Annotated in this window: 53 protein-coding genes, 2 pseudogenes and 1 riboswitch; of the genes and pseudogenes, 25 read left to right on the top strand and 30 right to left on the bottom strand. The window is 44.7% G+C overall.

Translation table 11 applies throughout. The annotated features are described in order from the left end of the window. Positions 1-299: 299 nt before the first annotated feature. Both PCH02S_RS29965 and PCH02S_RS29960 read right to left on the bottom strand, forming a co-directional pair. A complete protein-coding gene (locus PCH02S_RS29965; protein ID WP_127457760.1) occupies positions 300-500 on the bottom strand; it encodes a cold-shock protein in 201 nt (66 codons plus the stop codon). Between the two features lie 71 nt (positions 501-571). Beyond that, positions 572-772 carry a cold-shock protein gene (locus PCH02S_RS29960; RefSeq protein WP_028555458.1) on the bottom strand — a complete coding sequence of 67 codons (201 nt, stop codon included), beginning with the start codon at positions 770-772 and terminating at the stop codon, positions 572-574. 187 nt (positions 773-959) lie between these two features. Beyond that, positions 960-1,056: riboswitch (purine riboswitch) on the top strand. Positions 1,057-1,115: 59 nt separating this feature from the next. Here PCH02S_RS29960 and PCH02S_RS29955 point away from each other — a divergent pair. Then, positions 1,116-2,468: an 8-oxoguanine deaminase gene (locus tag PCH02S_RS29955; RefSeq protein ID WP_127457759.1), complete on the top strand. Its 1,353-nt coding sequence runs from the start codon at positions 1,116-1,118 to the stop codon at positions 2,466-2,468. 65 nt (positions 2,469-2,533) lie between these two features. Here the strand turns inward: PCH02S_RS29955 and PCH02S_RS29950 are convergent, their stop codons facing one another. Next, complete coding sequence (locus tag PCH02S_RS29950) at positions 2,534-2,863, bottom strand: LSm family protein (protein WP_127457758.1); 330 nt, start codon at positions 2,861-2,863, stop codon at positions 2,534-2,536. A gap of 117 nt (positions 2,864-2,980) precedes the next feature. After that, positions 2,981-4,540 carry a copper amine oxidase N-terminal domain-containing protein gene (locus tag PCH02S_RS29945; protein ID WP_127457757.1) on the bottom strand — a complete coding sequence of 520 codons (1,560 nt, stop codon included), beginning with the start codon at positions 4,538-4,540 and terminating at the stop codon, positions 2,981-2,983. Positions 4,541-4,726: 186 nt separating this feature from the next. On the opposite strand from PCH02S_RS29945, the gene PCH02S_RS29940 reads away from it, so the two are divergent. The 3 genes from PCH02S_RS29940 to PCH02S_RS29930 all read left to right on the top strand — a co-directional run bounded on the left by PCH02S_RS29940 (position 4,727) and on the right by PCH02S_RS29930 (position 8,377). Beyond that, on the top strand, positions 4,727-5,254 hold the full coding sequence (locus PCH02S_RS29940) for an NfeD family protein (protein WP_127457756.1): 528 nt from the start codon (positions 4,727-4,729) through the stop codon (positions 5,252-5,254). Between the two features lie 36 nt (positions 5,255-5,290). After that, entirely contained in the window at positions 5,291-6,748 is a 1,458-nt protein-coding gene (locus PCH02S_RS29935) for a flotillin family protein (protein WP_127457755.1), read from the top strand. 111 nt (positions 6,749-6,859) lie between these two features. Continuing rightward, entirely contained in the window at positions 6,860-8,377 is a 1,518-nt protein-coding gene (locus PCH02S_RS29930; protein WP_127457754.1) for an HD domain-containing phosphohydrolase, read from the top strand. Between the two features lie 78 nt (positions 8,378-8,455). Here the strand turns inward: PCH02S_RS29930 and PCH02S_RS29925 are convergent, their stop codons facing one another. From PCH02S_RS29925 to PCH02S_RS36145, 5 genes are all read right to left on the bottom strand, one after another. Then, a complete protein-coding gene (locus tag PCH02S_RS29925) occupies positions 8,456-9,778 on the bottom strand; it encodes a MerR family transcriptional regulator (RefSeq protein WP_127457753.1) in 1,323 nt (440 codons plus the stop codon). A gap of 139 nt (positions 9,779-9,917) precedes the next feature. Then, a complete protein-coding gene (locus tag PCH02S_RS29920) occupies positions 9,918-11,207 on the bottom strand; it encodes a hypothetical protein (protein ID WP_127457752.1) in 1,290 nt (429 codons plus the stop codon). After that, complete coding sequence (locus PCH02S_RS29915; RefSeq protein ID WP_127457751.1) at positions 11,194-11,760, bottom strand: RNA polymerase sigma factor; 567 nt, start codon at positions 11,758-11,760, stop codon at positions 11,194-11,196. The genes PCH02S_RS29920 and PCH02S_RS29915 overlap by 14 nt, the downstream gene beginning before the upstream one ends. Positions 11,761-12,030: 270 nt before the next feature. Then, a complete protein-coding gene (locus PCH02S_RS36150; protein ID WP_174806840.1) occupies positions 12,031-13,038 on the bottom strand; it encodes a hypothetical protein in 1,008 nt (335 codons plus the stop codon). A gap of 3 nt (positions 13,039-13,041) precedes the next feature. Further along, positions 13,042-13,293: a hypothetical protein gene (locus PCH02S_RS36145; RefSeq protein ID WP_174806839.1), complete on the bottom strand. Its 252-nt coding sequence runs from the start codon at positions 13,291-13,293 to the stop codon at positions 13,042-13,044. A gap of 177 nt (positions 13,294-13,470) precedes the next feature. Between PCH02S_RS36145 and PCH02S_RS29905 the strand changes: the two genes are divergently transcribed. The 4 genes from PCH02S_RS29905 (at position 13,471) to PCH02S_RS29890 (ending at position 16,869) form a co-directional block, all read left to right on the top strand. After that, positions 13,471-13,920 carry a hypothetical protein gene (locus PCH02S_RS29905; protein WP_246069299.1) on the top strand — a complete coding sequence of 150 codons (450 nt, stop codon included), beginning with the start codon at positions 13,471-13,473 and terminating at the stop codon, positions 13,918-13,920. A gap of 245 nt (positions 13,921-14,165) precedes the next feature. Next, a complete protein-coding gene (locus PCH02S_RS29900) occupies positions 14,166-15,395 on the top strand; it encodes an S-layer homology domain-containing protein (RefSeq protein ID WP_127457750.1) in 1,230 nt (409 codons plus the stop codon). A 142-nt stretch (positions 15,396-15,537) separates the two neighbouring features. Next, the gene (gene araD / locus PCH02S_RS29895) at positions 15,538-16,227 is read left to right on the top strand and encodes an L-ribulose-5-phosphate 4-epimerase (RefSeq protein WP_127457749.1); all 690 of its coding nucleotides are present in this window, start codon (positions 15,538-15,540) and stop codon (positions 16,225-16,227) included. Between the two features lie 150 nt (positions 16,228-16,377). Continuing rightward, positions 16,378-16,869 carry a GAF domain-containing protein gene (locus PCH02S_RS29890; protein ID WP_127457748.1) on the top strand — a complete coding sequence of 164 codons (492 nt, stop codon included), beginning with the start codon at positions 16,378-16,380 and terminating at the stop codon, positions 16,867-16,869. Here the strand turns inward: PCH02S_RS29890 and PCH02S_RS29885 are convergent. The 4 genes from PCH02S_RS29885 to PCH02S_RS29870 form a co-directional block, all read right to left on the bottom strand. Beyond that, positions 16,862-17,311, bottom strand: coding sequence for a PilZ domain-containing protein (locus PCH02S_RS29885; protein ID WP_157323518.1), 450 nt, complete (start codon positions 17,309-17,311; stop codon positions 16,862-16,864). The two genes, PCH02S_RS29890 and PCH02S_RS29885, sit on opposite strands and share 8 nt — an antisense overlap. Positions 17,312-17,391: 80 nt before the next feature. After that, a complete protein-coding gene (locus PCH02S_RS36540) occupies positions 17,392-18,489 on the bottom strand; it encodes a polysaccharide deacetylase family protein (RefSeq protein ID WP_246069297.1) in 1,098 nt (365 codons plus the stop codon). A gap of 109 nt (positions 18,490-18,598) precedes the next feature. Continuing rightward, on the bottom strand, positions 18,599-19,240 hold the full coding sequence (locus PCH02S_RS29875; protein ID WP_127457746.1) for a thiamine diphosphokinase: 642 nt from the start codon (positions 19,238-19,240) through the stop codon (positions 18,599-18,601). Positions 19,241-19,329: 89 nt separating this feature from the next. After that, on the bottom strand, positions 19,330-19,563 hold the full coding sequence (locus PCH02S_RS29870) for a hypothetical protein (protein ID WP_127457745.1): 234 nt from the start codon (positions 19,561-19,563) through the stop codon (positions 19,330-19,332). A gap of 136 nt (positions 19,564-19,699) precedes the next feature. Here PCH02S_RS29870 and PCH02S_RS29865 point away from each other — a divergent pair, with 136 nt between their 5' ends. Further along, positions 19,700-20,434 carry a DUF554 domain-containing protein gene (locus tag PCH02S_RS29865; RefSeq protein ID WP_127457762.1) on the top strand — a complete coding sequence of 245 codons (735 nt, stop codon included), beginning with the start codon at positions 19,700-19,702 and terminating at the stop codon, positions 20,432-20,434. Here PCH02S_RS29865 and PCH02S_RS29860 read toward each other — a convergent pair. After that, a complete protein-coding gene (locus PCH02S_RS29860) occupies positions 20,431-21,132 on the bottom strand; it encodes a response regulator transcription factor (protein ID WP_127457744.1) in 702 nt (233 codons plus the stop codon). The two genes, PCH02S_RS29865 and PCH02S_RS29860, sit on opposite strands and share 4 nt — an antisense overlap. A gap of 319 nt (positions 21,133-21,451) precedes the next feature. On the opposite strand from PCH02S_RS29860, the gene PCH02S_RS29855 reads away from it, so the two are divergent. Both PCH02S_RS29855 and PCH02S_RS29850 read left to right on the top strand, forming a co-directional pair. Continuing rightward, complete coding sequence (locus PCH02S_RS29855; RefSeq protein ID WP_127457743.1) at positions 21,452-22,372, top strand: GGDEF domain-containing protein; 921 nt, start codon at positions 21,452-21,454, stop codon at positions 22,370-22,372. 162 nt (positions 22,373-22,534) lie between these two features. Continuing rightward, a complete protein-coding gene (locus PCH02S_RS29850) occupies positions 22,535-24,169 on the top strand; it encodes an S-layer homology domain-containing protein (RefSeq protein ID WP_127457742.1) in 1,635 nt (544 codons plus the stop codon). 60 nt (positions 24,170-24,229) lie between these two features. Here the strand turns inward: PCH02S_RS29850 and PCH02S_RS29845 are convergent, their stop codons facing one another. The 5 genes from PCH02S_RS29845 to PCH02S_RS29825 all read right to left on the bottom strand — a co-directional run bounded on the left by PCH02S_RS29845 (position 24,230) and on the right by PCH02S_RS29825 (position 26,171). Continuing rightward, positions 24,230-24,691, bottom strand: a complete 462-nt coding sequence (locus PCH02S_RS29845; protein ID WP_127457741.1) for a spore germination protein GerPE — start codon at positions 24,689-24,691, stop codon at positions 24,230-24,232. 3 nt (positions 24,692-24,694) lie between these two features. Further along, on the bottom strand, positions 24,695-24,874 hold the full coding sequence (locus PCH02S_RS29840) for a spore gernimation protein GerPD (RefSeq protein ID WP_164819787.1): 180 nt from the start codon (positions 24,872-24,874) through the stop codon (positions 24,695-24,697). Positions 24,875-24,879: 5 nt separating this feature from the next. Next, a complete protein-coding gene (gene gerPC, locus PCH02S_RS29835; RefSeq protein ID WP_127457739.1) occupies positions 24,880-25,626 on the bottom strand; it encodes a spore germination protein GerPC in 747 nt (248 codons plus the stop codon). Positions 25,627-25,699: 73 nt separating this feature from the next. After that, positions 25,700-25,909: a spore germination protein GerPB gene (locus PCH02S_RS29830; RefSeq protein WP_127457738.1), complete on the bottom strand. Its 210-nt coding sequence runs from the start codon at positions 25,907-25,909 to the stop codon at positions 25,700-25,702. A 34-nt stretch (positions 25,910-25,943) separates the two neighbouring features. Further along, positions 25,944-26,171, bottom strand: coding sequence for a spore germination protein (locus PCH02S_RS29825; protein WP_127457737.1), 228 nt, complete (start codon positions 26,169-26,171; stop codon positions 25,944-25,946). Positions 26,172-26,307: 136 nt separating this feature from the next. Here PCH02S_RS29825 and PCH02S_RS29820 point away from each other — a divergent pair, with 136 nt between their 5' ends. Then, entirely contained in the window at positions 26,308-26,766 is a 459-nt protein-coding gene (locus PCH02S_RS29820; RefSeq protein ID WP_127457736.1) for an Hsp20/alpha crystallin family protein, read from the top strand. A gap of 3 nt (positions 26,767-26,769) precedes the next feature. Here the strand turns inward: PCH02S_RS29820 and PCH02S_RS29815 are convergent, their stop codons facing one another. Both PCH02S_RS29815 and PCH02S_RS29810 read right to left on the bottom strand, forming a co-directional pair. Then, positions 26,770-28,137, bottom strand: a complete 1,368-nt coding sequence (locus PCH02S_RS29815; RefSeq protein ID WP_127457735.1) for a sensor histidine kinase — start codon at positions 28,135-28,137, stop codon at positions 26,770-26,772. Beyond that, positions 28,134-28,892: a response regulator transcription factor gene (locus PCH02S_RS29810; RefSeq protein ID WP_127457734.1), complete on the bottom strand. Its 759-nt coding sequence runs from the start codon at positions 28,890-28,892 to the stop codon at positions 28,134-28,136. The genes PCH02S_RS29815 and PCH02S_RS29810 overlap by 4 nt, the downstream gene beginning before the upstream one ends. 201 nt (positions 28,893-29,093) lie before the next feature. Here PCH02S_RS29810 and PCH02S_RS29805 point away from each other — a divergent pair, with 201 nt between their 5' ends. Then, positions 29,094-29,417, top strand: a complete 324-nt coding sequence (locus PCH02S_RS29805; RefSeq protein ID WP_127457733.1) for a hypothetical protein — start codon at positions 29,094-29,096, stop codon at positions 29,415-29,417. Between the two features lie 100 nt (positions 29,418-29,517). Here PCH02S_RS29805 and PCH02S_RS29800 read toward each other — a convergent pair whose 3' ends face one another. Next, complete coding sequence (locus PCH02S_RS29800; protein ID WP_127457732.1) at positions 29,518-30,483, bottom strand: aldolase catalytic domain-containing protein; 966 nt, start codon at positions 30,481-30,483, stop codon at positions 29,518-29,520. Between the two features lie 169 nt (positions 30,484-30,652). Here PCH02S_RS29800 and PCH02S_RS29795 point away from each other — a divergent pair, with 169 nt between their 5' ends. The 3 genes from PCH02S_RS29795 to PCH02S_RS29785 all read left to right on the top strand — a co-directional run bounded on the left by PCH02S_RS29795 (position 30,653) and on the right by PCH02S_RS29785 (position 33,541). Then, entirely contained in the window at positions 30,653-31,492 is an 840-nt protein-coding gene (locus PCH02S_RS29795) for an inositol monophosphatase family protein (protein WP_127457731.1), read from the top strand. A 70-nt stretch (positions 31,493-31,562) separates the two neighbouring features. Then, a complete protein-coding gene (locus PCH02S_RS29790) occupies positions 31,563-31,970 on the top strand; it encodes a hypothetical protein (RefSeq protein ID WP_127457730.1) in 408 nt (135 codons plus the stop codon). A gap of 215 nt (positions 31,971-32,185) precedes the next feature. Further along, positions 32,186-33,541: a dicarboxylate/amino acid:cation symporter gene (locus PCH02S_RS29785; protein WP_127457729.1), complete on the top strand. Its 1,356-nt coding sequence runs from the start codon at positions 32,186-32,188 to the stop codon at positions 33,539-33,541. A 136-nt stretch (positions 33,542-33,677) separates the two neighbouring features. Here PCH02S_RS29785 and PCH02S_RS29780 read toward each other — a convergent pair. Further along, positions 33,678-34,226, bottom strand: a pseudogene (locus PCH02S_RS29780) (aminoacetone oxidase family FAD-binding enzyme); the annotation flags it as partial. Positions 34,227-34,353: 127 nt separating this feature from the next. On the opposite strand from PCH02S_RS29780, the gene PCH02S_RS29775 reads away from it, so the two are divergent. Genes PCH02S_RS29775 through PCH02S_RS29760 form a run of 4 tightly spaced genes read left to right on the top strand, consistent with a single transcriptional unit; the run spans position 34,354 to position 41,266 of the window. After that, on the top strand, positions 34,354-35,853 hold the full coding sequence (locus PCH02S_RS29775) for a tyrosine-type recombinase/integrase (RefSeq protein ID WP_127457727.1): 1,500 nt from the start codon (positions 34,354-34,356) through the stop codon (positions 35,851-35,853). Continuing rightward, positions 35,854-37,947 (top strand): site-specific integrase, encoded by a 2,094-nt coding sequence (locus PCH02S_RS29770; protein WP_127457726.1) that lies wholly within the window; start codon positions 35,854-35,856, stop codon positions 37,945-37,947. Further along, positions 37,947-40,853 (top strand): tyrosine-type recombinase/integrase, encoded by a 2,907-nt coding sequence (locus PCH02S_RS29765; protein WP_127457725.1) that lies wholly within the window; start codon positions 37,947-37,949, stop codon positions 40,851-40,853. Before PCH02S_RS29770 ends, PCH02S_RS29765 begins: the two co-directional genes overlap by 1 nt. Beyond that, complete coding sequence (locus PCH02S_RS29760; protein WP_127457724.1) at positions 40,826-41,266, top strand: hypothetical protein; 441 nt, start codon at positions 40,826-40,828, stop codon at positions 41,264-41,266. The genes PCH02S_RS29765 and PCH02S_RS29760 overlap by 28 nt, the downstream gene beginning before the upstream one ends. Positions 41,267-41,506: 240 nt before the next feature. Here PCH02S_RS29760 and PCH02S_RS29755 read toward each other — a convergent pair whose 3' ends face one another. Together PCH02S_RS29755 and PCH02S_RS29750 are read right to left on the bottom strand one after the other, a co-directional pair. Continuing rightward, positions 41,507-42,772, bottom strand: a complete 1,266-nt coding sequence (locus PCH02S_RS29755; RefSeq protein ID WP_127457723.1) for a BaiN/RdsA family NAD(P)/FAD-dependent oxidoreductase — start codon at positions 42,770-42,772, stop codon at positions 41,507-41,509. Positions 42,773-42,847: 75 nt separating this feature from the next. Beyond that, a complete protein-coding gene (locus tag PCH02S_RS29750; RefSeq protein ID WP_127457722.1) occupies positions 42,848-43,183 on the bottom strand; it encodes a helix-turn-helix domain-containing protein in 336 nt (111 codons plus the stop codon). A 137-nt stretch (positions 43,184-43,320) separates the two neighbouring features. Between PCH02S_RS29750 and PCH02S_RS29745 the strand changes: the two genes are divergently transcribed. Further along, on the top strand, positions 43,321-44,316 hold the full coding sequence (locus PCH02S_RS29745) for a DGQHR domain-containing protein (RefSeq protein WP_127457721.1): 996 nt from the start codon (positions 43,321-43,323) through the stop codon (positions 44,314-44,316). A 243-nt stretch (positions 44,317-44,559) separates the two neighbouring features. Then, a complete protein-coding gene (locus tag PCH02S_RS29740) occupies positions 44,560-46,650 on the top strand; it encodes a catalase (RefSeq protein WP_127457720.1) in 2,091 nt (696 codons plus the stop codon). 102 nt (positions 46,651-46,752) lie between these two features. Here PCH02S_RS29740 and PCH02S_RS37095 read toward each other — a convergent pair whose 3' ends face one another. From PCH02S_RS37095 to PCH02S_RS29730, 3 genes are all read right to left on the bottom strand, one after another. Further along, entirely contained in the window at positions 46,753-46,926 is a 174-nt protein-coding gene (locus PCH02S_RS37095; protein WP_127457761.1) for an ATP-binding protein, read from the bottom strand. A gap of 243 nt (positions 46,927-47,169) precedes the next feature. Next, on the bottom strand, positions 47,170-47,328 hold the full coding sequence (locus PCH02S_RS37090) for a HAMP domain-containing protein (RefSeq protein WP_407670142.1): 159 nt from the start codon (positions 47,326-47,328) through the stop codon (positions 47,170-47,172). A 421-nt stretch (positions 47,329-47,749) separates the two neighbouring features. Then, positions 47,750-48,322, bottom strand: a complete 573-nt coding sequence (locus PCH02S_RS29730; protein ID WP_127457719.1) for a hypothetical protein — start codon at positions 48,320-48,322, stop codon at positions 47,750-47,752. Positions 48,323-48,387: 65 nt separating this feature from the next. On the opposite strand from PCH02S_RS29730, the gene PCH02S_RS29725 reads away from it, so the two are divergent. Then, positions 48,388-48,825, top strand: a complete 438-nt coding sequence (locus tag PCH02S_RS29725) for a hypothetical protein (RefSeq protein ID WP_127457718.1) — start codon at positions 48,388-48,390, stop codon at positions 48,823-48,825. A 239-nt stretch (positions 48,826-49,064) separates the two neighbouring features. Here the strand turns inward: PCH02S_RS29725 and PCH02S_RS29720 are convergent, their stop codons facing one another. Continuing rightward, positions 49,065-49,649, bottom strand: coding sequence for a hypothetical protein (locus PCH02S_RS29720; RefSeq protein WP_127457717.1), 585 nt, complete (start codon positions 49,647-49,649; stop codon positions 49,065-49,067). A 192-nt stretch (positions 49,650-49,841) separates the two neighbouring features. Here PCH02S_RS29720 and PCH02S_RS37085 point away from each other — a divergent pair, with 192 nt between their 5' ends. Next, positions 49,842-50,024 (top strand): YkvA family protein, encoded by a 183-nt coding sequence (locus PCH02S_RS37085; RefSeq protein WP_407670144.1) that lies wholly within the window; start codon positions 49,842-49,844, stop codon positions 50,022-50,024. Next, positions 50,015-50,098 carry a DUF1232 domain-containing protein gene (locus tag PCH02S_RS37080; RefSeq protein ID WP_407670141.1) on the top strand — a complete coding sequence of 28 codons (84 nt, stop codon included), beginning with the start codon at positions 50,015-50,017 and terminating at the stop codon, positions 50,096-50,098. The genes PCH02S_RS37085 and PCH02S_RS37080 overlap by 10 nt, the downstream gene beginning before the upstream one ends. Positions 50,099-50,892: 794 nt before the next feature. Here the strand turns inward: PCH02S_RS37080 and PCH02S_RS35935 are convergent. Beyond that, a pseudogene (locus tag PCH02S_RS35935) lies at positions 50,893-51,425 on the bottom strand (hypothetical protein); the annotation flags it as partial.

Below are 51,425 nucleotides of genomic sequence, written 5' to 3'. Positions count from 1 at the left end.
CAACAATCGTTGTATGAAGTGCAATATAGAGGCGAAGTGGGGCCCCTTTACGTCCAAATGGCTGCGCAAAATACAACATAGCTGTCACAGTCGCTGTTATCGCTCCAGCGGTTCTTCCCTGAGGGGAGCTACAGGGCACCATTTCATTGAAATAGGCCCTTTTCAAAAGATTTATATGTTTGGGTTGAGTGAAAGCTCAACCTTATTTTGTTCATAGCACTATGAATAGCAAAGCCCTTATTGCCTCCATTTTCGGAGACAATAAGGGCTTCGGGTACTACCGTAGGCTGTATTACTAATTATCGCCTGCTGCTTGTGTTCGATAAGGTTGGGAGCATCTTTGAATCCTTGACCATGGCAGAATGACAAATCGGACATTCCGGACTTTCGTCGAATGAAAAGTTATCTCTCATCCAACATGAGCACTGTTCCGTGCTGCAGGTCCAAATGTTCGTTTGCTCTTCGGGCACAGGTTCCATCGATTTCTTTGAAAAGTACATGTGAACTCCTCCTTGTCATTATAGACTCAGCCTCAGACTCGCAAGCAGTGTATAGCAATATGTGGTAAGGACTACAGCTTGACTACATTTTCAGCTTGCGGTCCGCGGTTACCTTGAACAACTTCAAATTGTACGCGTTGGCCTTCATCCAAGCTTTTGAAACCTTCCCCCGTAATAGCGCTGAAGTGAACGAACACATCATTGCCGCCTTCCATTTCGATAAAACCAAATCCTTTTTCTGCATTAAACCATTTTACCGTACCTGTTTCCATGTAGACATAAACCTCCAATAATTTGTTCCTGCGTGTTGCTCTTGGATCATCAGAACCTGACAGCTTGTTAACGCAGCTTTGATAATATATCCAATTAGAAGGGAGCTTATTCCAATTTCATGAAAAATTCATTTCGGACCAATTGACGAGCTGCCAAAAGTTGCCTATACTGAGGTTAAATATAGCTTCAAATCACAATTTCATAGTTCGTATAACCTCGATAATTTGGTTCGGGGGCTCTACTGGGAACCTAAATCCTAACTACGAACACAATATATGCTTATATATTGTGTTTGTTGGTTAGGATTTTTTGTTCCTTATTTACGTTGAGGAGGAATGAAGGATGAGTTCATTATTAATTCGCAATGCGCAGGCTATTGTTACGGTGGATGACGGGGATCGTGTGCTGGAACGGGCGAATATCCTGATCGAAGGGAATCGGATTTCGAAGATGGGGAAGGACATGTATGAAGCGGACAGGGTCATTGATGCCTCGCAAATGTTTGTATACCCAGGTCTGGTTAACGTGCATCACCATCTGTATCAAACGTTTACGCGTAACTTGCCGCAGGTGCAGAAGCTGGAGTTATTCGACTGGCTCCGCTATCTATACGAAATTTGGAAGGGGATCACGCCGGATGCCGTGTATCACAGCTCCCTAACGGGCATTGCCGACCTTATGAAAAACGGGTGTACCACCGTTTTCGACCATCATTATGTGTTCCCGCAGCAAAATAGCGCTCATTTCATCGATAAACAGTTCGAAGCGGCCGAGCGCTTAGGCATTCGCTTCGTGGCCTCCAGAGGGTCCATGACGCTTGGCAAAGATCAAGGAGGATTGCCTCCTATGAGCGTCGTGCAGGACCTGGATACGATCCTTGCTGACAGCGAGCGGCTGATTGATCGTTATCACGATGCCGGCGCAGGCTCGATGCGTCAGGTGGTGCTGGCGCCATGCTCGCCGTTCAGCGTATCCGCAGATCTGATGCGGGAGTCGGCGGCGCTGGCCAGAGCCAAGGGCGTACGGCTTCACACACACCTCGCAGAGACCAAGAATGAAGAAGCCTATACGCTGGAAAGGTTCAGGATGAGACCGCTGGCTTATATGGAAAGCCTGGACTGGTTAGGACCCGACGTGTGGTACGCTCATGGCATTCATTTTAACGACGAGGAAATGAGGCTGCTCGCGCAAACCAAAACCGGCGTCGCCCATTGCCCGATTTCCAACATGAAGCTTTCGTCCGGTATCGCAAGAGTGCCGGAAATGCTAAGCATGGGAATTCCCGTAGGCTTGGCGGTGGATGGCAGTGCATCCAATGACGGATCGAACCTGCTTGAGGAGCTCAGGATAGCGTATTTACTGCACAGACTGCAATCCAGCGCCCAGGCGCCCAGCGGTTATGATTTATTGAAAATCGCCACCAAGGGCGGCGCTGGAATCTTAGGCAGATCCGATATCGGCTCGCTTGAGGTCGGGAAGGAGGCGGATTTGTTCATGATTCGTGTAGATCAAATTGACGCTGTAGGGACTCAGACAGACCCCAAATCCTGGCTGGCAACAGTCGGCCTTAAGCGGCCAGTGGATTACACGATCGTGGCTGGGAAAGTCGTCGTCGAGAACGGCAGGCTTGTTGGAGAAGATGAGGAGATGCTTGCGAAGGACTGTCAAGCATCGTTTGAACGTTTTATTCAATAGTAAGAGAACTAAAAAAAGCCCGCACCTCAAGGCCAAGATGGACCAAGTGAGGGCGAACTTTCCTCTTAAGCAAGCAATAAAATGACTAGCAGCTCGAACAGGACTAACGTCAAAATTTGAAACTGGGCTGGCGTATAAATGGGTCTATGGTGATCGTAAGGCTGAGCATGAGGCGTAACATGGAGATAAGCGTGGTGTCCATCCACATTCACCAGGACGCCTTCATACGTATGCCCGTCTATGGTTGTGACGCGAATCGTACGACCGACATGGGGGTGAACAGCTCCCATAATTGCGTTTCGCTTGTGCATCATTTGATGCTGCCAGTCTGGTTCTGCTTGATAAAGAACTTGCGATCCTTGATGACCGGGGTGTTGCGACGGATTCATATACATAGCTTTCGCTCCTTTTTCGTGCGGCTGTGCGCAACGGTAGGCTTATTGCCTAGGTTCACTACAGACTATTCAACCGCCCGAAAAAGGTGCATTTGCCTATGCGTTTTTTCCAAGAGACTAATCGCGTTTAATTGTCACGACACGAGTCTCATCGTCAAAAGATACTTTACCGCCAAGCGACTCTGCAATGAAACGAATCGGCACGAAGGTAGATCCATTATGGAGCGTTGCAGCACTTTCCAACTCAATGGAAACACCGTCAACAGTAGCCATCTTACTATCGAGTTTCAGCACAATTGTTTTACCGCTTAACAAGTCTTTAATAGTAACTTCCTGCAAGCCGCCGTTCCAGCCAACCTCAGCGCCAAGTTTTTCGGAGATAAAACGCACCGGCACCATGGTTTTGTTATCTGCATTAATGAATGGCAGCGGTGTATCGCTCGTTGAGACAGCATTGCCATCCGCCAGCTGTAAGTTAACTTCCTTCTTCGTTACTTTTATATCTTCGCGAAGCATTTTGTAGAAAGTAGACTGTTTATCCAAGTTATCCAGCACGCGATAAATGGAGGAAGCGTCCTTACCAACTTGCACGGCACCGCCGGAGACATCAATGGTCTCGGCTGTGACCGGCTTATCCATATTCCAAGTTTCACTTGCGAAGGAGATTTTAAGCCCTGCAACGCCAGTGCCTTTATCCGGAAGCGGGATGTTGGCCGCAAGTGTTTGCTTACGAATGAATTTATCGGCATCGATATATAGATCAGCCTGCAGCGTGGATTTAGCGTCAAACAGGCCTTTTATGGGCATTAGACCCTGCCCGGCATTCCCAGACATGGCTTCTTCGAAAGAAGCAGCCGTTTTCTCCAGAAAATCACGGATAGGCTCATACACAAGCCCGATTGCTAATTGTTTGTTGCTCAAAATCGTCAGGGCGAAGTCTGCGGAACCGGCCTTGACTTGTTCTTCAATTACAGGTGACAGAGCATCGTAGAATTGGCTCAGCAGGTCTTTTAAACCAGCTTCGTCCGCCAAGATATTGCTGAACAGTTTCTGGAGCAGGGTGGCTAGCTCAGTGCCGTTCAGTTCAATATGTGCTTGCTGGAGGGAAAGGTCGGCACCGTTAACTTTGTCCGTAACCGATGTGACCGAAATATTCGAAGGATTTGCCGTATTCGCTAAAATAAGCCCAATAACCGAAGATTTAATCTCGGCCAGTTTGTTTCCGAATTGTTCCTGAATGACGGTTGGCAGCATTTTGGTGAGCGTTGCATCCGAACCGCCTAAGACGTCATAAACAATCGGCTTTTTCGCGCCTTCGATACTTAGAATAATTTTCGTGCCTTCTGTAGCGAGCTTAAAGGGGATGGAGCCCTTCCCGTATGTAATGGTACCTTCTGCAGATGTCATCTGTGCGTTCTGTGTTTTCACGTTCGTAAGCTCAACTTTTACTTGTTGTAAAGCGCTGAGCGATTTCTGTTCGTCAGCTGTCAGCTTGGAGGTGTCGCCGGGGACGAACTCAATCTGCAAAGTGCCTTTGGATTCGGAGGACTTCACGGTTGCACTGTTTTTAATCGCCTCAGCAAGGTCTAAGCCTTGTACAGCTTGGCAGCCTGTCAGCGCAAGCAGCAGCAACACCATGGCGGCGGATACCCACCAAGTCATTTTCTTTTTGTACATGTGCTAATCTACTCCTTAGTTTTAATAGAAATAACAAAAAGACGTCCAATGATTATACGCGATGCACCAAAGAAGGATTCGCATGAAAACGGATTATTTTTTGACCGCAACCTTTTATTACCAATTTCGTATATATTTATTAGACGGACTATGCTTCCTGAAGGAGGCCACAAGGAGGTGACGTCTATGATGACTTTGTTTGCGGTATGTTTTTTTGTAGGCCTTGTGTTAACGGTTCTTGTTACATTTTTTGGAGGCGACTTCTTTGAAGTCCACGGAGATACCGGAGGAGCCCATGGCCATGGGGGACCGTCCTTTTTCAACTTGTCTTCCCTTTTAGCGAGCTTAACGGTATTCGGCGGCATGGGGTATATGCTGAGTGAGGTAGGAATGACCAGCAGTTTATTCATCCTGCTCATTGCTATTGGCGCCGGGCTTTTTGTGGGTTGGCTGTTCTTCCTTTTCTATGCCAAAGTCATCTATAAGCATGATGACAGCATGAGGGAAAGCGATTTTGAACTCAATGGACAGTTAGGGAAGCTGATTGTGCCCATTAACGGGAAGGGGATCGGCGAGATGGTGATTGTAATGCAGGGGACCAAGCGGTCCATCAGCGTGCGATCCGAGCTTGGAGAATCGATACCCAAAGGAGCAAGGGTGGTCATTCTTCACATGGACAAAGGCGTCGCTACAGTAAGTCAATTTAGTGACTGAGCTTGAAGGTACTACTAACTTCCGGGAGGTTATTTGATGACGTTAACGATTTTGTATACGGTTGTTGCGATTGTACTTGTTGTTTTCATTTTACTTACTACTATTGTTAGAGCCTATAAGAAAGTTCCGCCGAATGAGGCGATGATCGTGTTCGGTTTGGGGGGCAAACGCGTCGTGCAGGGCGGAGGAACGTTCGTCATTCCGGGTTTTCAGAGCTACAAAACCATTTCCATGATGCTCATGAGCTTCGACGTCAAGCCGGATCAGCCCATGTTCTCGCAACAGGGGATACGGCTTAAGATCGAGGCGGTTGCCCAGATCAAAATTCAAAGCGACCCCATCGCCATCGCCACGGCCTCCGAGCAGTTTCTGGACCACACGCTGCTGGAGCGTGAAATGATGATTCTTCATTCCGTTGAGGGGCATCTGCGCGGGTTGGTTGGACAATTAACGGTAGAAGCTATCCTTAAGAATCCGGATGAGTTGAACAGCAAGATGAGGGAAACGTGCTCGGAGGATTTGGATAAAATGGGGCTGAGCCTGATCTCCTTCGTCCTCAAGCGTGTAGCGGATGATCAAGGTTACATTGAGAACCTTGGAGTACCGGAAGTGGAGCGCATCCGCAAAAGCGCCAGCATTGCCAGAGCCGAGGTCGAACGGGACATCCAGATTCGACAAGCGGATACGGAAAAAGAATCGGCGATTCGCAAAGCAGAGGCGCACCAGCTGAAGGTCGAAGCCGAAACGGTCGCATCGGCCAAAGAAGCGCAGTACCGCAAGGAACTAAGCATGCGGGAAGCGGAGTTTAAGCAGGAAACGACGAGCCGGCAGGCGGAAGCGGACTTGGCGTATGAGCTGAAGCAGAAGCAGATTCAGCAGTCGCTCGTGACGGAGCAGGTGAGAATCAGGCAGATGGAAGCTGAAGCGAACAAGACCGTACGGCAGATTGAAGTGGAGCTGAAGCAAAAGGAACTCGAGGCGTCGGTCATTAAGCCTGCCGAAGCGGAGAAGCAGGCTGCGATTATGCGCGCTGAAGTGAACAAACAGCGGCAAATTCTCGAAGCTGAGGCTGATGCCGAGTCGACGAGAAAGCGCGGTGAAGCGACGGCCGAGGCGGAGCTGGCCAAAGGGAAAGCGAATGCGGAAGTCGTTCGCTTGGCGGGACTTGCTGAAGCGGAGGCGCTGGAGAAGAAAGCAGAAGCCTACAAGCAGTACACGCAGGCAGCGGTGACGGTGGAAATTCTTCGCATTCTGCCGGAGTTAGCGGAGAAGATTGCGGCGCCACTGAGCAACGTGGACAAAATCACGGTGATCTCACAAGACGGTGCGACATCTGGCGTGAACAAGGTGACAGGCGATATCGTCAAAATGATCGCCCAAGTGCCTGAAATTACGCAGACATTAACAGGCCAGAGTGTTACGGAGCTTGCGCGCGCCTTTCTTGGCAAGGACAATGTCCCTAATGTCCCTAATGTGAATAAGGAAACGGAATGAATCGATGCGATTGTCCTTGGCCCCTAGGGCTGAGGGCATTTTTTTGTAAGCGTAAAAGGGCGAATTGCTATACAATAAGGACTAAGTTTAGTGTGAAATGAGGCATCCGTCATGGTTATTTACCAAAGGTTTCTGCGAGATTTGATTCGTAACTATATCATAGGTTCGGGTATTGCTGTTGTGGTGGTGGGCGGGGTCATTATTTCAACGACCTTGTCCATTTCGAATGCAGAAATGGTGCGTATTTTCTTCATTATGACCATTTCCCTGGGCGTCATGCTGTTGGCGGAGCTGTGGGTGTTTCGCCGGCACATGCAGCCCATTCGGGCCCTGCTGGAGCACGAGGCTCCGGACTTGGCATCCATTCGGGACGCTTATTTGCAAACTCACCGTTTTCCAGCGCTCTCCGTGAAACGCATTATGGGTCCTCATTTTCTTGGCCTGTCCCTTCCAGCCATGACGATGGCGTCCATCGGGATTGCGATGGGTTGGCTTTCACTTCCGGCTTATTACATTGGGCTTGCCGGAATAGGTGCTGTGCTTGTGGCGAGCATGCATGCTTTGCTTGAATTTTTCACGACAGCCCGGGCGATCCGGCCCGTTCTTATCCATATCCGCGAGGTAGGCCGGCGCCTTTATGGGGAGGACGTCTCTTTGGATGGGCGTGTGATTGTTTCTATTCAACGCAAATTCCAGCTAAGCGCGTTCCTGATTGGAACGATGCCGTTGTTTCTTTTCAGCTTAGCCACGCAAATTCGTCTTCTTTCTCAGCCTTCGGATTTTACGGTGGATTATTGGAAGTGGGCAGGTATCATTCTGCTGCTTGGCGTGGGGTTTTCCTCTCTTGGGGCGCGGATGCTGGCCAGAGATATTCAACAGCCTATCGGAGACTTGTACCAGGCCATGAAAGAAGTGCAGTCCGGGGACTTGCAAGTTAGGGCTTCGGATTTATATTCCGATGAATTTTCAAAATTGGTTGCAGGTTTTAATCATATGGTCAAAGGGCTTGAAGCACGCGAGAGCATGAATAATCAGCTGCTGCAGAGTTATTATTCCACATTAGCTGCTGCCCTTGATGCTAGAGATGCTTATACGGCAGGGCACTCCACACGCGTTGCTCAGTATTCTCTTCTGATTGGAAAAGCTGTGGCTTTAAGTGAACAGGAACTCGATCTGTTGAAAAAAACAGCGCTGCTGCATGATATAGGGAAGATTGGCGTTCGCGACAATGTATTGCTGAAGGAAGGCCGATTGACGGATGAGGAGTTTGAGAAAATCAAGCTGCATCCGGTGCTGGGAGAATCGATCCTGAAACAAATTGAGCCGGCGGAGGCGATGGCGCCTTTGCTTCCGGGCGTGCGCTCACATCATGAGCGCTATGACGGGAAGGGATATCCGGACGGCCTGAAAGGCCAGGAGATCCCGGAATTTGGGCGCATCATCGCGGTAGCCGATGCGTTCGATGCCATGACTTCCGATCGTCCTTACCGGAAGGGGATGGCGGTCGAGAAGGCGGTGGCCATTCTCGCGGAGGGCAAGGGGACGCAGTGGGACCCCCACTATGCGCAGACGTTGATTGATGTTCTCATGAGCTCGAACCATGGGAAGAAGACGTCACAGGTTAGCTGACCGCATGAAACAGCAAAATGCATAAATAATAGAGCCCGCTGCTGCGTGAAGGCCTATTATTTATGCAATCCATGACGATCAATTGATAACCGGATAGCCTAAGAATTCGGCAATCTTATCAAGTAGTCGTTGCTGTGCTGTCATTTTTTGAAACATATCATCGTATTTTTTATTCAGTTCTTCTTTCAGCTCTTTGATTTCCCCGGTAACGCCTTCATACTGCTGGTTCAGCAGCTCCTTCGTGGCAATGAGGAGTTCACCTTTGACGTCTTGTTCAGAAGCTTCTTGGATCTGCTGTTGAATAGCCTGGATGACGTTCTGAAGTCCTTTCACTTTCAGAGAAGCACCTTCAAATTGTCTGTGTAACAATTCAATGGTTGTAGCGATTTCACTGCGGATGTCCTGTTCAATGAGCTCAGCTATCTTGTTAACGAGAATTTGATTGACGCTGCTCAGTTCCGTTACTTCCTCCGTAAGGGCGTCACATCGGTTGCCCAGCATTTGTACTTCCTCCGAAACACCCTCAACTTGTGGTCTCAGCAACTCTGTGGCAGCGGACAGTATCTCATTTTTGAGGTCGGTCTCCGAAATTTCAGGTTGTGCTTGAACTTGTGCTTGAACTTGTGCTTGAACTTGTGCTTGTTCTAGCGCTAGTTCTTGCGCTTGTGCGAGACGCTGGATTTCATTACGCAGGTCCGCAATTTCATCCGAAACACTATGATATCGCGTATCCAATGCCTCAACGGTGGTTACCAAGCTTTCTTCCTTACTTGTTTGTTCCGGTGTTTTTATGACCTTCTGCATGAGAGAGTGGACCATGGCGCTTAGCTCTGTGAATTTATGTGTTAAAAGATCGAACTGAAAGTTGGAGGGATCCAAAGCAGGTGATGAAGCTCTGCCAGCTGTAACTGACGCTATACTGGCTTTTTGATTCAAGTTATCTGTGTAGTCCTTTAACTTCTCTGGCGTTTTGTTCGATTCTATCTTTTGCTTGAGGAGCTGTACCGAATTACGTAATTCGATCGTATCACTACTGAACTGCGCATTTGATTTGTTAACAGCCAGCGGGGGCAAATTGGAGCCGGAAGTAGCAGGAGCCGTAGGAGAAGCTGAAGGAGCCGGAGTTCCAGTCGGCGTAGTTTGTATTTCTTTAGACAGTGAAAGAGCTTCCTTATCACGCATTTCCTGTAACTGTTCTTTGATGAACTTAAGTGGCTTATTGGCGTCTTTCATCCTGGCGATGGCTCGAAACATTTCGATGGCCTCTTCCGTGTATCTGAGTGACCCGTCAACAGCTACGATCGGAAGAAATTCGCGAAAGTGATTGGACCATTCGACCACAGATGCACGTGTTTTTCCAATTTTGCCGGCGATTTCGGTGAGCTTATATGATCTTTTCATTGTTCTTTATCGTCATCCTTTCGTCTTAAGCTCTTTAGGCTTAGGCATTCAGCTGTAACATTGTATTCAGGACATGAAGCAAATGACAATGAAAAAAAGGATCCATCTCCAACAATTGGAGAACAGATCCTTCCTATATTTATTCAATCGACGGCACGCGTTTATCCGTCTCTGGCGCTAAATACCGGCCAACCTTATCAATCCATTCCTCGACATAATGATCTGTGGCCCACTGCGCCATGACAAGCTGCTCACCGGGGAGCAGATTCAGCACAAGCTGTGGATCACTGCCAGGAGCCTGGCCGTAGGGATAGAACTTGAGCTTGCCGTTCTCGAAAATAACGAGCATATCGTTCATCGGCGAAGTTAAAGCATCGGTTGCTTGCGGCCAGGAGGACTGAATGCCTTTCCAGTTGCAGCACAGATCGTCGTGGTTGACGACTTTATCGGGCAGCTCTCGCGGGAAGTCATGCAGCGCATAGCTGTCGGGTACTGCCGCCGTGGTTGTAACACGCGGCGTTTCAGCGACCTTGCCAACCCAGTGCCCTGGTTCGCGCTGAACTGTCCAGCTTTCGCCGGATACCTCGCCGCGTAAACTGCTGGATATACTGCCAAGCACGCCGCTGATATTCGTGTTCGTGCCGTAGACATCAGCGATAGACACATGATTCTTGTCCACCGGCTTGTTGTAGAACTGTACGGTGTGGCCTTCTTTTAATTGCGGCAGGGTACGGACCCAGATGCGATCTGCTTGATAGGGCGCACCGCCTCGCACTGTCTGTTCCGCCTCGGCAATAGACACATATTGATTCCCCGCAAATAGGAGGGTTTCTGTCCGATTGAGCTGTTCGCTTTCATCATCCGGGAAAGCTTCCGGTTTCACAGGCTGATCCGCCAAATGGGCGGATAAGTAGTGGAACTCATCCGTTTTCGTTCGATGAACCAGCGAGTCAATTTTCCAGAAGTTTTGCTTATAAGGCATAAGAATCCCCGAGCCTTCGGACGTCTTCTGCAGTTGTCCGCGAACAGGCGCGATCAGCATCGTGCGATAGGTACTATAGCGCATGGGTTTCAGCGCGCGTCCAGGCTCGTTGGCAGGTTCATGCTCGGTCCTTAAGCCAATCAGCAGAGCCGTAGTAATCGGCGTAGGAGAGAGGTTTAAGGACGCTGTTGTTGCTGTGATTGCTGTATCTGCCACAGGTGCGGCATCACTTTGGGTATGTAGCGTGTTCCAAGGGAAAAGCAAGATCGCGGCCACGATTGCACCGACACCGGCGAAGCAAAGCACAGGCTTGATCCTTGGCTTCGTTCGTTCTTTGCGTTCAACCGCTTCTTCAATCTCGCGCTGAAGCTTGGAAGTAAAGCCGGGGCGCTCAAGCGGTCCTGATTCCAATTGTTTGCGTAAATCATCCGGATCAGGATTCTTCAAGAGCCTCACGCTCCTTCAATTTGACCACCTTGAGTCTGGCGTGATGAAGCCGTGATTTAACGGTTCCCTCCGATATGTTAAGGATAGACGCCATTTCTTTCGTTGAGAGCTGATAGTGGGCATGCAAAATCAGAATTTCCCTATATTTCGGTGGAAGGGAAATAACTTTTTTCCAAATGTCGCTGGCATACAATTTCTCCATGGCTTCTGTTTCTGCGGAACTCGATGTACCTGTAGATTGAATGAAGCCAACAAGGGTCACTTTGCGCCAGAAGGCTTTGCGTAAATAATCATAAGTCGTATTGCGTGTAATCGTAAGAAGCCAGGTCTTAACCGAAGCTTCGCCGCGGAATGTAGTAAGATTGCGATAAACTTTTAGGAAGGCATCTTGGGCAATATCATCAGCTAAGTCTGAGTTGCGGCAAATGCTGAAAGCGTAATTCCAAACATCATTTCCATAGGTCTCCATCAAATTGCGAAGAATGACTTTTTGATCTGTCGTTTCAGATACGTACTTTAAATACTCAAATACATGGACACCGGTCGTCTCCATTCTCTCACCTCTCTAAATTAGACGTTTGCAGGTTCCAAAAAGTTCGCAAAACGCCCAAAAAAATTTGACGGCATCATCCCATACTTAAATAATTCGCAAGGATATTGCCGCAAGAGTCGGAGTTTGAAGTTAAATTAGCAGAAAAGAAGTAGGTCGGATTCTGGAGGAGTTTTGAGCCGGGGAAGAGAATGGATCCTGTATATAGAAATTGGACGTGGATTATCCGTCTAGCTGAAACGGCTGAAGCGTTCCAACGTGTTGTTCAGCCGTTTATAGTGCAGGATTAGCGTGCTGGCGATCGATTCTACCCACGGTGATAGCTTTATAACGCCAGAACGTTTCATGAATGAGCGCAGCTTCCTCCTCATTTTGATACTGAACCAGCACCGTCACTTCCGGAAGCTTATGTTTTTGATGAGGGAGGGAATGTTTGGATTTGATAAGGAGTCCGATGCCGAACCCGAGCAAAAAGCCGCCAAAACCGTAGATAAGTCCCCAAATGATAGGACCCCATTCCAAGATGAAGCCTAGGCTAATCCCAAAGACACTGAAAGCTATTGCGCTGGCAAAGCCGATTTCAACGGATTTAGCTGTACGATCAAAGCGTTGATCAACAATAGATAATGATTTATCTGCATGAGCGTCCATGAGGATGGGTCGAATGCGGGCTGGATGAATACCGCTGTGCTCCAACATGCTTAAAGCTTGCTCCAACTCCGTACAATGCTCAAATGTGCCAATCATCCACAAAGGGGAGTTCGTCTCGGTTCCATTCATCGATGCGATCCTGGCTTTCTCATAATAATCGGTTAAATGCTGACGCTGGGTGATGCGGAAAAGCCGATTTTGTTCAATCGAGCTGGTATAAGAATGGTACATGGCACCTCCTAGAACGGAAGGCATGAACATAAGCCATTGGGGGTTCAGAATGCTGACAACCATACGGTTATGACCCAGGATGAGAGCCATAAGCGCTTCATAGAAATGAGAAAATGTGAGATAAATCCACCACCAGAAAATGCCGTAAAAGCCAAGCCAAATGTGCTTATTGTAAAGCTGTCCAAGACCCGGAAAAAGAAATGAGCAGTAAGCGGCGATAAGAGGTCTCTTCTTCTCAAGAAATTGGATGCCGGTTGAACGCATGAGATGTACGGGGATTCGTCCGTTTTCCAGCATAGCCAGTTCGTAGTGCTTATTCGCTTCAATGGAGCAGCGATAGCTGTCCCAGATTGCAAAAAAATAAATAAACATATAACCGAATAGCCAATTGGGATGCAAAACTTACTTCGCCAACGCGAAATTGCCGCTAAACGAATACACCATAGCCAGATTGATTTTGGCCAATGAATTAATAATGACTTCAGAAAGCGTTAACAGAACACCTGTTGTATTTTTGTACATAAGCAGATGTCCAAAGCCAGGGAAGGAAGCCGACCACCAGGCAACCATGAAGGGGGTGCGGCGCTGGGCGTAGATAATATCGAACCTTCTGACAGCAGCCATTGTCCATCGTGGGGTGGAATGTGTTGGCAAAGGAAACCCGTCCTCTTCACTTCAAAATGTCTTTGGATTAGTATCTCAGCCATTGGTATTTTTTATGCAAATAATAGGAAGAATGCGAATTGCAGCCTTGACAATAGAAGGTATTAGCACGCAATATGTAGGAAGGATACTGCATGTAAATCAGGTCCTTTGGAGAGGAAGAACACAATGAATTTCGTTGAGCATGTCATGGATCACCTGCGTTCCGGAGTCATTAACAATTACCCTCAGCCAGTTGCTTTGAATATGGGCTTAGTGTATACCGTTAAACTGGAAGATAAAAAGACGAATTTAATTTGGCTGCCTTTTGAGTATACAGGTCTTGCGTACGTGGATATGGGGCGACAGATCAATGTGCATCCTTACTATAGAGGCGTGATTTTTGAGGAAGTTGAACTCTCTCGGGGAACGGATCTTCACAAGCCGCAAACGGAAGAGGCCTTTGTGAAAGCCATATTTCAGAAAAGCTTTGAGATGCACCAGCTGCTGCAGCAGGAGAAATATGCTTACCTGCAGGGGAGCGCACCGGATTTCCTAACGAAAATGTTATACATAACAGATTGGCTCCGTTACTACAATTCAATGAAAACCGTTGGCGCTGGCAGAAAGTTAGGCTGAGTGCCGGAATAATAGGACTATACTTTCTACGCTTGTAGAGGGTGTGGTCCTTTTTGATACGCAGAAAGACGGAATCAGCTTCATGGATGAAAGCCCGCCCCTGCGGCTATAGACCCAATCCTGCTAGTGCTTGGCACTCCTCTCTTACTAGGCTTTAAGGCTGTTCTCAAAGGTTAATAGAAGCCTTATCCTAGAGAATGGTACAAGTTGGTATCAAAAATTTGTAGAGGGCGGAGAGTCTTAACATGGGGCAGTTGAATAAATGGATAGCCATAGCAGTGGCTTGCTGTGTAATAACCATAGGGGTTGGACAAACAAAAAGCGAAGCGGCTACGATGTCGGACATACGAGGGCACTGGGCGGAGCAGACGATTACCCAGATGGCGCAGCAAGGGCTGCTGGACGGCTTCCCGGACGGAACGTTTCGACCAGATGATGCGGTAACGGCTGACCAATTTGTGAAAATCGTTTTGTTGGCATTTACGGATAAGTTTCCGAATGGTGAGCGCAACTGGAAAACAAGCTTTCTGCAGGCGCTAAGCGCGGGGAATCAGAGCATTTTGAAACAGGATTATCGGGATTTCACCTTTAAGCCAAGCACGGTCGGATACTGGGCGAAGCCATACCTGGATTTGGCCAGTGATCTTCATTTCATTAGTAAAGGGCAGTTCACGGATTATAAGGCGAAGCTGAAACGCGAAGACGTAGCTGAGATTTTGTATTACTTGCTGAAGGAAACCGAATATTTGGAAGATGAGGTATACAGCCTCAAAGCGGCATCCCAATTCGGTGATCTGCAAAGCGCGACGTCCAGACAGCAGAAATTTATCGGCGAAGCGATGACGAAGGGGATTATGGAAGGATACCCGAACGGGTATTTCGGTGTGGGACGAGATGTTACCCGTGCGGAAGCCTTGCAAATCATTACTCGCTTGCAGACGAAGTCCAAGAGGATCAATGTGAAAAACGAGGGAGACGCTTTCATTAAAGTTGTACCTACCAAAGATGGCAGCTACAAAAAGCTCATATTCCCTGATCAGCGCATGCTCGATGCTTATAGCATAATGGAAGAGGCAGGCAAGCTGCGGGGGACGAATTATGATTTGGAAGAAACAACGCTCCGCCTGTTCCGCGATGCGGATGCCAAAGCGCTTGCCGTGAACGGGGCGACAGCGGCTATACGTAACAGTAATGAAGCATCGTTGTGGCTTGATCCTCAATTTTTGACCTATGGCGTAACAGTTCGCCTGGAGGATGGTACGCTGGCGCGCAATATGGAAAGTATTCGCAAGTTTACGGATTTCCTTTTTGGTTATGATGCGGATATCTTCTATCGCCACTTTACGGATACGTGTGAGCGCGCCGCAGCGAAGGGCGTACTGGAAACAACGACGAAGCAGATTGGCAGTTTCTCCGTGGAGACGCGGCTTGAGCCGGATGGCAAGACCCTTGTTTTTTCAATTATACATGCGTAATTATTAACAGCATAAATAAATCGAGGTGTACATACAAGTTGTACACCTCAAACTTTATATCTCCACTATCTAGATAACATGTACGTACAAGTGTATAATAGTACATTATACGTACATTCATATCGGAAGGTGTTGAGTACACGTGCTGGAGAAATTGAAACAAGCGGTACTGGAAGCAAATCTGGATTTGCCCAAATATCAGCTCGTCACATTTACGTGGGGCAATGTCAGCGGGATTGACCGGGAGCAAGGGCTTGTCGTGATCAAGCCTAGCGGTGTTCCTTACGAGGACTTGAAGGCCGAAGATCTCGTGGTCGTCGATCTGGAAGGCCGAGTCGTAGAAGGCACGTTGAAGCCTTCTTCAGACACGCCGACGCATTTGGCGTTGTACCGCGCCTTCCCGGCCATTGGCGGGATCGTGCACACGCATTCGCCATGGGCGACAAGCTGGGCGCAGGCCGGGAGAGGCATCCCTGCCCTGGGCACAACACACGCGGACTACTTCTACGGGGAAGTCCCTTGCACGCGTCTCATGACGGAGGCGGAGATTAAAGGAGCCTACGAGCTGGAGACGGGCAACGTCATCATCGAGACGTTCCGCGATCTCGACCCGGCGATGGTACCGGGCGTGCTGGTGAACTGCCATGCCCCTTTCAGTTGGGGGAAGGACCCGCACAATGCGGTACATAACGCAGTCGTTCTAGAGGAGGTCGCGAAGATCGGTTATCGCACCTTCGAGTTGAATTCAGCGATCCAGCCTATGGATCAAACGCTGCTGGATCGGCACTTTCTGAGAAAGCATGGCGTTAATGCCTATTACGGGCAAAAATAAATGAAAGACAGCCGGCATCTCGACGAGTGCGGCTGTCTTTTTTGTATTCAGATAGGGAAGTAACAGGTAAATCTTATCCTTTGGCGGAAATGTGCACTTTTTGGTATGATGAAAGAGCAAAAATGTTAAGGGGAAGAAGGATGATAGACCATGTTTGCGAAGTCAGGTTATGAAGGAACAAGAGAAGAGAATTATACCTTGCTGATTCAGCAGGTTAAAGCATTGATACATGATGAACCGAACCGAATTGCCAATTTATCCAATGCAGCGGCGCTGCTCGGACAGTTTTTGACCGATGTGAATTGGGTAGGTTTCTATCTGGTGGACAAGGCGCAAGAGAAGGAAGAGCTTGTTCTGGGCCCTTTCCAAGGATTGCCGGCATGCGTTCGGATCCCGCTGGGTAAAGGCGTTTGCGGCACGTCCGCGCAGCTACGCGAAACGGTGCTAGTACCGGACGTTCATGCGTTCCCGGGCCATATCGCCTGCGATGCCGCTTCGCAATCGGAAATCGTCGTTCCGATCCTTAGCGGGGGCGAGCTGATCGGTGTGCTGGATATTGACAGCCCTAGCCTGAACCGTTTTGATGAACTCGATCAGCGCTATTTGGAGCAGTTCGTGCAAGCTCTAGCTGCCGCTATGTAAGGTCATAAGTCATGGCATAAATATCATTCATATCTTCATCGGAACAAAAGCTGCAGCTTGCCAAGACGTTGGTGTGTCTCAATCGAGAACCCAACATAATCAGGTGGCTGGTCAACTGCTGTTCGATCGCTTTATCTGCGATGCTGAATTCAATCCCGTATTCATAGAGGGAGGGCTTCAGCATCGTTTTTCGTTTAATGATGCCTAGTATCTTCATTTCTTGATGGAAGAGATGAAACGTAAATTCCAATAGCAAGCTCATCTCGGTAGGGAGATTCAAGGGCGTATGCATACGAATGCCCCCTGCGCTGATGTCCCTTATCATGATTTTGGAATGCTTCGTGTCGGCAGCTTTATTTTTGATCCCTATAATCTTGAACAGGGCGGTTAAAGGTATTTGGAGATGCAGCCTGAAACTGGAGCGTTTATTTGGTTGTGACATGGAGAGGCTCCTCTTCATTAATAGGCATATTATACTACGAAAGTAGATATTTTGAACCATTAATTAGAAAGAAAAGCCCCTTATTTACGCTTAAGGAGCTGGGCCTCGAAGGCTTGTAAATCTTCCTCGCCATTAACAAAAAGCCGTTTCAGCAGGAAAGGGGACTGCTCGTTTGTAGCATAACCTTGATCGATGGTAAAAGCATATCGAAATCCGTGCTGCTTAAGCAGTTTCAACGTTGTTTTGTTACGTTCGCCATACGGGTAGCAAAAGATATCGGCTTTGGTTCCCAGATGCTCCTCAATCTGCTTTCTGGCTTCCACGATTTCGTATGCTTGTTCATCCGCCGTCAGCTTGGGGAGGTGAGGATGCGACATGCCATGCGGCTGAATGTCCCAGCCTCCGGCCTGCATCTTCTTGATTTGGTCCCAATTGAGATAGCCGTCCTGCTCCGTCATGCCAGGGGAGACGAAAAGCGTGGCAGGGAACCCGTATTTCGCGAGAATCGGCATCGCCTGCTCATAATTATCGAGATAGCCGTCATCGAATGTCAGCAGTATCGGCTTCTCCGGGGCTTTCTCGGAAGTGTCTCCTTCCAGGAGACGTATAAACGCATCGAGTGAGAGCGGTGTGTATCCGTGATCGTGCAAATAAGCCATTTGCGCTTCCAGCTTATCCGGAGAAATGACGACAATATTCCCTGGATCTATCGCTACACTGTGGTAGTTGAGCACAGGGATACTGACTTTGGACGAAGTTTTGCCCGTGTTCTTTGGCGGAACGATAGGGACATAAGTATTTGTGGTAACAGAAGAGGGAACCGGTTTCGTGTCCTCAGAGAGTGGATGAAACAGGGTGGTCCCTACGTTGGAATCTTGCTCTGGTTCAGCGCCAGGTACCGCATCAGGTACAGCTTCAGGTAGAGCTTCAGGTAGAGCGCTAGGCACAGCAGCAGGCACCGTCACCGGTTCTGCTTCTGCCGGAAGCTCGTCCACTTGTACAGCAGGAAGCTCCTGCTGTCCACCGGCAGCCGTAATGAGGTAAGGAGCCGCTGCGTCAGCCTCCTCCTCAGTCCCGTAGTGCGTAGAGGGAAGGCAGCTAACAAAGAGCAGCAGCACTATCGTGCAAATCCCGATAAATAACGCAAACGACAGGATTCCCTTTCTTCGAAAGCTCATAGGCTCACCAACCATTTCTAGAGGAATAGTCTATTACTCTATTTGTAAGCAATGGTTGGGAGAATTATACCTAATCCGTAGAAGAGATTACTGGAAATTGGAGCTATGTTTAATCTTTGCTTTGAATAACCAAGAGGAGACCCGTCTGCAGCTCGATGAGACCTTCCGGTTCGTTAAGGATATTACTGATCCCGAGGGATTGGCCGATCTCTAACGTCGCTTGATGTAGCGGATACGCAAAGCCGTGGAGTGTAATACCTGTCACTTTCAGGCTAAGCGGAAGTAAAGAGATATGCGAATAGTGTCCACGCTCAATGCGAGTCGTTTGATTCATCACGATGATTTGGTTATTGGCATCGATAATGGAGCAGGCAATGCCCAGCTCCGTTCCTTTGCGCAGCAGATGCACATTGGCTAACGAATGATCGAAGCGAGTGCCCAGGGCACCCAGCAGGATGATCTGCTCAGGCTGCTCGGCAAGAGCCCAATTAAAGGCCATCTCTGTATCGGTCAAATCTTTATGGATAGGATCGCATTCGATAAACGACACGCTTGAAGAACGAATAAGGCTTAACTCTTCAGGCGTTACCGAATCGAAATCCCCTAGTGAAATATGAGGTGTATAGCCGTGCTGAATCAAATACAAGGCACCGCGGTCTGAGCCGACCAATACATCATTCTCTTGAATGGCCCCGAGCGCCCAATCGCCAAGCGTACCGCCAGTTACAATAATTATTCGTTTCCCGTTCATGCTTGTTCCCCCAGCGCTAATTATCATCCCCTTAGTATACCATATTGAGGCAAAAAACCGAGCTGCATCCCAGCAGCCCGGTTCTAAGATTAAGTTCGGTTATCAGCGCGCTTGCGCATAGGATTAAGCTCCGTTTGATCGTGATCAATCTCGGCTTCTTCCGCGAAGCCCTGCAACTCCCATGTCGTTCTGCCCAGCACGAGGTCCGCAGGAAATTCATCACCGCGTTTGAGGGTAACCTCTTGCCCTGCCTCATTGGCATAAATTCCGTCTGTCTCTACAATATCGCCTGTCATCGGTTCCATTGATTTGTCTTTCGCCATGCCGTATTCCTCCTTTCCTGTTGCTTATCCATACCATTTCCAAGCGTGGAGGAAATTATGAATAGAATCATGTAGAATGATAAGGTTGTCATATACGGAATACATACTTGGGTCAGGCAGAAAGGAAATGAACAAAATGGCATTATGGGGAACGATCGTGAATGCTGCTGCTATCATTATTGGGGGATTGTTGGGGCTGCTTCTGCCGCGCATCTCGGAAGGCATAAAAAGCACAGTCATGCAGGGCCTGGGGCTCGCAATTACTGTGCTGGGGATTACGATGGCTCTGAAATCGAGTCAAATCGTCCTTGTTATTTTGAGCGTCGTCATCGGAGGCATTCTGGGAGAGCTGCTCCGCATCGAATACCGGCTAGGCCAGCTTGGTGACTGGCTGCAGTCCCAAATGCGCAAAAGCTCCTCACAGCATCAAGGCAGCGTCTCGGAGGGCTTCGTGACTTGTACGCTGATTTACTGCATCGGAGCTATGGCGATTCTAGGTCCGCTGGATAGCGGCCTGCGGCATAATCATGATATTTTGTACACGAAATCGCTGCTGGATGGGTTCTTATCCATTATTTTCGCTTCAACTTTAGGTGTAGGCGTAATCTTCTCAGCCGTATCTGTTTTCATCATGCAGGGAACGATTGCACTCGCTGCAACTTTGATCGCCATGGCATTCAGCCAAGCATCGCTGGACGCGATGATCATTCAAATTACAGCCGTTGGCGGAATTCTGGTGATTGGCGTAGGCATCAATATTCTTCAAATCAGGAAAATCAATGTCGCCAATATGCTGCCGGCACTAGTTATAGCAGCCGCCGCTGTGCCTTTGCAGCATCATATTTCCGCTTGGTGGGAGCGATTGTTCTAGACCGCAGAACCGTTAAATTTATAGCCTACACCGCGCACAGTGATAATATACCGAGGTTCAGCCGGATTCATTTCAATTTTCTTGCGGAGATTGCTGATATGTACAATGAGTGTTCGTGGGTCGCCCATACTGTCCAGGCTCCAGATAAGCTCAAACAAATGCTCGATTTTGTAAACCCGATTAGGGGTTTTGGCCATAAGGGAAAGTAAATCAAATTCTTTGGCCGATAGCGAAATGGTCTGCCCATTCACGCGAACGATGTGGCTGACCAGATCGATCTCAAGACCGGGAAACTTCACCAGCTGCGGGTCATCCTGATGCTGCTCGCGGATCGAATTCCGGCGCAGAAGGGCCTTCACCCTTGCAACAAGCTGACTAGGGCTGAAAGGTTTCGTCATATAATCGTCGCCACCCATGCTCAATCCGAGAATGATATCGATATCCTCGCTTTTACAGGAGATGAACAGAATTGGCGTATTGCTGGTTTTGCGGAGCTGGCGGCAAACTTCTATGCCATCAAGTCCTGGCAGCAGTATGTCCAGAACAATAAGATCGGGCTTGTGTTCCTTGACGATTTCAAAAACATCTTGTCCATTGTTGGCACTGATGACTTTGTATCCTTCTCTCGCTAGATAGAGTTGGATTAGTTGGACAATTTCTTGTTCATCATCCACGACTAAAATTGTTTCTCCTGCCATACTAGAAATCCTCCTCAGTAACGGAACGGCTCATGATGGGAGCGGAGAACCCGCTCACAAATATTACCTTCATTATAGAACGATTCTCCTAAAAATTTCTATCCTTTTATTGACAGATCGCTAGATTTGGTACTGTTTACAGTATAAATTGGGTACTATGCCCTATTGCTGACCTAGAACTTTAGCGAAACGGGAAGAAAACAGACGGAAAAGGACTTTATTTGACGCAAACTTTAGGTGACCTTTATGAAATCTTTATGTTCCCATGCTAATCTACCCTTGTCTCTATGCATGAGTAGAGAAGGGGGCGACGAAAGTAATGAGTCATTCGGCTGATTTGAATCCCGTCACACATCCATGGTTGCAGAAGGATAACTTCGTACGCCAATTCATTGAGCAGGCTTGGGATTTGTTTTGTATTTTCGATGTACATGGAAATTTAACCTATGCGTCCAAGAGTTTTAACCCCGTGATTGGCCTTATCCCTGAGGATTTTCAGCAAATTGTAGACTTTATCGATTCCGAATACCGGATGGATATACATAAAATGTTTATCAAAACCTTGCAGACGAGCAGCAGCAGTAAGCTGGAGCTTCGTATGAAAGGGACCAGCGATAGCTTCAACTGGTTTGAATGTACCGCGATGCCGATCTGTAATGTAGAAGGAAATCTCTCAGAGATTTGTTTCGTACTTAATGATATTACGCTGCGCAAGAATCACGAGAGCCGGCTAATCGCGATGGCTTTCCATGATCCATTGACGGGTTTGCCGAATCGGCGGCTGTTCAAGGAGCAGTTGCAGCAGATGTTTTTGCAAGCTAAACGAACGAACAGGCCTTTTGCGCTGTTATATGTGGATATCGATGATTTTAAAATGATTAATGACACGATGGGGCACGATGTGGGGGATGCTTTCCTGCAGGATTTTGCCCACCGCATTCAAGACTGTCTCCGCGAGGTCGATTTGTTTGCCCGGATGGGCGGCGATGAGTTCACCATTCTTCTGCCATCCGTAGATTGCGAAGAGCATGTGAATAGTGTGGCCAGGCGAATCCTGCATTGTGTGGATCAGCCGTGGGAGGTTCAAGGCCATCTGTTCAGGGCCACGGTCAGTATGGGAATTACGATGTATAACCAAGACCAGGCAGAAGCATCACATATGATGAAAGAAGTGGATCTTGCGCTCTATCAAGTGAAGGGCAAGGGGCGAAATCACTTCCAATTTTATCAAGAAAAATAGACTTATAGCCAGTTATCAGTTAACCGTTATAGGGGATCTAAAGCCCGCTGTATAGCGGTTTTTTTGCGTTCACCAATATTTACAACTAGCGATTTAATACGCATTCTAAGATGATAGAGGAATGGTAGTCTCGGAAAATGCTAGAGAAGGGAATGAGTGTAAATGCCGACGAACAAGCGATGGCGTAAAATCTTCGTTGCCTTAGCAGCAGCGGGGATACTGACGATAGCAACAAGCTCGGAACCTCACAATGCTCTGGCTCAAGCTGGTTCGGCACAGGGGAAATACAATATGTCCTATATGTATTTTGGAAGCCCGAGTTCGTATACAGCCCAAGTGGATAAAAGTGGAGAAACCCTCGATGTCGTAGCGCCCAGCTATTTTCATATCGACGCAAACGGGAACTTGGAATTATCCGATTCGCTGCTAGCTTCCTTCATTGCAGATATGCATCAGAGGGGAAAACGGGTTGTACCGTTTCTTAGCAATGATTTTGATCGGTCACTTGGAGAAAAGGCGATCGATAATCGCGAAGCGCTGGCGGATCAAATTGTTAAAGCTATTCAGGAAAACAACCTCGATGGCATTCAGTTCGATATCGAAAATGTGGATGCCGCTTACCGGGATAAATACACGGATCTAGTGAAAATCATTCGTAATAAATTAGGCAGCGACAAGGAAGTCTCCGTCGCGGTGGCTGCCAATCCAACCGGCACAACGCAGGGGTGGACAGGTCTGTATGACTATAAGGCCTTAGCCGCGGTTACAGATTACTTGATGGTCATGGCTTATGACGAAAGCTATCCCGGCGATACGACGCCAGGACCTGTGGCTAGTTTGCCCTTTGTAGAGAAATCGATTCAATACGCGATTTCACAGGCGCCTGCGGATAAGATTGTCTTGGGGATCCCGTTTTACGGAAGGTACTGGAATCAAAACGCAGCGGATAATGGAGCCGGTGTGTCCGCTCAAACCCTTAGCAAGCTAATCCAGAAATATGGGGGAACCGTTCGTTATGATACGGCTAGCCAGTCTCCTGTTGCCTCTTTGACTATTCTCCCAACGGATGAATCGTTTAGTATCAACGGCAATAGCTTAGTGCCTGGCGATTATACGGTTTGGTTTGAGAATGAACAGTCGCTGAAGGAAAAGTTGAAGCTGGTCAGCAAGTACAACTTGAAAGGTACCGGAAGCTGGAGCTTGAACCAGGAAACAGCCGACACGTGGGATTATTATGGCTTGTGGGCGGATGGCTTCTATTTCACAGACGTGCAGCAGCACTGGGCGAAAGAAGACATCCTCGCCGCAGCGAACAACGGCTGGATGCTAGGCACCACCGCAGACCGGTTCGCGCCGGACGCGGCGCTCACCAGAGCCGAAGCCGCGACGATCATCGTGCGCGCGCTCGGCTTGCAAGGCGAGGCTGCCGGCAGCGCCTCGTTCACGGACGTGCCTGCGAGCCACTGGGCCTCGCAGGATATCCGGATCGCGAAGAGCAGCGGGCTGATCCAAGGGATCAGCGACGAGCGCTTCGCACCGGATCAGATCATCACGCGGGAGGAGATGAGCATGCTGCTCTCCCGCGCCTTGCATTTGACTTCGCAGAGCGGCTCAGCCGCTGCGAAGAGCTTCTCTGACGTGCCGGCAGGCAGCTGGTCGGCAGAGGCCATTGCTGCTATGAGCAAGAGCGGCCTTGTCGACGGCTACGCGAACGGCACGTTCCGCCCCGGCGCGTCCTTGACGCGCGCGGAGATGGCTGCGCTGCTAAACCGCGCGCAGCCGCTGCTCACGAAGTGAGCACCCCAAAGAACCGCTTCCACCGATGAGGGTGGGGGCGGTTCTTTGGTTTTTATGGATCTACAAGCCAGGCGGCGGCTTGATAGCTGGCAGAAGGTCGCCGATCACATCCTCGGTGCCTAGCTTGATAAAGGTTTGCTGCCCATGAGGACCGGGCTTGTCGGTAACGAATTGACGGATGTTTTTGATTCGGGCTTCGCTTCCGATTACGCGGTTGCTGCCGATCTGGAGCACGGAGGTCGAACCAATGCCTAGAATTTTGATGCCCCGCACCCGGATATAGGAGCCTAAGTTATCCACACACATTGTAAATGGCTCCGGTGGCTGAGGTGTGGGAATAGGACGCTGAAAGAAGGGATAGGCCTTGAAGCTCCCTTCATTCCCGTAATAAATCGGTACTTCGCGCTGCACAGCGAAGACGTTGGTATCGAGTGCGGTAGTCACGTTATCTCCGACCTGCATGACACTGCTTGCGCTAATTTCAAGCACATAGACGTAGCCGACAATGGAGAGGCGCGCCATCTTTTAGGCCTCAGCCGGGAGCGGGACGAATGGCGAGATGATGACAGCTTCCGGAGGTGTGTCGAACATCGAAGACAAGGAGATGACTTCCGTATCGCCGATGAGGAAGACGGAGGAGCTGGAAACCCCGACAATGCGTACGTCACCCACGAAAATTTGCTTGTTTTCCACATTTAAATTCAACATAGTTATCCCTCATTTCTTGGCAGACTGGATATGTAGCTTTCAACTGCACTGATAATATCCTGTTTTGTTCTATCAATGATACTTGTCGTTACAGCTTCCATTGGTTCTTTAAATCCTACACCACGGTATTGATTGACATAATGCTGGATGCGAGCATCCAATTGTTTGCGAATATCGTCTATGATAAGGTCTTTGTAATCTTCGTCCAAATGGTATTGGTATTTGTTCTCCAGATTCAACATATCGGAGTGAAGTCCATATTGCAGATAATGCGCAATGCCTTTCGAAACGTCGTGCTGCATCTCAGATCCTGTAGGAGCTTGCCCTTCCGTGCCTTGCTGCTTTCTCGTATTCCCGGTGTTCATAGGTCCAATTCCGAATTCTTGCCCTGTTCCCATCCCCATTCCTTGACCTTGTCCCTGTCCCTGGGCAAACGGATTCTGATCTTGATTTTGATTTTGCCCGGCATCTTTACCTACTGAGGCGCCATTGACTGTGAAATCGTCGACGTTATCCAGCGAGCTCGGGCTGATGCCTATGGTTAAAGTTCCATCCAGTTTTTCAACCTTCAGTTGATCGAAATTATATTCGATTTTATCGATATGGAATCGTTTCTCGACTTTTAAAGCATCGAGATCAGACTGAAGTTTCGTAACTGTTTCTTCCAGTTTATCGATACGCTGCTTCTGCATTTCAATATAGGCGGAAAGCTGCTGGGCCCATTGCTGCCACGTGATTGAATTATGCATATATGGCACCTCCTTCCGATTTCGTTAGAAAAACCTTGCAGGATCAGCTTGGTGGTCATTCCATAGGCGGCGATCAGGTAGGCGGCGGCAATCGAACGAGCGAAACGGGATTTACTTCACTCGAACCAAGCTGTGGCGTTGGTTCAACAAAACCGCCTGTATTATAGAGGTTTGATAAGGAACGGATGGAACCTGCGGTGCCAATTTGCAGAACGGAGGAGTTGGCAACGGAGTTCACTTTTAGCTGCTGAATCATGATGGTTTGGTGAATGATCATGTTCATGAGGAACACCTCGCTGTGTTTGACATCGCTTAGGCTAGACGATCACTCCGCTTGTGGCGTTCGCTTCGATAAGATCCGAATCATTAGTGACGGTAGTGCTGTATGCATTATAGACACGAGGGAAATCACCCGTATTAAAAGAGCCTGCTCCTGCGAATGTTTTGGAAGAACTGGTAGGTGCAATGATGAAGGTATCGCCGAAGTGGACAACTGAGCTGGAACCAACGCTGATAATTTTCACGTTCCCTACGATAGATGGCATATGTCGGCCTCCCTGACTTCAGGCTTCTCACACCTTCAGTATATGAGGGTATTCGCCCAGAGGTGATCTGTTTTTCAGATTGGTGTCACATCAGGGCGTAGGCACATATACTGCAAGAGAAAACGAGGTGATAGGCTTGAGCGGGTTTAATCGCCATCCTTGGCTGAAATGGGATCATGTAGAGAAGTTTCTCGGGCAAAAGCTGCCTTTCGCTGAAAAAGGGCAGACCTTTCTAGATAATATGACGTGGGTTGAGGGATATGTACAGGACATGCTGAAAAAAGCTATGCCGGGCATGGACGCAAGCATTTCTACGCAAGGAGCGTCCGGCGCCGAAATCTTTGAAACGCATGAACATGTCATTATCAAAGTGAAAATCGCCAAAGGCGAAGATCCAAGGGCACTTCGCGTATTTATAAAATCGAATCAGATGAAGCTCACCGGATTCACTAGCGGGAAGGGCCGAATTATTAAATTTCCGACGCTTGTGCTTCCCAGATCGGCGAGAGTCAGTTACAAGCAGCGCTTACTCCAGATAAAAGTGCGTAAAAGAGGGTTAAAGGAGAATTATACGGAAGCCTATATTCGTTATTAGATCTTATTGACAGGTTGTCGGTAGTTTGACGATCACTGTAGTCCCTTCTCCCAAACGGCTTTGAATCTCAATAGTGCCTTTATGCTTCTGCACGATATGCAGGGCTATGGCCAGTCCCAGCCCCACGCCGCCTTGTTTGCGATTCCTTGCTTTATCACTGCGATAGAATCTGTCGAAGAGGTTGGGGATATCGCCTTCAGCGATGCCAATGCCCTGATCGATGACTTTCAGGATGACCCAATGATCCTCGGTGAGTTCGATGTGCATGATGATCTTCTGCTGGCTGTATTTCAGCGCATTATCTAGCAAGATTATAAGCAGCTGCTTTATTTTATAGGAGTCACCGCTCATAAGAAGTTCTTGTTGTTCCGAAGCCAGCTCCACGTCAATTTCTCTCCCGGATGTCATGCGAAGGGAAGCCGCGGTTTGACGGGCGAGAGGAAGCAGGTCGAAGTCGACGTTCTGCTCACAGTTCTCCCGGACGACATCCGTGAGGGAGAGCAGGTTCTGGGTTAGCTGCTTCAACTGAGCGGATTCGGAAATAATCGCTTCGAGCGCTTCCTCCCGCAGCTTTTCATCATGGAACGCCCACCTTCTTAGCAAGCTCGCATAGCTCTCGATGATGGTCAAGGGTGTGCGCAGTTCGTGGGAAGCATCGGCAAGGAATTGTTCCTGCTTTTGAAACATATCCTGCAGCCTGTCGATCATTCGGTTGAAAGTAGCGCCAAGGATCACCAGTTCATCGTTCGTATCCTTCGCTGGCAGGTTGATGTGCCGGAAGGAGCCGCTCTGTTCGATGTTCTGCATCGTGCTGACGAAGTCCTGAAGCGGGCGGAAGAGAACGTTCGTATAGAAATATCCCCCGATCAGAGCGAGAATCAGCGTTCCCGTTGAGGTCAAGAGGAGCACAGAGATGAGCATGTCCGCATATTGGCCCAATCTCCGCAGGCTGCGGCCAATTTCAAGCGTGGCAAGCTGATGACCCTCTTTAAAAACAGGCATTTTCACAAAGACATAGATGCCGTCTGAAGCCGTTTCTACCGTAACGGTATCTTTATTCACATAAGTGACGGGATAGCGAATTAGCGTCTCATCGGAATAAATTTGATAAATGACCTTGGAATCCGGTCCAATATAACGCAGCATTTCCTGGGGGATGAGGAGTTCTTCCATCGAGGAATTGTCCTGCCAATACTCAGGATGATTGGGCAAATCTTTTAACAGCAGCGTCCTCGCCTTCTCTTTGAGCAAATCAGCTTCGCCATTGGTGGTAACCCGAATGAACATATAGTAGGCAAAAGTAAAGCTGATAAAAAGGATCAGCATGAGACCGACGGCAACGCCCAGTGTAATTTTCAGCTTTAGACTCATAAAGGTTTTTCTTTGGGGGCCGCTGCACCCGATGCTTCCTCTGCTTCTTTGGATGCTTGCGCCGCATCGACCTTAATCAGATAACCGACTCCGCGGATCGTTTGGATAAGCTTGGAGGAAAAGGGCTTGTCCACTTTTTGCCGAAGATAACGAATATAGACATCAACGACGTTCGTATCCCCTACAAAATCATAGCCCCAAACCTCGGAAATAATCTGTTCCCTCGTCATGACTTCATCTCGATGCTGAATCAGGAAGCGCAGCAGTTCAAACTCTGTTGGCGTAAGTTCAATAGTGGTTTCCTCTCGAACTACGGATCTGCTTTTCAAGTCCATGGTTAAGTCATCAATTTTCAGCAAATGCGGTTGCTCTGCCGGCTGGTCCTGCAGATTCCGCTGTCTGAGCAAACTGCGTATGCGCGCCAACAGTTCAATTGTGGCAAAAGGTTTCGTTACATAATCATTAGCGCCTTGATCCAGCCCGCTGACCCTGTCGGACACAGCATCCCTTGCCGTCAGAAGAATAATAGGCAGTGTAGCGTTAACTTGACGCACGCGGCGCAGCACTTCCAGCCCGCTTAATTCCGGCAGCATGACGTCCAGTAAAATAAGATCCCACTCGGTTTCAGACAAAGCGGCATCCAGTCCTGCGCGCCCGTCTGGCTTCGTATGTACTTCATAACCCTCATGCTCAAGCTCCAACTTTAGCACTCGAGCAATACGCTCTTCATCCTCAATCAGCAATATGCGGCTCATTTGGAAAAATATTCACTCCCAGCTCCCGCCAGAACAGCGGCGTCAATTCATCGTCTTAGTTTCTCAGGTAAGGCGCTTTTACATACATGAACGCTAGTGCCGAAGCTGCCCAGTCTTTCATAGAGTGATCATTAGCCTAGTCCGCGTTTAACCTTCGTAACATAAACTAGCACAGAGAATGCTGATAAAGGAGCCGAACAGATGAGCATATCACCCGAAAAGAAAGTCCGCGCCAAGACGGTACAGAAAGTAGTCATTTTATTGCAGGACCATGATGCGACAGGAAGAGTGTATGTACGAATTGAGGGTGGGTTAAAATCGCGCGAAGCGATGGTTGAAGCGATCAAACGTTTGGACGGCGGCCTGATTTATGCCGATGAGGATTGTACGCAGCTTATAGACAGTGAATATATCGAGGTGTTCCGGAAAAGAGGAAGCGTTCGCCGGGAGGAAGAGGAATTCACATTCCTTATTGACCGGGAATATGCCGAGGATTACGTGGTTTCAGCCAAAATCATCAAATAAGTCCCCGTTTCTGCTTCATGGCCATAAGAAAAACCCCTTGTCGCTCATTCGCAGGCAATGCCTTACGAACAAGCTGACAGGGGGTTTCTTTGATCGGAATTTAGCCTTTGTGTGAAGCAGGCACGGTCTCAACGGAAGTCAAACGGTCGTAGAAATCCACGAAGTTATTTCTTTCTGCTGAGCTCAGAAGCGCCATGGCTGTGCGTGGGTGCTCATCGAGTGCACCTACGATCATGTAAGGAATGAGGTAGCCCCAATCCCATTTCTCACGCATCGTGATCATGTGTTTTTCAATGATTTCGAGTACAGGACGAATATCGTAGCGCGCGCCTTTCAAATGGCTGAGCAGCAATTCTGTCGTACAGTTTCCTGCAGCGCGACCCATACCGTATACGGAGGAATCCAGGAAGGTTACGCCACTGGAAGCGCCCGTAATCGTGTTGGCAAAAGCAAGCTGCATGTTGTTATGCATATGCAAGCCAAGCTCTTTTTCCGGAAGCAGGCGTTGGAATTTCGTTACCAAGTAATCAATATCCTTAGGAGCCATGCTGCCGTAGGAGTCTACGATATAGACAACGTCAACGGGGCTTTTGTTAATTTCTTCGAATGCTTCGATCAGCTCATTCTCCATCACGTGGGAAAGCGCCATAATGTTCAGGGACGTTTCGTAGCCCATATCGTGGAACTTTTGAACAAGCTCCAGACCTTTGTCCACATCTTTGATATAACAAGCCACGCGGATCAGATCAAGCAAGCTGTCTTCACGGGGTAAAATGTCTTTCTCATCGACACGGCCGATATCTACGAGCGCAGATAATTTGGTATCTGTCTTTTTGGTAATAACATCACGCAGAAAAGCCTCATTCAAAAATCTCCATGGACCGGATGCTCCGCCTTTCAGCAGTTTCTCCGAGTTTTTGTAGCCGATCTCCATATACTCTACGCCGGCTGCACTTAAACCGCGATACATGTCTTGGACAAACTCCACGCTAAAATCCCAGTCGTTCACCAAACCGCCGTCCCGAATCGTACAATCCAAAATCTTGTGTTGATGATGCTTTACCATGCTCGTAATGCCCCTTTCGACTGCTCATATCGCTTAATATTTTGCTATATTATCACTTATGAAGAGGCTGCTTGTCAATGTAAGTGGCTTCACACAAGTCAACTTTCTTAGGGAACATATGGTAAAATGACTACATCTAATGAATGTTTCCACAAAGGGGATAGGGAATATGGATCGTAAGGAACGGCTATTGGCCAGAGAAGTTGCTGTGAAAGCAGCGTCCAAGGCGGGAGAATTGGCAAGAGAACACTTCGGCAGTAAGTTGAACATTCAGCACAAGGATGAGCGTGGCGACTTGGTGACCGAGGTCGATGTGAAAGCGGATCGTCTCATTGTCGATGATATCTTGTCCGTGTTCCCAACTCATCGTATCTATAGTGAAGAAGCCGGTGAAGGCGGTGCGGCAAGCGAATGGGTTTGGCACGTTGATCCGCTGGATGGAACGAATAATTTCGCTCTAGGTATTCCGCTTTACGGAGTCTCCATCTCCTTAAGCTATCAGGGGCGGATTATACTCGGCGTGATCCACGACTCGGCACTTGGGCTTAATTATGCCGCCCTGCAGGGGGATGGCGCTTGGCAGGATGGCAGAAAGCTTGTGGCAGAGCCCAGCGGAGCGCTTGTCAAATCCACCATCTCATGGATTCAGGGCCATGCCGTTGGCAAAAATGATCAAGGAGCTCTAGGGCTCCGGCATCATCTGGAGTATTCGGTAAAAAGGGTGCTGCGCATGTGGGCGCCGTCCTTGACATGGGCGATGCTGGCCAGAGGCGACCTGCATGGGATTGTCCTGTACAACTCCGAAGGGGAGGATTTGTACGCGGGGCTGCTGCTGGCGCAGGAGGCGGGCGTGAAGGTGACGGACTTTGACGGTAATTCGCTTGCTCTGCTTGGCGGCGGAACCGGATCTGGTTCTGGTTCTGGGGGCGGGAAGCCGGCTTATATCGTCGCTGCAGCGCCCGCATATCATGCGGAGCTGCTCAAAATCGTGCAGGAAGCCACGAAGTAGAATAGGCAGGGAAGAAGTTGCAGAAGCTAATGGCAGACTTTTCATTTGGAGGAAGAAAGGATGCTATGCGATGAAGAACTTTGTTCCTATCTTTTTTGGTTTTGATAAGGAGCGGGATGCGCTGCTTGCGCTGGATACATTGGAGGAGCTTGGCTATAAGCCGGAGCTGCTGGAAGGGGAGAGGACGACGCTGCACATCCATCTCGACGACCAGGAAATGACCTCAGCGCTCGAGATCGCGCAGGCACACGGCGGGCGTCTGGTAGAACGGCAGCCCACGCAGTCCGAGCCGGCTACCTACGCTATGGCGTATGATCTGGAGGGCTCCATTCGCATTCCGGCTCACACCGTGAATGAGGATTGGCCGGACAATTACGCTTCAGCGCGTGATGCCGATGCCGTGCCGAGCGAGGAAGAGGCGGCTTTTGATCCGTCTTCTGACGACTATAATCACTTCAGCGCCGGCATACGGATTTAAACAGATGGATTAGCTACATTTAAGGCGTGCTTTGTAAATTTCGTTCGTAATTACACAAATATTATGAGAAAAAACCGCATTTTATCTCGGATTTACGAGCATAAAATTCGGTTTTTTTGCATTATTTTAAATTAACCATTGACATGTAACTTCTAATGTCATATTCTAATTCCATTAAACCAAGTAAGATCGTAGGAATTAAGGAGATGATTCTAGTGAAAAATAACCTGGTCACCGCATTCACATCGAACTGGGTCAGCTTAGTCGTATCAATATTAATTATTGGTTTGCTCGTTTTCTTGGGGAGAAAAAGAGTAAGCTTCGGTAACCGCGTTTTCATCGGCTTGGGTCTTGGTCTCGTTGCCGGGATAGCGTTTAACCAATTGCATTTGGAGTACAAAAGCGTAAGCACGATCGGAACGATTTATGTTAACTTGATTAAAATGCTTGTTATGCCTTTGGTCCTTATCTTAGTTATTAACAGTATTTCTTCTTTATCCAGTCTAGGTCAGCTTCGTAAATTAGGTCTGAAAACAATCGGCTGGTTCTTGCTGACAACAGGGATTGCATCTGTCATTGGTTTGGTCATTGCCCTGGCGTTCGATCCGGGCAACGGGATTGCGCAGGCTGTACCGAAAGATTTTAAAGCCAAAGAAATTCCGACGTTCTCCCAAGTTATTCTGGATCTGGTGCCGTCCAACCCGATTAACGATATGGCGACAGGGAAAGTTGTACCGGTTCTGATCTTCGCGATCTTCGTGGCTGTGGCTATTGTACACGTTGGTTCCAAGAAGCCTGAGAGCGTAGCAGCTGTTAAATCGTTCATTACATCAGCAACTGCTGTGATTCACCAAGTTGTTAAGTATGTTATTCGTCTTACACCTTATGGTGTATATGCATTGATCGCAGGTATGGCGGCGAAATATGGTATTGAAACCCTTGCTCCGCTTGCCAAAATTATCTTAACTTCTTATGTAGCACTTATTATTCACTTCGTCTTGATTTTCGGTGGTTTAGTTCTTCTGATCGCGAAAGTTAACCCTATTAAGTTTTTCAAAAAAGCGTATCCGACGATCGCTGTTGCATTCACAACACGAAGCAGTTATGCAACGCTGCCGGTGAACCTGGAAGTTATCACGAAGCGTCTACGCATTTCACCGCGTATTGCCAGCTTCGTAGCCCCTCTCGGCGCGACTATGAACTTCAACGGTTGCGGTGGTGTGTGGCCGGCAGTTGTAGCGATTTTCGTAGCGAAAGTTTACAATCTTCCACTTAGTGGATCTGACTACTTTATCCTTATCTTAGTAAGCATCATTTCCTCCATTGGTGTTGCCGGTGTTCCGGGACCTGCTGCGATTTCGACGACCGTTGTATTGACAGCTCTTGGTTTGCCTCTGGAAGGTATGGGTCTTGTACTTGGCGTCGAGGCGCTGATCGACATGGGTCGTACAGCCGTTAACGCAACAGGTACAACCGTGACAGCTTTGCTTGTAGCTGAGTCCGAAGGCGAATTCGATCGCGCGGCATTTGATCGTGACGAGGAAGATGACCTTGAAGCGGTAACAGCTTAATCTCTTGTAAAATGAAGAAGGACCTGCATCCACTGGATGTAGGTCCTTTTTAGTATTTCAAGCCCTCTAGCTCCAATCCGCTAAAACAGAGGGAAAATCTACCGTTAAGTTGCCGCTGTTCAGTGGCAGGGAGGAATTACTGCTGCGCTGCGCTTTGACCGGCCATATAGCCGGTGGAGAAGGCAGCGGTGATATTATAACCGCCTGTATAGCCGTGAATATCCAGCACTTCTCCGCAGAAGTAAAGGCCATTCACCAACTTCGACTCCATCGTGCTGGGGTCGACTTCTTTGAGGTGCACGCCGCCGCCCGTAACGAAGGCTTCTTCAATCGAAAGCGTCCCGTGAATGCGCACGGGAAAAGCCTTCATCAGCTTGCACATGTCGAGCCATTTCTGTTTCGGAATGTTATCGTGCGTAAGCTGCTCGTCCAGACCAGATCGCTCCAACACCATAGGAATCAGACGCTCGGACAGGAGAGGCTTCAGCACGTTCTTAATTGCTTTCTTGGCCTCAGCCTTCGTGAGTGCCATGCTTTCTTTGTACAGCTCATCCATGCTCAGATCAGGGAAAAGGTCCACGGTAAGAAGGACTTCCTTCCGCTCGGTTTTGGCTAGCTCCTTGACGACGAACTGGCTGCAGCGCAGGGCGATGGGACCGGACAGCCCGAAGTGCGTGAACAGTAATCACCCCCAAATCTATTGAAATCACTTTAATCTATGAATATACTGGTAAAAGAATAATAATTAATACAGTTAATCTTAGTAGTGGAATTGAAGTTACGGATTTTATTGTCGGATAAGGTGGGATAGCTTGGGATATCAACAACTTCTTAAATTGGTAAACATAATGGACAATAAATTAAGGTTGGAAAGTTTTGCGAGGATATATAGAGAGAAACAATTGGAAGGATTACACTATACTAGTTTTCTTCCAGATAAGAATATTGTCTCCATCTCTAGGCCTGATCATACTACAGTCCATGAAGCTACCTCATTTCTTATTTCAAGGAAAAGTAGTGGTAAGGCAATTAATACAGTAAGGAATGAAGCTAATGATTTAAAAAAGTTCTTAGATTTCATGTTGATTTGGGAGATTGAATTATTAAAGTCAGATTTGTTAGTTGTATTAGAAGGGTTTACTGACTATCTACAGTTGATCAGAACGGATGTTGGCATAGAGGATGCTTTGGAGTGGGCAACACTAAAAGAAGTCCCATTGAATATTTGGGGGAAATCAGTAGGTAAAGTTTCTGGTATCCAAAGGGATGAATTTGGGAAGCTACAACGTTCTGATATTAGTAGTTACTCAAGTACGAGTATAAATAAGATTGTGCGTACAGCTGTGCAGTATATTCAATTACTGAAGAAAAAGTCATCTTATCATGCTTCACTTAAAATTAACGAGTTACCACATAGGAGTAAAAAGTTGAGAGGTTTTATTTCGAGTACTGCTGGTAATATACAAGTTGCAACAATTGATATCTTATCAATAACTAGGGACGTAGGAGTTAAAATCCAGTATTATGGGTTAAAAAGATTGAAGGTTGATTCGATCTTTACACTGGAACAAACCGATCAATTTATAGAATCGGCAAGTAGTTTTCAGGATAAGCTGCTTTTTAATATTTTGCGTTTCATAGGCCCAAGGGCAAGTGAAGCAGCTGGTATATGGATAGATCCTACTTCCGTTCCAAACAATTTGCTTAGGATGGATTACCATAAGGCTAAAAGACTAATTAAGCAAGGTATAGAAGGCGATATAGACTTTTACGAAAAAGATAATAAAGGGTTTTGGGTTTGCAGAATAAAGGATAGGGACAATCCAGATTTTAGATCAGGACATAAACGTGACGGAGAATACAGGGAAATACCTTGGCTATTTTCTCAAGAAGGTTTCTTGAATCTACTTTATGAAGCATTAAGAGAGCGTCAAATATTAATGCGAAACATTGAAGTGGACCACGGATATTTATTTGTATCCAGAAATAGAAGAAATCAAGGGCAACCTATAACCGGGAAAGCTATTGCGAAAAAATACGAAAATATAAATAGACAACTAATTCGAAAAAGAAATATAGATCTTTCTGAGTATAGTCCCCACACGTTTAGACATTTTTATGCTACATATCTTTTTAAAAAACTGAATATTCAAATAGATGATGTGAGTAGATGGTTGGGACACAGAAGTACGGAAACAACGCGTACAATTTATTCTCACTGGATTCCTAGTAGTAATAGTTCAGAAAATGACGGAACTGTGCAAAATATCTTAGAAACTTTTAAACCAAACAAAAATAAGGAACGTGAATAAATGAGTCTTCAGTGGTTAAAATGGGAAGATTTTTCAAAGCTTTATTTAGATGCATTTTTAAACTTAACCAAATCTTCTAAACGAAGTTACATTAATCAAAACTTAAAGAGTCTTAAACTGATCATAGAACAATTACATGGCGATTTTGAAAATGGAGAAAAATGGTTTAGAGCAAGTTTACAAGAAAAGAGAGCTTATAGAGAAAAGCATTTCACCGAAATGCACTATATAATTCCGTGGTATCTTTCTATTTATCAGGAATATAAAGATGAAATAGATCATGACATGATGCTAAATTATTTCCAATCAGATTCTACTTCTTCCCAGATACACTATATTTGGTCCCAATATTTTAATTTAATTACTGACCAAGAAGATCAATTAATATCAGGTGACGTCACCTTGATGCGAAGTGGTTTTAGAAAATGTTTGGGAATTCATACTGTTCTTATAATGAAACCGTTGCAAAGCTTTACTGATGATGATAGCAGATTCGCAACTACGATAAGTTATCCCAACGTAAATCGTTATAATCCTAAGGTGCTACAAGATTTACGTATAAAATTGGGGTATTCTACCGTTGTAATTTCGCAAAAAAAACAAACTAACTGGGATAAGCTATTTAATCACGTAAACCCAGTCTGGGCAGATCTTGTATCAAATTATTATAATTATCTGCTAGTCGCGGATGCTGGTGATAATTACTTAACCAGAATGAGTAATATTTTTAGCGAGTTATTTAATTATCTAAATGAAGAAAACAAAAATGATTGTACATCTTTTAATATAAGTGACTTCAGGGAGTTAACTACTAGGTTTAAGCAAGGGCGTAAGAAAGAGATAAGTAAAACATATCAAATAAGTAAAGTAACTCATTTAAGAAAGTTTTTTGAATGGGGAGCAGGGGCATTCCCTATGTTTTTCCCAACTTATTTAAATTTTCCGGATGAGGAGTGGGCTAGCTTATCAAAGAAAGCTTCAAAGGAATATCTAAATAGTGAAGGATTTGCTCCTTCTTCTGATGAAATTGCAAAGAAAATGGTAGATGGTATATATAATTATGTTCCTGAAAATGAAAGTGAGGAATTATGTAGATGGTTTTGGATGATAGTTGTTAGTTCTCCTCCGAGATTTAGTTTTGTAATGAATCTAGAAAGTAAACAAGCATTGAAGCCGTTACCTAACCAACCTGAAGCTTTTGGATTATATTCGCAGGATGAAGATAAAGCAGGCAATAAGTATGGGCAATTCCCCATTCTTGATCCGCTTGGTTATGAAGCCATCACTGAATTACAGAAACGGGCGGACATACTCCAACTAAAACCAATATGGAATAAAAAATACAATAGAGAATTTATACACTTATTTCAGTTCAATCAATCACCATGGATGCTTTCAGATTCGGCTGTTCGACGTTTTTTCGATAAGGTGAAATTTGAGGTGTTAAATGAAAGTGAACTTTCTGAGAGAATAAGTGCTCACGGATACAGAACTTTTTTATTAACTCATATAGCAATGAAAACCGGTAGTCTCGAGGCTGTTCGCGTTGCTGCAGGACATATAAGGGAAGAAATGACAAGGCTGTATTTAAAGAGCAGGGTTTCGAGAAATGCTTTACTTCATCGTGTGCTTTCAAAATATGAGCAAGGTGAGGTGAGCGGTAAATTCTATGTAAGATTGCTTCAGTTTCTCACATCTGAAGATCCACCAATTGAAGATATGATGAATGCGTTCGCAACAGAAATGGCATTAGATGAATTTCTACTTAAATATGGGAAAAGAGTGGAAATGGGTTTTTGTTTAAGCCAAGAATCTTGTGATAACTGGTATAAATGCTGGGGGTGTCAGCATTTTTTAATGCGCCGCGAGGAGATACAAGATGCAATAGTTGTTCTAGTTAAACAAATTATTAATATGAGGGCAATGATTAAGCATAGCACTAATTACACGGCCAATAATTCCATATCAGCTGGTCAAATGAGAACAATTTCTCTAATTATAAAGAGATTAACGGAGCTTGGACTTACAGAGGAGAAGATAGACGAAATGGTTTTAGAAACCTTAAATAAATATAAAACAAAGGAAGCTAAATAATGAGTTCATTGGCAACAGTTGAAAGTTTTCCGAAAATCACATGCGAAATAGGAGTTGATAGACACTTTACAAAAATGGAATGGGAATTAATATGCCCTAACTCCTGGAGTAAAATAGAATATCTTACAAAAGTTCCATTACATAAATTTATTAGTCTTGCTTTTTATAAATCACTAAAACAACCTGGTAAACGCTATGTTAATTATTTATTGCTGTATCAACGAGTCGTGTGGTCATTAGATGATGTATTATCGGTTAGATTTTTCTCTCTTCCTTTAGAACAGATTCATAATTTTATTTGGATGGAGGAGAAGGTTGAAAAGCATTATGTGGCATTAGATATTAAGAATGAGCAAACAAAAAGGAAATTTAAGTTAGATATAATGACATTGACCTTTCGTATTTGGGCTGCTGGGTATGGGCTTCTTAAAGGGGAAGGAAGGAAATATGTTGACCATGATTTTCTCATGATCTTAAAAACAAATATTGAGAAAAGGCACCATTCCCGTAAGAGAACAGTTCTAAAAAAATTAAGCCTAATTCTAGAAAAAGAAAAAGAATCCCCTGTGACTGTTCCAATCATCACATGTGAGGTGGGAGTTGATAGACACTTTACAAGAATAGAGTGGGATTTAATCTGCTCTAACTCCTGGAGTAGAATAGAATATCTTACAAAAATACCATTAGAAAAGTTTAGTAACCTTGCTTTTTATACATCACTAAAAGGACCCGAAAAACGTTATGTAAATTATTTATTATTGTATCAACGAGTCGTTTTGTCATTGGATGATGCATTATCATTCAGGTTTTTCTTGCTACCATTAGAGAAGATTCAAAACTTTGCATGGTTAGATGATAAGCTTGAGAAGTATTCTGATGAGTTACTCAAGTTAGATAACAAGAATGACTATAAAAAAAACCGATTAAAAATAAATGTCATTACGTTAGTTTTTCGTATTTGGGCTGCTGGTTATGGGCTTTATAGAGGTGAAGGCAGAGAATGCGTTGACGATGGCATTTTAAATATATTAAAAGAACACTTTGGGAAGAGTAGTGACAAATATAGGAGAGTAATTTTAACGAAATTAAGTTTAATTTTAGAAAAAGAAAAGGAATCTCCTGTAACAGGTCGGATTGATGTAAGAAGAGTTCCTAAATCAAAAATAGATCTTGAAAAAGACGGATGGGATGTAATTATTAATGAATATCATAATGAATTAGCTGAAAATATTTATGAATTTATTTTTAATTATTTGTTATCTCAAGTAAAAGATTTAGATATAAGGACTGTATACCAAAAAGGTACTCAATCAAATAAGATAAGGAGAGCGATTAGACCAATAACAATAGCAACCTGGACTAAATGGTCTGCCGAGATGAGAGGGTACGTTAAACTTTTTTATGGCTTTGGATTGAACTCTTCTTCAGATTTAATTTCAGGAGGGTTAGAGAAAATACTTATTCACGTTAGTCGTAAATGGGTTCGAAAAAAAATAGGTAATTTTCGATCTTTAATTAAAAGGTGGCTAATGTATTACATTGAGAGATATGATTTGAATTTAAACGTAAACACAATAATTCCGCATTCAATGAAAAGGAAAACAACGCAGTTTGGAAAGATATTAAATTTAGGTAATGCTTACACATTAATTGAAGCCCTTTTAGATGAGCAATCACCTTTCATTAATGAGAATGATGTTCTAGAGTTTCGTTGTAGAAGAGTATGTCTTATCCAACTAGCAACGGGTTCAAGGGTCACAGCAATATGTTTATTACTAAAAGATTGCATAACAACAGACCATTATGGAAACAAGTGGATGCAATTGCATAAAACAAAAAACGGTAAACCCCAGGTAGTTAAAGCTACTGAAGATGTTCAAAATTGGGTTGAACAATCCTCTAAGTTTGCCCCAAAAGACAAGGTGTTCTCACCGAAAAACGATAGGTACTTCGGTGATGGATTAACCGAATATAGGTTATTCGCAAACACATCTGAAGTAGCTACATTAACAAGTAACCAAATAGGTAAATTCTTAACTAAGATTCAAAAAAGACTTTGGCCTGATATGCCTAAAGAAGAGTATTTCACGTCACATGATTTTAGGCGAATGCATGCCATTTATATGGTTATGAAAAAGAAAAGCAAACATGAGATTCAAGACCAATTAGGCCACAGTGGCCCTAATTCATTAATTCCTTATTTAGCGACTTCATCACCCGAGATTCAACAATATTATAGCGAGATTTATAAAGAGGGCATTTGGGGTAACGTTGTAAATAAACTAGAGGAACCAACAGATCTTGAACTTGACCCACTTCTTGAACAGGCAGCAAAAGTGGTACAAGCCGAGGATAAAGAACAATTTATATCCTCTCTTCTTGAGAAATTTAAGGGAGAAGAAGTGGAGTTTGGTTTTTCTAACGATGCCTCGTTTATGCCAATAAATAATGTTTCGGCTGGATTTCCGAGATTCACTCATAACTGTGTAGCACATGAAATGCTTAATTGTGGTCATACAGAACTTCATTGTTTTAAATGCGATTACTACAAACCTGATGATGATAAATATAACGAGCATATTGCCGAAATATTTAGGTTTATGTTATTGGCATTACGCGGGGAAGATATGGCGAAGTCAAAACGCGATACTATTCAGAAAGAACTAGTCAGCATACGTTCACATGACATTATAGAACTGATTGACGAATCTTTTCCAAAGTTATTGGAGAAGAAGTTTTTAATTACCTCAAGAGAGATCCCAAAACTGAAAAATGGTTTATGGGACAAAGCTAAGAGTTACTGGAAGAAATATAAGAAAACTAAGCCAATATTAACTTTTGAAGAAGCACTTCATTACTTGAAAGAAGGAAAGTTGGAATGGGTAGGAAAAGAAGCTTCACAATAAGCGAATTGAAATATGAAGCTGGGCAAGTTAAGAGGCACATAATTAACGAGTACAAAAAGGGTAGATTATCAAAAATAATTAAAAAGGACGTATTTTTACTAATAGCTAGACGCCCTAAAATAAATTTAAAAAGTGACCGCACCTTATGGGAAGGTGAAGTGTGGACTTACCTTGATGACTGGTACTCCAAGTTAGAGAACGAAGTAGAAGAAATCAAACTAACTATTAATCAGCAAGGGAGCATCGATGAAGCAACAGATAATCATAAAGATTTAGCTGATCTCATAGAGAAAAATCGCAAACAGAGGGATTTAATCTCTGAGTATAGAAAGGCTCTTCATGCATTGAGGGAAGAAAATGAGAAATTAAGGATTTTAGTAATAGAGAAGCATGGCTTTATAGACTTGGAGTGAAGGCGAGAGTAAGGGAGGGAGCAATAATCAAACAAGAAGCATACTTAAAACATTTGTGTGAAGGAATATCAGAGATGGAAGCTAATGTTGAGAGGCTTCGCAAAGAGATTCAGGAGTTACTTATCGAGAAAGAAGCTTTAATGAATGGAAATTCATCTTTATATGAACAACGATGTAAAGCATTGCCTAATTTTTAAAATGAGCCCTTTCTCTTCTAAGAAGAGCAAGGGGCTCATTTGTTCATTGAGATAATGACATTGCTGCATTTTTTCCTGCAGTATAGCCTGAAGAAAAAGCAGCCGTAATGTTGTATCCACCGGTATATCCATGAATATCAAGAACTTCACCACAAAAGTATAATCCATTCATAATCTTGGATTGCATTGTTTTAGGGTCGATTTCTTTTAGATTAACACCGCCACCTGTCACGAAGGCTTCTTCAATCGAGAGAGTACCTGATATTTTGATTGGAAAAGCTTTAATTAATTTGCTTAATGCCATCCAATTTTGTTTAGGTATATTATCATGTGTTAGTTGTTCATCAAGTTCAGCCTTCTGTAGAAGCAATGGGATGACCCGCTCATTCAGATATCCTCTGAGAACGTTTTTAATGGCCTTCTTAGGCTCGTTCTTAGTTAAAGCGAGGGTTTCATCATATACCTCGCCAAGCGCTTTATTTGGCTGGAAATCAACTGTGAGGATAGTCTCTTTTAGACCACTTTTGGCTAATTCCTTTACAACGAATTGACTACATCTCAATACGATTGGTCCAGAAATACCAAAATGCGTGAACAGCATGTCACCACTATGAGAAATTACAGGCTTGCTTTTATTATTCCATACCGTTAATGTTACATCTCTAAGTGAAAGCCCCTGTAACTCGCGACTTTTAATAAATGATTCATTAGAGGTTAAAGGAACTTCTGTAGGGAAAAGCTCGGTAATGGAATGACCTGCGTCTTTGGCCCATAAATAACCGTCTCCAGTTGAACCCGTATGTGGGACGGACTTGCCGCCGGAAGCAACAATCACATTCTTACTACGAATGGTTTCTCCAGATTTTAAACGTACCCCAGAGACTGAGCCATTATTATAATTAATGTTATCTACAGGACTATTAATTCTAATATCTACACCTTGTTTACGCACTTGATTTACGAGCGCGTCTACAACCGTTTTAGCTTTATCGCTTACAGGGAACATGCGCCCGTTGTCTTCTTCTTTTAGACGAATTCCTAGGTTTTCAAAAAACTCAATGATATCCTTGTTACTAAAATTATTAAATGCACTATGTAAAAAGCGACCATTGCCAGGGATATGTTTGATTAATTCATCTGTTTCTTTATTATTTGTTACATTACATCTACCGCCACCAGAAATCCCAAGTTTACGCCCCAATTTATCTCCCTTATCCAGGAGAAGAACTTTAGCTCCATTTAAGCTGGCTGCTATACTTGCCATTAAACCGGCAGATCCTCCACCAACTACAATTACATCGTATGCCATACAAAACTCCTTGACTCATTTTTGCAAATTGTATCATTAATTAGAACGAAACCCAAACGGGATACGTATGCAATGCTATTTAAACAACAAAATATCCTTAATAATTCTGTATATAGTCTTCAACTCATCTATTTTTAGATTAACCAAAAGAAGTTCTATTTTATTAAGGACTTCATTTTTTTCTTTATTCGTTCTTTCTTCCACTACCTCAAATAATTGATAGGGATAAATTTTCAAGACTTCCGATATTTTTTGTATCGTTTCGAGTGTTATATTTACTTCTCCTCGTTCTATCTTACCGAGATAGGATTGATCAATGTTTAGAAGTGCCCCAAGTTCTTCTTGTGATAGTTGCGCAGCTTTTCTGTAGAATCTAACTCTTTTTCCAACACTAGCAAAGAACTTCGACATATACTCACCTCTCTATTAACAGAGTAGGTAAGTCCATTCAAAGTATGAAGTATAATATACTACTTAATACCATTTGAAAATAGGTGTTATATAACCTAAAATAAGAGTACATCTAATGTATTAAGGAGAATAACACCATGAGCAATTTAATGAGCCATCACGTTATTGAAAACGTGATTCAATATAAAATGCGGGGTAAAGTTGCTTATCTAGGTAACTTATCTACAACTTCTGCCTTACAACTCACTTATGTGAAGCCATATGACCATCCTTCAGGTAAAGGATACCAACGTCCAGTTGATATTAAAAGGTGTAATGATTTTGCAATGTACCTTTCAAAGGGGGATAATGCATTATTTACTCCTATTTTGCTAAATGCGGAATCGAAGTGGGAGTTTTCGACTTATGATAAAAGTAGGCCATCCTATGGAAGGTTAATATGTAAGGAAAAGGCTTCATTAATGGATGGGCAACATAGATTAGGTGGAATTAAGCGTTATGCACAGGATACCAACTCAGAAATAAATGTTCCTTTCTTAGCATTTCACTTTCTCGATGAGGATGAAGAAATTCAGCTATTTGATACAATAAATACAAAGGCAAAAGGAATCGGAATTTCTCTAAGTAGATACTTACGCAGATATTCTGACGATTTCAGTTGGATAGCTACCGAGCTTATTGTTCGAAGCGATAGTCCATTTCATTACATTGGCACGATTACTGGTAAAAGGAGTACAGGTAGACATGTTACCTTGCAGAATTTATATAAAATATTAGAGTTTATGCTGAAGGCAAATCATGTAGCAAATTTATCTAAGGATGAAAAACTCATGATAGTCTTGGTGTACTTTAATGCTTTTAAAGAACATTTCAATATGGAATGGTTGGATTATAAGGAATATAGAATCACTCATATCGTTTGTTTAAATGCTCTTGCAATGGCAGGGGCTGTGATTTTTGCGAAATGTGTTTCTGAGGAAAAGAAGCAAATTGATTATAAACGTATGGCGAGTTATGTGAAGAAACTTAAAACTATTGATTGGTCCAGTTACGGCCCATTTAAGTATATTAAGGGAATAAGTGGGTCCCGAACGTTAGCGGCAGAATTGGTATCACAGATGTTATCGGAATAATTCCTGTACAGGATGAGAAATGCGGGTCCTAATCGTTGCAAGACTTACCGAAATTGGTGGAGGTTATCTCGTTTTTTTATGTATCACATTCATTATAAAATAGCGCAGCAAACCAGCTTAACGATTCAAGAAATTGGCTTGGCTTACTGCTCGAAAGGTTCGAAACGCTATATATCCATAAAAGGATAAACTAGGATGGGACTGCGGATACTATGCCTAATCTTGAAGTAGGAGGGGTTATATGTGAACGATAAAGATACCGTAAAGCAAAAGCAGTTGGATACCTATCGTGTTACGGATAAAGGTGAGGCTCTAACAACGAATCAGGGATTGCGAGTCGAGGATGACGAACACTCTCTTAAAGTTAGTCCGCGCGGACCGACCATAATGGAGGATTTTCACTTTCGGGAGAAAATGACTCATTTCGATCATGAGCGTATACCTGAACGTGTCGTACATGCGAGAGGTTTCGGCGCCCATGGCGAATTTGAGTTGTACGAATCACTCGCTGAGTACACAAAGGCGAAGTTTTTAGCCGATACTTCGATACGGACGCCTTTGTTTGTTCGATTCTCCACCGTGGCAGGATCAAGGGGCTCAAGCGATACAGTACGAGACGTACGTGGTTTTGCAGTTAAGTTCTATACAGAGGAAGGAAACTACGATCTAGTCGGAAACAATATGCCTGTGTTCTTTATACAGGATGCAGTTAAGTTTCCCGACTTCATACATGCTGTTAAGCCTGAGCCGCCAAACGAGATTCCACAAGCTTCGTCGGCACATGATACGTTTTGGGATTTCGTAAGTACGAATACTGAATCTGCTCATATGATCATGTGGGTAATGTCAGGACGAGCGCTTCCTCGTAGTTTTCGTATGATGGAAGGATTCGGCGTTCATACGTTCCGATTCATTAATGAGCATGGCAAGTCACATTTTGTTAAGTTCCACTGGAAGCCGAAACTGGGCGTACACTCGCTGGTATGGGATGAGACGCAAAAGGTAGCTGGCAAAGACCCGGACTTCAATCGCCGCGATCTGTGGAATGCGATCGAGCAGGGGAACTATCCTGAATTCGAGCTAGGCGTTCAAATCTTGAAAGAGGAAGATGAATTCAACTTCGACTTTGATATACTGGATGCCACGAAACTATGGCCCGAAGAGATTTTGCCGGTGCGAATTGTTGGGAAAATGACTCTGAATCGGAACACGGATAATTTCTTCGCAGAGACAGAACAGGTAGCCTTCCATGTCGGTAATCTTGTACCGGGCATCGATTTCACGAATGATCCATTGCTGCAAGGAAGGCTATTCTCTTATACCGACACGCAATTGCTTCGCCTCGGTGGGCCGAATTTTTCGGAAATTCCGATTAATCGTCCGATCGCACCAGTACATAACAATCAACGGGATGGCATGCATCGCATGACAATTAATCAGGGGCAGACGAGCTATCATAAAAACAGCTTGGCGAACAATGATCCTGCGCAAGTACCGCCAAGTGAAGGTGGTTATCGCCATTACGAGGAGAAGGTGGAAGGTCGGAAGATTAAGGCTAGAAGCAATAGCTTTGAAGATCATTTTAGCCAAGCTTCGATGTTCTGGCATAGCATGTCTCCGATCGAGCAAAGTCAGATCGTAGACGCATTCCGGTTCGAGCTAGGCAAAGTAATGTCTAAAGAAATTAGGCAGCGTGTGGTGGATGTGTTCAGCCAAGTGGCAGAGGATCTTGCGGAGCGTATAGCCGAAGGCATCGGAGCAACGTCTACAAAGGGCGTCGCTGTGACGCCGACCGCCATATCTCCTGCGCTCAGCATGATGACCAAGGCGAAGACAGCTGCTACACGTAAGGTGGCGGTGATGCTCGGAACGGGCTATCACGCGGCAGAGGTACAAGCACTGCTAAAAGAGTTGACCGCGTCGAAAATAACGGCAGAGATTGTGAGTAAAACAATTGCTCCAGTAAAAGGTGCTGACGGTACGCTTATAGAACCTCAGCAATCACTGCTAACGGCTGCTTCCGTGTTGTATGACGCCGTCTATGTTTCCGGAGGAGCTCAAGGTGTGGACGAGTTGCTTAGCGACATTGCATCAACGGGATTTGTTCGTGAAGCATTTCAGCATTATAAGGCTATAGCCGCTGTAGGCGACGGTGTTCGTCTGCTTATTTCCGCAGGGGTCGTACAGGCTGTAGGAGAGAAAGATACTCAGTTGAATGGCGTTTTGATCACCGAAGAACAACGTACAGACAAAGCATTCTACAAGTCATTTATAGATGCAATTGCACAGCATCGGCATTGGGATCGAATTATTCAGCCGTACCCGATAAAGTAGAATTAATCCAAGAAGCCCACACCTTTTATGTATAGGTGTAGGCTTCTTCAACAGCACCTAATCAGCTACTGTTTTTTTGAAGCAAGGTCAAGAAGGGTTTCTCTAGGAAATAATGACCTCAGTTCCGCAATTCCTATCGCAATTCATTTGGAGGGTCCCGTGGTGCAGATTCACGATAGCTTTCGCAATGGCTAGATCTAAACCAGAATCGGAAGCGCCTGTTTGCCGGCTTCTAGATCGGTTAACACGATAAAACCGTTCGAAGGTGAAGGGCAGTTCTTCTAAAGGGAATACCTATACCATCATCAACAATTCGGATAATTAGGTGTGAAGCCAGGTCTTCAAGGTGAATTTCAATTCTTTGGTTAGCATATTTCAATGTATTATCCCAGCGTAATTAAAAGTACCTTTTTAATTTGTTCTCGATCAGCACCTATTAGAAGGCCTTACTAGAACAAGGGTTTCTTTGCTAGAGAGTGGCTCAGAAGCTACATAGTCTCTTTACATAGCTACACTAGATCAATGACGCTTAAGTATCGGTAATAAAGTGCGCTGTGTTTCCGTATACTTTGTCTCAATACGTTCCATCATATGATTAAATGTTTCAGAAAGCTGATAAAGCTCATCCTTCGACTTTTGATTCAAAGGCAAGTTTTCTAAGGTGCTGCTGATTGCGATTAACTTATTTAATTGGTTATTGAAGTAACGAGGAACTATAGCTTAATAAAACACCAGTGAAGGCAGCAGAGATCAATTCAAGAGGCTGCCTTTTCCCCGCTAACGGGCAGTATACCTCCAATTAATGGAAGAATAAACTATTCTCGAATTGAAGGGATTGTATTGGCCTGTTCTTAATTTCAGAGCTAAAGATTTTCGGAGAATCATCTGAAATTTTGAGAATATTAGGGGTAAGCGAATAGAGAAGGTTAGCTTCATTAAAATGACAGAGAAGGAGTAGCTGAGGTATGGAGAAAATAGAAAAGGGCGTGCATAAACAAAGAGAACTATGATCCGGAGGATGGGATGTCAACCTCCGGATCATAGTTCTCTTTGAGTGGATCGGATATTATTTATGCAAAAATATGTCTAATTGCAGAAATCAACCGATGCTTTTCTTTAGCAATCGAGCTACTCGTTTTCTGGATTTCGGGAGAGGAAACACTCTCACTTTTTCTACGTAGGTTACACCGGTATATTTTTTTAGCTCCAGCTTCAAACTTGGAGAATCGCTATTAGGATTATTTACTAACCAATGATAGATCCATACTTCATTTGGAGGGTTGTTCCCATTTTTGATCGGACAAAGCAACCTGCCGTTTTTCACTTCACGCCCTGCTGGGAATGCGGGCGATTGTTGAACTCTGAATTTAACGGCAACGCAAGAAGCGGCCGGTATCGCGGGCGAAGAATGCATATTGCTGCACCGCCCTTTTTGATCATTCTTTTTAAAAGGAGTTTTGCGAATCTCAATAGGAGTAACAGTAATGAGTTGGCGAAAGAGATGTCCGTTGTTTCTGTTGATGTTGTAATGCAGTATTGTAACCGGTCCACTATACGTTTTCGAATCCAGACTTTTAGGCGAAACCAGAACACCGTCATGAACAGTAGCAGGTGCCCCCATCATGGTAAAATAAAGAATGCCGACACAATCTCCAGCTTTGATGGTCGCCAAATACACCACTCCTTAATGGTTAATAATGTATAAGTATGTGGCCAATCACTAGAAGTCTTGTATGCATGCCCTACGATTATGAATTTTCTTTAGACGTTCCTCTATTAGGATACGTAGATGCCGTTACGGTTCCCATCCCTAGTTCATATGATGGGCACAAACGAATAGAAAGGAAAATGGTTGATGTGAGGTTCGAATCCAGAAAGAAGACGACCACAGCATCGTTATTCCGAACTTCCAGGAAGATCTTACAAAATAACTTACTGAAGTTGAGGAATACGAATGAGTTTACGTTTGTTTTTATGGGTGACGGTTGGGCGGGTGATGGGCAAACGAGCAATACCATTTTTGGGTTAGCTCTTTCGGCAGTTCGCTCCTTGAAAAGAACGGCCAAAGAGTTTAAAACGGGAGGGACCTATACCGACAAAGTTCCTGTGAAAAGTCTACTTCAATTAATTAATTATAGGACCTTTGAAGGAGTCATTACGGAACTCTCCCAGTAATGAACTCACCATTCAACTAACGTAAGAACTCATAGTTGAATACCAAAGGGGTTGCAGCCTTGCAGCCCCTCACTCCGTTAACAGGAGGATAGTTCCACCTAAATGTGATTCTCAAAAAAAAGGAGGGGCGAAAGATCGCCTCTCAATGTCACTTACTAATATACCCACTAACATATTATTCAACTTATAAAATTTTGCAACTAATTTATTGCCTAATTTAGAAAAAGATTTAGGATTTATTATATAATATTTAAAATTTCTTCGAACACTTTGTATATTCTCAAATATGTTAACCGATTATTTTCATTGAACTTTTCATACATAGTAGGGTGGTCACTAAAATTTCGACCTAATTCCCCTGCTCTTGATTCTAATTCTAAATTTATTGTTTTCATAGTTACGTATACCCCATATAGTTGCTTTAAAACTTCAGCATCATAAATCTCGTTTGTAATTGTGTTATCATAGCTAGTCCTTTTTAAGACTATGTAATAAACTAAATTTCTCCACGTTTCTTTTGTTTTTTTAAATTCGTTCCAACTTCGTTCTACTTCAACATCACTTGCATGACCTAATTCATGTGCGATCAAGCAGTCAATGTAAGCGACCTTTTCATTGTCCTCAATTGTTGATAACATCTCTTTGATTTTTTTCATGGAAATATAAATCGTTTTATCCAATGGTTCATAATTTGCTGTTGATTCCAATAACAATTGATTTGTTGAAGAAATAACATCTTCTTTGATAACAACCTTAATATCAAGGTTGCTTTTTTGGATTTTCTCTATAATAAGTTTTTTTATTCTTTCCATTTGCATTACCATTACTTAATAGCACAAGTGTCCAAGTTAATATCGATGTTCACTTTTCCGACGAAGACGTATTTATAGTAGAGATTGCAACGATTGTAGAAGTTTACCCCTTATGTAACTAACGAAAGAACGTTTCTTCAGTGATAGTATTGAATACCTGAAGCTTTCTAATATTAAGACGAACTTCAATAGGGTGAACTGAAAATGGACGATGAGGCAATTGAAAAAACAAAACAATCATTAATAAATAAATCGAAAACGATAGCAAAGAAACTTAAATCAAACCTGATGGTGATGTATTTGGCATATCGTGATCCAAGAGTGCCTTTGTTTACAAAAATATTTGCAATTTGTGTATTAGCGTATGCTTTTGCCCTGTGGACTTAATACCAGATTTTATACCGATACTTGGATATCTTGATGATTTAATTCTTGTACCGCTTGGTATTTATATAGCTTGACGGCTGTTTCCGAAAGAAGTGCTTGAAAAATATCGATCAAAGGCAGTGGAACAAAGAAAACTAGGTAAACTCAAGAATTGGGTTACAGGTACACTTATTATAGCCGTTTGGATTGCATTAGCGGTATGGTTTAGTTGGTATTTCTATGGACTATTAAAGTAACTGTTAAAGTTACGAGGAATGATCAGTAAAATAAGATTAAGACAAATTCGTATCATCAATGAATGACAAGAATTTGTTCCGATTGCCGAATGAGGCCAAGCATAATGTACCGATTACCGATTCATGAAAGAAATTGGGGGTATACAAGCAACAATTTGTTTTATAAAAGACTTGAGTAAATGTATTGGTTTCATAAAATTATCAATAAAAGGGAATTCTTTAAATTTCATGAAATATATACATGGCAAATTATTTTGTGGGTTTTGCAAAAAGGTGTTATATGAAATTACCTTAAATCGCTAAAGAGGGAGAGCTACTCAGTCTTTGCTCATTCTCTGTAAAAAGACTATCCTGGTAGAAGGAGATTCTGATGAACTTGTAGTTCAAAAAAAGCATACATGATTTCAAATGAAGGTAAATAGTAAATAGACCTATTCAAGACTAAATTGATGTTACTTCGGTAGGCACATTTTTTTGCAATTCTTAGAGATTGCAGTATTTCTTATGAGTGGTAAAGGAATCGCCTCAACATGTAGAATGGGGGCCTTAAATATTAGGTTAGTTTTTTTTGGAATTGAAGGATAATTTATTTAAATAACCTTCAATTCCAAATTAGTTAATTGCAAGTATGTTTAAATTTCAGTGTTCACATAAACAGCATATACTGCACTTTGAGTTATATTAGGATTTGCGAAAAGACTTATAGCATCGTCGCGATTTAAAGGGTTCCCAACCATATTGCTGGTCCAAGAAATGGTAGCTGGCGCTAAGGTGTAAGGAGAATTATTTGATTCAAGCACATTTAACGTAGGTACACCTTCACCGTCGGATGGTCTACTCGAAAAGATTATTGTGCCAGTGATGCTAGCTGTTGTCACTATAGTTATTGTTGAGATAATGTTTCCCACAGCAGGTGAAACAGCGTTATTGATAACATTTTTACATATTTGGTATAGATATGTGCCAATAGGTAAGTTGTTAACATTTATTGAACCTGAAAAACCTACGAGAGTCCCAACGGTTCCTGCAACTACGTAAGGTATAACATTGGATACCGCACCAGGAGAACCTGCTATACGTTGGAAACCCGCGTTGGTACCTCCAAAGAGTATTACTTTTGTAGAAGTTGTAGGGGATGGACCTGTAGCGCCTGTAGCGCCAGCAG

This window comes from Paenibacillus chondroitinus NBRC 15376 (genome assembly GCF_004000765.1).
GTDB lineage: Bacteria > Bacillota > Bacilli > Paenibacillales > NBRC-103111 > Paenibacillus_E > Paenibacillus_E chondroitinus.
Note: the sequence above shows the minus strand (reverse complement) of the source record. Positions and strands in the feature narration are given on the sequence as shown.

What these genes read in the sequence shown, in the direction of transcription:
- PCH02S_RS29965 (WP_127457760.1), bottom strand. Translation starts at nt 500, where the DNA reads ATGTACTTTTCAAAGAAATCGATGGAACCTGTGCCCGAAGAGCAAACG.
- PCH02S_RS29960 (WP_028555458.1), bottom strand. Translation starts at nt 772, where the DNA reads ATGGAAACAGGTACGGTAAAATGGTTTAATGCAGAAAAAGGATTTGGT.
- PCH02S_RS29955 (WP_127457759.1), top strand. Translation starts at nt 1,116, where the DNA reads ATGAGTTCATTATTAATTCGCAATGCGCAGGCTATTGTTACGGTGGAT.
- PCH02S_RS29950 (WP_127457758.1), bottom strand. Translation starts at nt 2,863, where the DNA reads ATGTATATGAATCCGTCGCAACACCCCGGTCATCAAGGATCGCAAGTT.
- PCH02S_RS29945 (WP_127457757.1), bottom strand. Translation starts at nt 4,540, where the DNA reads ATGTACAAAAAGAAAATGACTTGGTGGGTATCCGCCGCCATGGTGTTG.
- PCH02S_RS29940 (WP_127457756.1), top strand. Translation starts at nt 4,727, where the DNA reads ATGATGACTTTGTTTGCGGTATGTTTTTTTGTAGGCCTTGTGTTAACG.
- PCH02S_RS29935 (WP_127457755.1), top strand. Translation starts at nt 5,291, where the DNA reads ATGACGTTAACGATTTTGTATACGGTTGTTGCGATTGTACTTGTTGTT.
- PCH02S_RS29930 (WP_127457754.1), top strand. Translation starts at nt 6,860, where the DNA reads ATGGTTATTTACCAAAGGTTTCTGCGAGATTTGATTCGTAACTATATC.
- PCH02S_RS29925 (WP_127457753.1), bottom strand. Translation starts at nt 9,778, where the DNA reads ATGAAAAGATCATATAAGCTCACCGAAATCGCCGGCAAAATTGGAAAA.
- PCH02S_RS29915 (WP_127457751.1), bottom strand. Translation starts at nt 11,760, where the DNA reads ATGGAGACGACCGGTGTCCATGTATTTGAGTATTTAAAGTACGTATCT.
- PCH02S_RS29905 (WP_246069299.1), top strand. Translation starts at nt 13,471, where the DNA reads ATGAATTTCGTTGAGCATGTCATGGATCACCTGCGTTCCGGAGTCATT.
- PCH02S_RS29900 (WP_127457750.1), top strand. Translation starts at nt 14,166, where the DNA reads ATGGGGCAGTTGAATAAATGGATAGCCATAGCAGTGGCTTGCTGTGTA.
- PCH02S_RS29890 (WP_127457748.1), top strand. Translation starts at nt 16,378, where the DNA reads ATGTTTGCGAAGTCAGGTTATGAAGGAACAAGAGAAGAGAATTATACC.
- PCH02S_RS29885 (WP_157323518.1), bottom strand. Translation starts at nt 17,311, where the DNA reads ATGTCACAACCAAATAAACGCTCCAGTTTCAGGCTGCATCTCCAAATA.
- PCH02S_RS36540 (WP_246069297.1), bottom strand. Translation starts at nt 18,489, where the DNA reads ATGAGCTTTCGAAGAAAGGGAATCCTGTCGTTTGCGTTATTTATCGGG.
- PCH02S_RS29875 (WP_127457746.1), bottom strand. Translation starts at nt 19,240, where the DNA reads ATGAACGGGAAACGAATAATTATTGTAACTGGCGGTACGCTTGGCGAT.
- PCH02S_RS29870 (WP_127457745.1), bottom strand. Translation starts at nt 19,563, where the DNA reads ATGGCGAAAGACAAATCAATGGAACCGATGACAGGCGATATTGTAGAG.
- PCH02S_RS29865 (WP_127457762.1), top strand. Translation starts at nt 19,700, where the DNA reads ATGGCATTATGGGGAACGATCGTGAATGCTGCTGCTATCATTATTGGG.
- PCH02S_RS29860 (WP_127457744.1), bottom strand. Translation starts at nt 21,132, where the DNA reads ATGGCAGGAGAAACAATTTTAGTCGTGGATGATGAACAAGAAATTGTC.
- PCH02S_RS29855 (WP_127457743.1), top strand. Translation starts at nt 21,452, where the DNA reads ATGAGTCATTCGGCTGATTTGAATCCCGTCACACATCCATGGTTGCAG.
- PCH02S_RS29850 (WP_127457742.1), top strand. Translation starts at nt 22,535, where the DNA reads ATGCCGACGAACAAGCGATGGCGTAAAATCTTCGTTGCCTTAGCAGCA.
- PCH02S_RS29845 (WP_127457741.1), bottom strand. Translation starts at nt 24,691, where the DNA reads ATGGCGCGCCTCTCCATTGTCGGCTACGTCTATGTGCTTGAAATTAGC.
- gerPC (WP_127457739.1), bottom strand. Translation starts at nt 25,626, where the DNA reads ATGCATAATTCAATCACGTGGCAGCAATGGGCCCAGCAGCTTTCCGCC.
- PCH02S_RS29830 (WP_127457738.1), bottom strand. Translation starts at nt 25,909, where the DNA reads ATGAACATGATCATTCACCAAACCATCATGATTCAGCAGCTAAAAGTG.
- PCH02S_RS29825 (WP_127457737.1), bottom strand. Translation starts at nt 26,171, where the DNA reads ATGCCATCTATCGTAGGGAACGTGAAAATTATCAGCGTTGGTTCCAGC.
- PCH02S_RS29815 (WP_127457735.1), bottom strand. Translation starts at nt 28,137, where the DNA reads ATGAGTCTAAAGCTGAAAATTACACTGGGCGTTGCCGTCGGTCTCATG.
- PCH02S_RS29810 (WP_127457734.1), bottom strand. Translation starts at nt 28,892, where the DNA reads ATGAGCCGCATATTGCTGATTGAGGATGAAGAGCGTATTGCTCGAGTG.
- PCH02S_RS29805 (WP_127457733.1), top strand. Translation starts at nt 29,094, where the DNA reads ATGAGCATATCACCCGAAAAGAAAGTCCGCGCCAAGACGGTACAGAAA.
- PCH02S_RS29800 (WP_127457732.1), bottom strand. Translation starts at nt 30,483, where the DNA reads ATGGTAAAGCATCATCAACACAAGATTTTGGATTGTACGATTCGGGAC.
- PCH02S_RS29795 (WP_127457731.1), top strand. Translation starts at nt 30,653, where the DNA reads ATGGATCGTAAGGAACGGCTATTGGCCAGAGAAGTTGCTGTGAAAGCA.
- PCH02S_RS29790 (WP_127457730.1), top strand. Translation starts at nt 31,563, where the DNA reads ATGAAGAACTTTGTTCCTATCTTTTTTGGTTTTGATAAGGAGCGGGAT.
- PCH02S_RS29770 (WP_127457726.1), top strand. Translation starts at nt 35,854, where the DNA reads ATGAGTCTTCAGTGGTTAAAATGGGAAGATTTTTCAAAGCTTTATTTA.
- PCH02S_RS29765 (WP_127457725.1), top strand. Translation starts at nt 37,947, where the DNA reads ATGAGTTCATTGGCAACAGTTGAAAGTTTTCCGAAAATCACATGCGAA.
- PCH02S_RS29760 (WP_127457724.1), top strand. Translation starts at nt 40,826, where the DNA reads ATGGGTAGGAAAAGAAGCTTCACAATAAGCGAATTGAAATATGAAGCT.
- PCH02S_RS29755 (WP_127457723.1), bottom strand. Translation starts at nt 42,772, where the DNA reads ATGGCATACGATGTAATTGTAGTTGGTGGAGGATCTGCCGGTTTAATG.
- PCH02S_RS29750 (WP_127457722.1), bottom strand. Translation starts at nt 43,183, where the DNA reads ATGTCGAAGTTCTTTGCTAGTGTTGGAAAAAGAGTTAGATTCTACAGA.
- PCH02S_RS29745 (WP_127457721.1), top strand. Translation starts at nt 43,321, where the DNA reads ATGAGCAATTTAATGAGCCATCACGTTATTGAAAACGTGATTCAATAT.
- PCH02S_RS29725 (WP_127457718.1), top strand. Translation starts at nt 48,388, where the DNA reads ATGCCCTACGATTATGAATTTTCTTTAGACGTTCCTCTATTAGGATAC.
- PCH02S_RS29720 (WP_127457717.1), bottom strand. Translation starts at nt 49,649, where the DNA reads ATGGTAATGCAAATGGAAAGAATAAAAAAACTTATTATAGAGAAAATC.
- PCH02S_RS37085 (WP_407670144.1), top strand. Translation starts at nt 49,842, where the DNA reads ATGGACGATGAGGCAATTGAAAAAACAAAACAATCATTAATAAATAAA.